The 55780-nt window shown below is 63.5% G+C and carries 55 protein-coding genes and 3 pseudogenes (2 of these 58 cut by a window edge); 25 read left to right on the top strand and 33 right to left on the bottom strand.

From position 1 onward, the window contains the following. From ACZ45C_RS13005 to ACZ45C_RS12990, 4 genes and pseudogenes are all read right to left on the bottom strand, one after another. Window positions 1-14, bottom strand: the 5' end (the start) of a protein-coding gene (locus tag ACZ45C_RS13005) for an NADH-quinone oxidoreductase subunit A (RefSeq protein WP_460561253.1). 406 nt of this gene lie to the left of the window's left edge; 14 of the gene's 420 nt are visible here — the first part of the coding sequence; it begins with the start codon at window positions 12-14; its stop codon lies beyond the left edge, outside the window. Between the two features lie 144 nt (window positions 15-158). Continuing rightward, window positions 159-767 (bottom strand): 5-(carboxyamino)imidazole ribonucleotide mutase, encoded by a 609-nt coding sequence (purE, locus tag ACZ45C_RS13000; RefSeq protein WP_460561255.1) that lies wholly within the window; start codon window positions 765-767, stop codon window positions 159-161. A 49-nt stretch (window positions 768-816) separates the two neighbouring features. Continuing rightward, window positions 817-1038: pseudogene (locus tag ACZ45C_RS12995) on the bottom strand (N-methyl-L-tryptophan oxidase); the annotation flags it as partial. Between the two features lie 10 nt (window positions 1039-1048). Beyond that, window positions 1049-2230 carry a 5-(carboxyamino)imidazole ribonucleotide synthase gene (locus ACZ45C_RS12990; RefSeq protein ID WP_460561257.1) on the bottom strand — a complete coding sequence of 394 codons (1182 nt, stop codon included), beginning with the start codon at window positions 2228-2230 and terminating at the stop codon, window positions 1049-1051. Between the two features lie 156 nt (window positions 2231-2386). Between ACZ45C_RS12990 and ACZ45C_RS12985 the strand changes: the two genes are divergently transcribed. Continuing rightward, window positions 2387-2611, top strand: coding sequence for a hypothetical protein (locus ACZ45C_RS12985; RefSeq protein ID WP_460561259.1), 225 nt, complete (start codon window positions 2387-2389; stop codon window positions 2609-2611). A 7-nt stretch (window positions 2612-2618) separates the two neighbouring features. Here ACZ45C_RS12985 and ACZ45C_RS12980 read toward each other — a convergent pair whose 3' ends face one another. From ACZ45C_RS12980 to aglJ, 4 genes are all read right to left on the bottom strand, one after another. Continuing rightward, window positions 2619-3353, bottom strand: coding sequence for a hypothetical protein (locus tag ACZ45C_RS12980; RefSeq protein WP_460561261.1), 735 nt, complete (start codon window positions 3351-3353; stop codon window positions 2619-2621). Between the two features lie 139 nt (window positions 3354-3492). Continuing rightward, window positions 3493-4638 carry an FtsZ/tubulin family protein gene (locus ACZ45C_RS12975; protein ID WP_460561263.1) on the bottom strand — a complete coding sequence of 382 codons (1146 nt, stop codon included), beginning with the start codon at window positions 4636-4638 and terminating at the stop codon, window positions 3493-3495. 89 nt (window positions 4639-4727) lie between these two features. After that, on the bottom strand, window positions 4728-5843 hold the full coding sequence (locus ACZ45C_RS12970; protein WP_460561265.1) for an AI-2E family transporter: 1116 nt from the start codon (window positions 5841-5843) through the stop codon (window positions 4728-4730). A 75-nt stretch (window positions 5844-5918) separates the two neighbouring features. Then, complete coding sequence (aglJ, locus tag ACZ45C_RS12965) at window positions 5919-7079, bottom strand: S-layer glycoprotein N-glycosyltransferase AglJ (protein WP_460561267.1); 1161 nt, start codon at window positions 7077-7079, stop codon at window positions 5919-5921. Between the two features lie 176 nt (window positions 7080-7255). Between aglJ and ACZ45C_RS12960 the strand changes: the two genes are divergently transcribed. Next, the gene (locus tag ACZ45C_RS12960; RefSeq protein ID WP_460561269.1) at window positions 7256-7636 is read left to right on the top strand and encodes a DUF7522 family protein; all 381 of its coding nucleotides are present in this window, start codon (window positions 7256-7258) and stop codon (window positions 7634-7636) included. Between the two features lie 21 nt (window positions 7637-7657). On the opposite strand, the gene ACZ45C_RS12955 is transcribed toward ACZ45C_RS12960, so the two are convergent. Next, on the bottom strand, window positions 7658-8017 hold the full coding sequence (locus ACZ45C_RS12955; protein ID WP_460561271.1) for a response regulator: 360 nt from the start codon (window positions 8015-8017) through the stop codon (window positions 7658-7660). A gap of 332 nt (window positions 8018-8349) precedes the next feature. Here ACZ45C_RS12955 and ACZ45C_RS12950 point away from each other — a divergent pair, with 332 nt between their 5' ends. From ACZ45C_RS12950 to ACZ45C_RS12925, 6 genes are all read left to right on the top strand, one after another. Beyond that, a complete protein-coding gene (locus tag ACZ45C_RS12950) occupies window positions 8350-9381 on the top strand; it encodes a PhoU domain-containing protein (RefSeq protein WP_460561273.1) in 1032 nt (343 codons plus the stop codon). Window positions 9382-9434: 53 nt separating this feature from the next. Beyond that, window positions 9435-9617, top strand: coding sequence for a DUF7525 family protein (locus ACZ45C_RS12945; RefSeq protein ID WP_460561275.1), 183 nt, complete (start codon window positions 9435-9437; stop codon window positions 9615-9617). A 49-nt stretch (window positions 9618-9666) separates the two neighbouring features. After that, on the top strand, window positions 9667-9891 hold the full coding sequence (locus tag ACZ45C_RS12940) for a DUF7123 family protein (RefSeq protein ID WP_460561277.1): 225 nt from the start codon (window positions 9667-9669) through the stop codon (window positions 9889-9891). A 68-nt stretch (window positions 9892-9959) separates the two neighbouring features. After that, window positions 9960-10388: a CoxG family protein gene (locus ACZ45C_RS12935; protein ID WP_460561279.1), complete on the top strand. Its 429-nt coding sequence runs from the start codon at window positions 9960-9962 to the stop codon at window positions 10386-10388. Continuing rightward, the gene (locus ACZ45C_RS12930; RefSeq protein ID WP_460561281.1) at window positions 10385-11191 is read left to right on the top strand and encodes a nitrilase-related carbon-nitrogen hydrolase; all 807 of its coding nucleotides are present in this window, start codon (window positions 10385-10387) and stop codon (window positions 11189-11191) included. Before ACZ45C_RS12935 ends, ACZ45C_RS12930 begins: the two co-directional genes overlap by 4 nt. 753 nt (window positions 11192-11944) lie before the next feature. Further along, window positions 11945-12964 carry a presenilin family intramembrane aspartyl protease PSH gene (locus ACZ45C_RS12925; RefSeq protein ID WP_460561331.1) on the top strand — a complete coding sequence of 340 codons (1020 nt, stop codon included), beginning with the start codon at window positions 11945-11947 and terminating at the stop codon, window positions 12962-12964. Between the two features lie 546 nt (window positions 12965-13510). On the opposite strand, the gene ACZ45C_RS12920 is transcribed toward ACZ45C_RS12925, so the two are convergent. The 3 genes from ACZ45C_RS12920 to ACZ45C_RS12910 all read right to left on the bottom strand — a co-directional run bounded on the left by ACZ45C_RS12920 (window position 13511) and on the right by ACZ45C_RS12910 (window position 16356). Further along, window positions 13511-13945 (bottom strand): universal stress protein, encoded by a 435-nt coding sequence (locus ACZ45C_RS12920; protein ID WP_460561283.1) that lies wholly within the window; start codon window positions 13943-13945, stop codon window positions 13511-13513. 414 nt (window positions 13946-14359) lie between these two features. Further along, the gene (locus ACZ45C_RS12915; RefSeq protein ID WP_460561285.1) at window positions 14360-15841 is read right to left on the bottom strand and encodes a tripartite tricarboxylate transporter permease; all 1482 of its coding nucleotides are present in this window, start codon (window positions 15839-15841) and stop codon (window positions 14360-14362) included. Beyond that, window positions 15841-16356: a tripartite tricarboxylate transporter TctB family protein gene (locus tag ACZ45C_RS12910; protein WP_460561287.1), complete on the bottom strand. Its 516-nt coding sequence runs from the start codon at window positions 16354-16356 to the stop codon at window positions 15841-15843. The genes ACZ45C_RS12915 and ACZ45C_RS12910 overlap by 1 nt, the downstream gene beginning before the upstream one ends. Before the next feature lie 234 nt (window positions 16357-16590). On the opposite strand from ACZ45C_RS12910, the gene ACZ45C_RS12905 reads away from it, so the two are divergent. Then, window positions 16591-17265 carry an MBL fold metallo-hydrolase gene (locus ACZ45C_RS12905; RefSeq protein WP_460561289.1) on the top strand — a complete coding sequence of 225 codons (675 nt, stop codon included), beginning with the start codon at window positions 16591-16593 and terminating at the stop codon, window positions 17263-17265. A gap of 175 nt (window positions 17266-17440) precedes the next feature. Here the strand turns inward: ACZ45C_RS12905 and ACZ45C_RS12900 are convergent, their stop codons facing one another. Beyond that, window positions 17441-18484, bottom strand: coding sequence for a zinc-dependent alcohol dehydrogenase (locus tag ACZ45C_RS12900; protein ID WP_460561291.1), 1044 nt, complete (start codon window positions 18482-18484; stop codon window positions 17441-17443). A 150-nt stretch (window positions 18485-18634) separates the two neighbouring features. On the opposite strand from ACZ45C_RS12900, the gene ACZ45C_RS12895 reads away from it, so the two are divergent. Both ACZ45C_RS12895 and ACZ45C_RS12890 read left to right on the top strand, forming a co-directional pair. Further along, window positions 18635-19633: a Bug family tripartite tricarboxylate transporter substrate binding protein gene (locus ACZ45C_RS12895; protein ID WP_460561293.1), complete on the top strand. Its 999-nt coding sequence runs from the start codon at window positions 18635-18637 to the stop codon at window positions 19631-19633. Between the two features lie 175 nt (window positions 19634-19808). Beyond that, on the top strand, window positions 19809-20498 hold the full coding sequence (locus tag ACZ45C_RS12890) for a 4-carboxy-4-hydroxy-2-oxoadipate aldolase/oxaloacetate decarboxylase (protein WP_460561295.1): 690 nt from the start codon (window positions 19809-19811) through the stop codon (window positions 20496-20498). A 177-nt stretch (window positions 20499-20675) separates the two neighbouring features. Here ACZ45C_RS12890 and ACZ45C_RS12885 read toward each other — a convergent pair whose 3' ends face one another. Continuing rightward, entirely contained in the window at window positions 20676-21572 is an 897-nt protein-coding gene (locus ACZ45C_RS12885) for an NAD-dependent epimerase/dehydratase family protein (protein ID WP_460561297.1), read from the bottom strand. Window positions 21573-21880: 308 nt separating this feature from the next. Between ACZ45C_RS12885 and ACZ45C_RS12880 the strand changes: the two genes are divergently transcribed. Next, window positions 21881-23047, top strand: coding sequence for an MFS transporter (locus tag ACZ45C_RS12880; RefSeq protein ID WP_460561299.1), 1167 nt, complete (start codon window positions 21881-21883; stop codon window positions 23045-23047). Between the two features lie 798 nt (window positions 23048-23845). Here the strand turns inward: ACZ45C_RS12880 and ACZ45C_RS12875 are convergent. After that, window positions 23846-24631, bottom strand: a complete 786-nt coding sequence (locus ACZ45C_RS12875) for an IclR family transcriptional regulator (RefSeq protein ID WP_460561301.1) — start codon at window positions 24629-24631, stop codon at window positions 23846-23848. A gap of 146 nt (window positions 24632-24777) precedes the next feature. Here ACZ45C_RS12875 and ACZ45C_RS12870 point away from each other — a divergent pair, with 146 nt between their 5' ends. From ACZ45C_RS12870 to ACZ45C_RS12860, 3 genes are all read left to right on the top strand, one after another. Then, entirely contained in the window at window positions 24778-25515 is a 738-nt protein-coding gene (locus ACZ45C_RS12870) for a type I 3-dehydroquinate dehydratase (protein WP_460561303.1), read from the top strand. 146 nt (window positions 25516-25661) lie between these two features. Next, window positions 25662-26192: an amino acid-binding protein gene (locus ACZ45C_RS12865; RefSeq protein ID WP_460561305.1), complete on the top strand. Its 531-nt coding sequence runs from the start codon at window positions 25662-25664 to the stop codon at window positions 26190-26192. Then, entirely contained in the window at window positions 26189-27166 is a 978-nt protein-coding gene (locus ACZ45C_RS12860; protein ID WP_460561307.1) for a homoserine dehydrogenase, read from the top strand. The genes ACZ45C_RS12865 and ACZ45C_RS12860 overlap by 4 nt, the downstream gene beginning before the upstream one ends. A gap of 42 nt (window positions 27167-27208) precedes the next feature. On the opposite strand, the gene ACZ45C_RS12855 is transcribed toward ACZ45C_RS12860, so the two are convergent. From ACZ45C_RS12855 to ACZ45C_RS12830, 6 genes are all read right to left on the bottom strand, one after another. Beyond that, window positions 27209-28021: a class I SAM-dependent methyltransferase gene (locus tag ACZ45C_RS12855; protein WP_460561309.1), complete on the bottom strand. Its 813-nt coding sequence runs from the start codon at window positions 28019-28021 to the stop codon at window positions 27209-27211. Between the two features lie 63 nt (window positions 28022-28084). Further along, complete coding sequence (locus ACZ45C_RS12850; protein ID WP_460561311.1) at window positions 28085-28549, bottom strand: hypothetical protein; 465 nt, start codon at window positions 28547-28549, stop codon at window positions 28085-28087. Window positions 28550-28610: 61 nt separating this feature from the next. Further along, complete coding sequence (locus tag ACZ45C_RS12845) at window positions 28611-29447, bottom strand: deoxyribonuclease IV (RefSeq protein ID WP_460561313.1); 837 nt, start codon at window positions 29445-29447, stop codon at window positions 28611-28613. 62 nt (window positions 29448-29509) lie between these two features. Beyond that, a complete protein-coding gene (locus ACZ45C_RS12840) occupies window positions 29510-30388 on the bottom strand; it encodes a lipoate--protein ligase family protein (protein ID WP_460561315.1) in 879 nt (292 codons plus the stop codon). Window positions 30389-30455: 67 nt separating this feature from the next. Further along, a complete protein-coding gene (locus tag ACZ45C_RS12835; RefSeq protein ID WP_460561317.1) occupies window positions 30456-31820 on the bottom strand; it encodes an MFS transporter in 1365 nt (454 codons plus the stop codon). 182 nt (window positions 31821-32002) lie between these two features. Further along, a complete protein-coding gene (locus tag ACZ45C_RS12830; protein WP_464374341.1) occupies window positions 32003-33079 on the bottom strand; it encodes a sensor histidine kinase in 1077 nt (358 codons plus the stop codon). A gap of 311 nt (window positions 33080-33390) precedes the next feature. On the opposite strand from ACZ45C_RS12830, the gene ACZ45C_RS12825 reads away from it, so the two are divergent. From ACZ45C_RS12825 to ACZ45C_RS12815, 3 genes and pseudogenes are all read left to right on the top strand, one after another. Beyond that, complete coding sequence (locus tag ACZ45C_RS12825; RefSeq protein ID WP_464374344.1) at window positions 33391-33519, top strand: hypothetical protein; 129 nt, start codon at window positions 33391-33393, stop codon at window positions 33517-33519. Between the two features lie 72 nt (window positions 33520-33591). After that, the gene (locus ACZ45C_RS12820; protein ID WP_464374304.1) at window positions 33592-34407 is read left to right on the top strand and encodes an IS5 family transposase; all 816 of its coding nucleotides are present in this window, start codon (window positions 33592-33594) and stop codon (window positions 34405-34407) included. 211 nt (window positions 34408-34618) lie between these two features. After that, a pseudogene (locus tag ACZ45C_RS12815) lies at window positions 34619-35155 on the top strand (transposase); the annotation flags it as partial. Here ACZ45C_RS12815 and ACZ45C_RS12810 read toward each other — a convergent pair. Then, window positions 35152-35925 carry a BrxA family protein gene (locus ACZ45C_RS12810; protein ID WP_460559716.1) on the bottom strand — a complete coding sequence of 258 codons (774 nt, stop codon included), beginning with the start codon at window positions 35923-35925 and terminating at the stop codon, window positions 35152-35154. The pseudogene ACZ45C_RS12815 and the gene ACZ45C_RS12810 overlap by 4 nt on opposite strands. Window positions 35926-36053: 128 nt before the next feature. Between ACZ45C_RS12810 and ACZ45C_RS12805 the strand changes: the two genes are divergently transcribed. From ACZ45C_RS12805 to ACZ45C_RS12790, 4 genes are all read left to right on the top strand, one after another. Further along, window positions 36054-39242 (top strand): PD-(D/E)XK nuclease family protein, encoded by a 3189-nt coding sequence (locus tag ACZ45C_RS12805; RefSeq protein WP_460559718.1) that lies wholly within the window; start codon window positions 36054-36056, stop codon window positions 39240-39242. Beyond that, window positions 39235-42870: a UvrD-helicase domain-containing protein gene (locus ACZ45C_RS12800; protein WP_460559720.1), complete on the top strand. Its 3636-nt coding sequence runs from the start codon at window positions 39235-39237 to the stop codon at window positions 42868-42870. The genes ACZ45C_RS12805 and ACZ45C_RS12800 overlap by 8 nt, the downstream gene beginning before the upstream one ends. Window positions 42871-43226: 356 nt before the next feature. Further along, a complete protein-coding gene (locus ACZ45C_RS12795; protein ID WP_460559723.1) occupies window positions 43227-44045 on the top strand; it encodes a ParA family protein in 819 nt (272 codons plus the stop codon). Then, window positions 44042-44446 (top strand): hypothetical protein, encoded by a 405-nt coding sequence (locus ACZ45C_RS12790; RefSeq protein ID WP_460559725.1) that lies wholly within the window; start codon window positions 44042-44044, stop codon window positions 44444-44446. The genes ACZ45C_RS12795 and ACZ45C_RS12790 overlap by 4 nt, the downstream gene beginning before the upstream one ends. Window positions 44447-44560: 114 nt before the next feature. Here ACZ45C_RS12790 and bioD read toward each other — a convergent pair whose 3' ends face one another. From bioD to bioB, 4 genes are read right to left on the bottom strand one after another with little or no spacing between them, the layout of a single operon-like run. Continuing rightward, the gene (bioD, locus tag ACZ45C_RS12785; protein WP_050032121.1) at window positions 44561-45220 is read right to left on the bottom strand and encodes a dethiobiotin synthase; all 660 of its coding nucleotides are present in this window, start codon (window positions 45218-45220) and stop codon (window positions 44561-44563) included. Beyond that, a complete protein-coding gene (locus tag ACZ45C_RS12780; RefSeq protein ID WP_050032136.1) occupies window positions 45217-46419 on the bottom strand; it encodes an aminotransferase class I/II-fold pyridoxal phosphate-dependent enzyme in 1203 nt (400 codons plus the stop codon). The genes bioD and ACZ45C_RS12780 overlap by 4 nt, the downstream gene beginning before the upstream one ends. A gap of 15 nt (window positions 46420-46434) precedes the next feature. Further along, a complete protein-coding gene (locus ACZ45C_RS12775) occupies window positions 46435-47481 on the bottom strand; it encodes a hypothetical protein (protein WP_050032120.1) in 1047 nt (348 codons plus the stop codon). A gap of 21 nt (window positions 47482-47502) precedes the next feature. Next, window positions 47503-48618 carry a biotin synthase BioB gene (bioB, locus tag ACZ45C_RS12770; RefSeq protein ID WP_050032119.1) on the bottom strand — a complete coding sequence of 372 codons (1116 nt, stop codon included), beginning with the start codon at window positions 48616-48618 and terminating at the stop codon, window positions 47503-47505. Window positions 48619-48691: 73 nt separating this feature from the next. Between bioB and ACZ45C_RS12765 the strand changes: the two genes are divergently transcribed. Further along, window positions 48692-49054, top strand: a complete 363-nt coding sequence (locus ACZ45C_RS12765; RefSeq protein ID WP_050032117.1) for a sensor histidine kinase — start codon at window positions 48692-48694, stop codon at window positions 49052-49054. Between the two features lie 258 nt (window positions 49055-49312). Here the strand turns inward: ACZ45C_RS12765 and ACZ45C_RS12760 are convergent, their stop codons facing one another. Genes ACZ45C_RS12760 through ACZ45C_RS12730 form a run of 7 tightly spaced genes read right to left on the bottom strand, consistent with a single transcriptional unit; the run spans window position 49313 to window position 54698 of the window. Next, window positions 49313-50059, bottom strand: a complete 747-nt coding sequence (locus ACZ45C_RS12760; RefSeq protein ID WP_460559373.1) for an SDR family NAD(P)-dependent oxidoreductase — start codon at window positions 50057-50059, stop codon at window positions 49313-49315. Beyond that, window positions 50052-50999: an ACP S-malonyltransferase gene (locus ACZ45C_RS12755; RefSeq protein WP_460559371.1), complete on the bottom strand. Its 948-nt coding sequence runs from the start codon at window positions 50997-50999 to the stop codon at window positions 50052-50054. The genes ACZ45C_RS12760 and ACZ45C_RS12755 overlap by 8 nt, the downstream gene beginning before the upstream one ends. Then, window positions 50996-51532 carry a holo-ACP synthase gene (locus ACZ45C_RS12750; RefSeq protein WP_460559369.1) on the bottom strand — a complete coding sequence of 179 codons (537 nt, stop codon included), beginning with the start codon at window positions 51530-51532 and terminating at the stop codon, window positions 50996-50998. The genes ACZ45C_RS12755 and ACZ45C_RS12750 overlap by 4 nt, the downstream gene beginning before the upstream one ends. After that, window positions 51529-52743, bottom strand: coding sequence for a beta-ketoacyl-[acyl-carrier-protein] synthase family protein (locus ACZ45C_RS12745; protein WP_460559367.1), 1215 nt, complete (start codon window positions 52741-52743; stop codon window positions 51529-51531). Before ACZ45C_RS12745 ends, ACZ45C_RS12750 begins: the two co-directional genes overlap by 4 nt. Next, a complete protein-coding gene (locus ACZ45C_RS12740) occupies window positions 52743-52982 on the bottom strand; it encodes an acyl carrier protein (RefSeq protein ID WP_460559365.1) in 240 nt (79 codons plus the stop codon). The genes ACZ45C_RS12745 and ACZ45C_RS12740 overlap by 1 nt, the downstream gene beginning before the upstream one ends. Window positions 52983-53022: 40 nt before the next feature. Beyond that, window positions 53023-53985: a quinone oxidoreductase family protein gene (locus ACZ45C_RS12735; RefSeq protein ID WP_460559363.1), complete on the bottom strand. Its 963-nt coding sequence runs from the start codon at window positions 53983-53985 to the stop codon at window positions 53023-53025. Further along, entirely contained in the window at window positions 53982-54698 is a 717-nt protein-coding gene (locus tag ACZ45C_RS12730) for a ferritin family protein (protein WP_460559361.1), read from the bottom strand. Before ACZ45C_RS12730 ends, ACZ45C_RS12735 begins: the two co-directional genes overlap by 4 nt. Window positions 54699-54959: 261 nt before the next feature. Between ACZ45C_RS12730 and ACZ45C_RS12725 the strand changes: the two are divergent. Both ACZ45C_RS12725 and ACZ45C_RS12720 read left to right on the top strand, forming a co-directional pair. Then, a pseudogene (locus ACZ45C_RS12725) lies at window positions 54960-55102 on the top strand (restriction endonuclease); the annotation flags it as partial. A 180-nt stretch (window positions 55103-55282) separates the two neighbouring features. Then, a protein-coding gene (locus ACZ45C_RS12720; protein WP_464374326.1) for a transposase crosses the window boundary here: on the top strand, window positions 55283-55780 show its 5' end (the start). It continues 1179 nt past the right edge of the window; only the first 498 of its 1677 coding nucleotides appear in the window; its start codon is at window positions 55283-55285; the stop codon falls past the right edge of the window.

The raw sequence follows: 55780 nt of genomic DNA, 5'->3' as shown, positions 1-55780 counted from the left end.
ATCCAATCGCTCATATAGGTCTCCGTAACGTGCGAGGATTTGGACCGCCCCCTCATAAGCGTTGAGACTTGTGTGCCCGCGGGCGTGCGGGCCGGTATCTCCCGTTCACGGTCGCGAGCGGGGTCGAAGCGGCGAGCAGCTTCGATTCGAAGCCGGCGTTATCGCTCGCGGAACCCGTCGATACCGAGGTCGTGGAGGTCGGCGGAGACGTCGGCGACGCCGCCCTGTAAGTCCTCGTGGTACGCGACCAGTCGCTCTTCGATCGCGTCGTGCTCGCGCGCGAGCACCTGCGCGGCAGAGAGTCCGGCGTTGAACGATTTCCCGGCGTCGACGGCGACGATCGGGGCGCCGGTGGGCATCCCGATGACGGAGTCGACGGACTTCTCTTGGACGGGCACTCCGATCACGGGGATCGGGTACGCGATGGAGGCGGTCATGTTCGGGAGGTCGGCTGACTTCCCGCCCGCGCCGGCGACGATCACGTCGAGGCCGCGGTCGGTCGCCGTCTCCCCGTAGGCGTACATGAGGTCGGGGGTGCGGTGTGCGGACACGACGTAGCTCTCGTAGGTGAACCGGGCGTCCGGCGCGTCGTGGAAGTCGGTCTGTTCAGCGAACCCCAGTTCGTCGAGCGCGTCGTACGCGCCCTCCATCGTCGGGAGGTCGGAATCGGAACCCATGATGATCCCGACGTCCGGCGTCGTCTCGGGGCCGGCGTCGGCGTTCGCTTCCGCGTCGAGACGGTCGATGAGGTCCTGCACCGTGGTCATGGAGCGTGGTTCGACGGCGGTCGGTAAGGAAGTGCCGAATGCGGCGCGGTCACTCGAACCGCCCCAGACGGAACAGGTCGATGGCGTGGTCGGTGTCGCCGTCGACGGCGAGGTCCGCGAGCACCTCGCCGACGGCACTCGCGAACTTGAATCCGTGGCCGGAGAACCCGGCCCCGACCGTCACCTGCGGCGCGTCCGAGAGCCGGTCGAGGATGAAGTGGTCGTCGGGAGTGTTCGTGAACAGACAGGTGGCGAGCCGCACCGTCGGGCCGCCGCCGAACCTACTCTCCTGTGAACGTCAGTCCGTCACGAAGCTCTCGCGCCCGCGAGAGCAGGGCGTCGCGGTCGGCCTCGTCGTCCGCTTCCGCGTCGGCGTCCCGGTCCGTCGCCGTCAGGTGCCCCATTTTCCGGAGCGGGCGCACGTCGTCTTTGCCGTACCAGTGGAGGTCGGCATCGGGCGCGGCGAGCACGCCGTCGACGCCGCGAAGGGTCGCGGGTCGCGTCTCGTCTGTATCGCCGAGGACGTTCGCAGTGACGGCGGGCGCGACGAGATCGGTCGGGCCGAGCGGCCAGCCGAGGACGGCGCGGACGTGGTTCTCGAACTGCGAGGTGCGCGCCCCTTCGATCGTCCAGTGACCGGAGTTGTGCGGGCGCGGCGCGATCTCGTTGACCAGCACTTCGCCCTCTCGGGTCTCGAACAGCTCGATCCCGTAAACGCCCCGCCCGTCGAGTAACTCGAGCACGTCGCGGGCGACCGCCTCCGCCTCGGCGATCACCGGGTCGTCGCTCCGAGCCGGCACGACGCTCTCGCGGAGGATCTCCTCGCGGTGAACCGTCTCGGTGACGGGATACGTTCGCGTCTCGCCGTCCGCCCCCTTCAGCCCCATCACGGCGATCTCCCGTTCGAAGTCGAGGAATTCCTCGGCCATCGCGTCGCCGCTGACCTCCGCCAGCGCGTCGGCGGCCTCGTCGGGCGATTCGACCGGGACGTTCCCCCGTCCGTCGTACCCCCCCTCGCGAGCCTTCAGCATCACGCCGCCGAACTCCTCGACGACGCGTTCGAGTCCCTCCGCCGTGGCGACCGCGACGAACTCGGGGACGGGGATACCGGCGTCCGCCAGGGCCTCTTTCTGGACCAGTTTGTCCTGTATGGTCCGGAGTGTGTCGGGATCGGGCTGGACGGGCACGTCGTGCTTCTCGCTCGCTTCGGCCAGCACGTCCGGGTCAGCCAGTTCGATCTCGAACGTGAGCGCGTCGACGCGGCTCGCGAGTTCGTAGACCGCGTCCGCGTCGTCGAAGTCAGCGACGATTTGGTCGCTGACGACGGGGCTCGCCGGACAGTCAGGCGTCGGGTCCAACACGACGACGTCGACGCCGAGGCGGGCGACCGCCTCGCCCATCATCCGACCCAGCTGTCCGCCGCCGACGATACCGAGCGTCGGTCCCGGCAGAGTGATCGACATACACCCTCGCGTACCGAACGTTACTGCATAAATATTCTCACATCGGGCGGAGTAATACGCACAGATGTGCATATACGAGGCGGGGCGCCCGGACTCACCACCGGCCGTGCCCGCGGCTCCGGAACGGGTATCTGTCCGGGCGCGTCTCGGTGATGTATGGACACCGCAAAGCGTCTCTACGACCGCGGCGACGAGTGGGTTCGGGGACTCTCTCGCGGGCGCTACGCGGCCCTGTTGGGCGCGTCAGCGGCCGGTGGGGTCCTCGTCGTCGGCGTGCTGTTGAGCGGAGAGGTTCTCCTCGCCCGAGCCCTGACGATGGCGCTCGTCATGTTCGGGCTTGAGTACGCGTTCGGGGCGTTTCAGCCGTCGGAAGACGCGTGAGGGGCCGCTACAGATCGACGGCGGCGAGGTCGCTTTCGGCGTCCGCGACGAACTCGTTGTACGCGTCGACGAATCCGCGGAACGGTTCGGCGTACTCGCGGACGTCGAGCGCTGACGGGGCCTCGTACTGTGAGATCAGATAGAGGCCGCCGGAGCCGCCGACCCGGAGGTACGACACCGTTCCCTCGTCCCACTTCAGTTCCCACCGATCGCCGTCGACGCGGGCGGTGAAGGTCCCGTAGTCGTCGCCCTCGTACCGGTAGATCTCGCCGGCCATCACCGAGCAGGCGCCCCGGATCGCGTCGAGGACGCGGTCGCGCTCGGCGACGAGGCCGGCGGTCGAGGCGGGCTCGGGGAACTCCGCCGACACGTCGTCGAGGACGCCGGACAGCGACGCGACGTGGTCGTTCCACGCGGAGACCGCGTTCGGGTAGTCAGCGAGCGCGGTCGCGAGGGCTCCGGGGTCCGGCGGCTGCTTCGTCGAGACCACGTACACGTCGGAGCCGGAGGTCGGCGAGAACAGGAGGAACTCGAGTTCGCCGGCCTCGTGTTTGAACGTCCACTCCCCGCCGGACGTCGAAAGCGCCTGTCGGCCGTAGTCGCCGCCCTGAAGCCGCGCGAGTTGGTACGCGATCCGTCCCGCGTGATCGCGGACGGCGGCGACGAGTTCGTCCCGCCGGTCGGCGACCGCGTCCGCGTCGCGCACGTCGAGATCGAGGCCGAGTTCGGCGTGGCTTGTCACGGTCGACCTGTGCGCCACAGCCGCTTAACCGGGTCGGATCGGCGTCGGGCCCGGGGGTCGACGGCAGGCGCGGGAGTCGGCGGCGACGGTTGGCCGCACGGTCCTCCGCCGCGCGAGGGTCGAGCGCGCCCTCCGCGACTCACGCTATCGACTCCCGGATCTCGCGGAGCCGCGCGGGCTCGTCGATCCCCGACCGCACCACTACCGCGAACACCTCGTCGCCGTCCGGAACAGGTGCGTCACCGCTCAGGATCGCGCCCGAACCGGTCTCATCGGACAGCCAGCGTCGACCGTCGGCGATCGCCTCGCGGTTGAGCCACGGGGGCGGTCCGCCCACCACGAGCAGCGTCCGGTCGGCCCGCCCGTCGGGAACCTCGACTGTGCCCTTCCCGCGGACCGCCTTCCGGATCGTCGTCTCGATCGCCGACACCGCCGCGCTCGCGTCCACCGTCGCGGGCTCCCCGGAACCGAACAGACCCAGTCCGAACCGGGACCCCGTCTCGGGGGGGTCGACCGCCTGCGTCGCGTACCCGATCGACGCGACCTCTCCGTCGCCCCCGACCGCCCGCGCCACGTCGCTCGCGTCGAGCACCTGCTGCGGCGTCGACTCGGCGTCGTCGGACTCGCCCGCGCCGAACAGCGCCGCGGCGCGCTCGACGACGACGCCGTTCAGTCGATCCCGCGCGCCGGCGAGTTCTTCCCCGGGGCGAAGCCACGCGTCGTTGTCGAACGGGAACACCGCCGCACAGCGATCTGAGAGCGCATCGAGCGTCCGTGCCGCGTTCTTCTCGGCCAGCGGTCGCTCGGGCGGTCGTTCCTCGGGTGCCGCCGCTCCCGCCCTCGCCGGGTCGATCGCGGTCGGCTCCGACTCCGCCGGCGTCGGGAGGAGTCCGAGCGCGTACACGGGCGTGTCGTAGAGCCGCGACAGCTCTTCCGCGAGCGCGGGGGCTACCCCGGCACCCGCCCCGCCGCCGAGCCCGACGACGAGCAGGAACGCCTCCGCCATCGACGGGCGTTGGTCGTCCATCGCTCGCCCGAGTTCGCTGGCGTGTGCGTCTCCCAGTCGGCGAGCCGCGTGGAGGTCGCCGTCGAGCCCGTCGCCGCCCGCGGCGTCGCCGAAGCAGTACTGCCGCGACTCGCCCAGCGACCGGAGCGCGTCGAGCGCGGCCGCATCGGTGTCGAACGCGTTGACGCCGTGGAGGAACCTGTCTTCGTCGTGGTCGGCCACGAGTCGGTCGACGATCCGGCCTCCGGCACCGCCGAGGCCAATGACGTGTACACGCATATGTCACACCGCTCGTCGAGTGGCGGTATATCTCTTTTCACGGGACGCGAGCGCGTTCGGGTTGTCGGTGTCGACGCGGCGCTCGGGGCTCAGAACTCGTTGAGGCGACGCTGTCCGGCCGACACGACTCGCCTCTGTTCGTCCCCGTCGTCTCGCTCCCCGCCGAGCAGGCGTATCAGGGCCGTGTCGGCGAACGTGAGCGCCAGCACGAGGATGATCGGCGCGAGGAACAGCCCGTGGAAGCCGAACACGACGGGGCCGAAGATGTACGCGAGCATGAGCAGTCCGACGTGAGTCGTCTTCCCGCTGAAGTACGGGCGGAGGACGATGTCGGGGATCGTGTCGACCACGACCGCGGCGACGACGAGGAACCCGGCGACGTACACGAGCAGCGAGAGTTCCTCGGAGAGGACCGGTTCGATCGCGGTTATCGCCGCCAGCGGCACGTAGACAATCTTCATTCCGATCACCGGGATCAGGCTCGCAATTCCGGTGAGCGCCCCGGCGAGCGCCGGATACGGTATCTCGGCAGGAGCCGGAGCGATCACGTTGTACCCGGTGTAAGTCACGACCGCAATGATCGAGATGGCGATGACGTTGAGCAGGTTCCCGTACAACACCGCCTCGAGTTCCTCGTCGGCGGCTTCGAGGTACTCGCGGACGACCGCATCGTCGTCGAACGTGAGCAGCCACTCGTGGAACTTCGAGCCGTCGAGAAGCAGGTAGTACGTGACGACGACGGTGATGAGGAGGTTGAGTGCGAGCCCCGAGAGCGTGCTCGCGAGCAGCGGCGCCTGCTCGGAGACGAACTCGATGAGCGGATCGAACTGCCCCGAGCGGTACGCGGCGACGATCCCGTCGAACGTCGGGTCGGAGAGCGCGGCGAGGTCGGCGACCCACGAGTTCTCCGGGCCAACGGTCTCGGCGACCGGGTACCGATCGATGAACCGGCGGGCCTCGATCAACACCAACAGCACCGTGTACCCCAACAGCCCGATCAGCGGCACGCCGATGAGCGACAGCGACAGGACCGCCCGAGCGCGGGCGGGGAGCCGGAAGCGAGCGAGCTTCCGGAACAGCCGACGGGTGGAGTAGTACAGGAACACCGCGACGGTGAGCGGCGCGACGAACCGGTAGCCGATGAAGCCGACGAGGAGGGCGATGACGAGACCGAAGAGTGCGATGACGAACCGCTTTTCGTCCATGGCCGCTCATCTCCGCGACTCGACATAAACTATGGGGGCTCGCGACCCACCGAGTGCGACGAACCCGCCCGGCGGTCAGTCTCCCGACGCGTCGCCGCCCGCGCCGGTCTCTCTCTCATCGCCGGTGTCGTCCGCGTTCTCGCCGCCGTCCGCGTTCTCGCCGCCGTCCGCGCTCTCGCCGCCGTCCGCGCTCTCGTTCGTCACTCGTTCGTCTGCGTCGGCTCCACCGTCTCCCACCGCGCCGCGCGTTCCGTCTGCACCGTCCGCGGTGGTTGCGGCCGTCGATGACTGTGCCGTCGATGACTGCGCCGCCGGCCGATCGGCCAGCGCTCGTTCGTAGCGCGTCACCTGCTCGCGGTGCAACGAGAGGATCATGTCCGCGAGCACGCCGAACACGAGCAGTTGGATCCCCAGGATGGCCGCGCCGACCGCGCCGATGGCGACGATCTGGTGGGCCTCACCGTGCACGAACCATCGGTAGAGGACGTACGCGGTCAGTACCCCACCGGTTCCCGTCGAGACGGCACCGAGGCTCCCGAAGTAGAAAAGCGGGTTGTTCGTCTTCGCCTTCCGGTACAGTTCGATGATGATCACGCCGCCGTCGCGGATCGGATGGAGATTCGTCGCGGAGCCGCCCGGCCGCTCGCGGTAGGTGATCGGGACGACGGTCACTCGAACTCGGTTTTTGACGCACTCGACCGCCATCTCGGTCTCGATACCGAACCCGTCGGCGGTGAGGTGGAGCCGCAGGAACGACTCGCGGGTGAACGCGCGGTACCCCGAGAGGATATCGCGGTACCGCTCGCCGTGGATGGCGCGGAACGCGGCGTTGATCAGCCGGTTCCCGATCCGGTTCAGCCGCGTCATCGCCCCCGGACGCATGTCCGCGAACCGGTTCCCGATGACGTGGTCTGCGTCGCCGGTGAAGAGGGGGTCGAGCATCGCCTCGACGTCGTCGGCGTCGTACGTCGCGTCCGCATCGGCCATCACGACGTAGGGGGCGTCGATGTGGTCGCGGACCGCCTCGCGAACGGCTTGTCCCTTGCCGCGTCCCGACTGTTCGACCACGCGCGCACCGGCCTCTGAGGCGGCCGATCGCGTCCCGTCCGTCGATCCGCCGTCGATCACGAGGACCTCATCGAGCCCGACCGCGCGGAACTCCTCGACGACGCGCGCGACCGTCTCGACCTCGTCCATCGTGGGCAACAGGACGCAGACGTCGTCGAAGTCGCTCATTAGCGAGGTGATGTCGGGGGAGTCGCTAAACTCTGTCCCTCCGTCGCGGCGCTCGGACGCGATCACCGAAGCGTCCGGGCGCTGTGCGTCGTGGTTCCGGTCTTCTCGGGGTTCCGGGCGCGGACGGTTCTGCGGCCACCCATACGCTCATGTACCCGACGATAGATCGTCACTATATGTCACGCCCATCAGACGAACTCACCGACGAGCTGCTCAGCGCGGCGCGAACGGCCATCGGCGACGAACTCCGTAGCCTGACGTACTTCACCGAAGACGACGTCGAACAGCTGTATCTCCGCAGTGACCTGAGTCAGACCGCCGATCTCATCGGGTTCGCGGAGAACGAGCGGCAGGGGTTTCACTCGCAGTCCATGTACGCCAACACGCAGCTCGGCGACTACCGGTTCACCGTGCGGGTGTTCGAGAACGGATACCTCACGCGGGTGATCGCCGGCGATCACGGCGTGTGGGTGACGACCGACTCGATGGAGATGGACCGCTTCGAGGAACTCGCGAGCGCGCTAGCGTCGATCCTGCGGTCGTTCGATCCGGCCTGACGCCCCCGAACGCGGTTTTTCTCACCCGAAGTGGCTCCGGAACTCCGGAACCAACTCGTCGGCGTCGACCGGCTTCGTCACGTAGCCGTCGGCACCGGCTTTCACCGCCTCCATCATCTTCTCCTGTTGGTCGACGCTCGTGCACATCACGACCACCGCGTCGGGCCAGCGGTCCGTGATCGCCGCCGTCGCTTCGATCCCGGTCATCTCCGGCATGACGACGTCCATCGACACCGCGTCGGGCTCGTACGCCTCGAACAGTTCCACCGCCTCCGCGCCGTTTTCGGCCTCGCCGACGACCTCGAAGGGCCCCTCCAACGCGTCCCGAACCACGGTCCGCTGGAAGGCCGAATCGTCGACGACGAGCACCCGCTCACTCATGCCCGTGAATCGTCGCGTGAGCGGCATAAAGCGCGCGGATCCGCACACGGGTACCGACCGACACGGCGGGTACCGGCCGACGGCGACACAGATCGCACCGACGGCGACCGATCACGGCGGTACCGCCGACGTCGACCGATCACGGCGACACCGCCGACCCGGTGACGACAGCTCACAATCGGCGAAACTGATCAGACGAGTGAGCCTCGGCGCGCTCGGGATCGATCGGTCACTCTATCTCGGCGCATGGCCGCACAATACCTTGTATATTCGACAAAGCGTATAATGAACATAGGAACAAGGTTAAGGTGTATCCCGCGGTACGAACGAGCATGGAAACGCGGAAGGTCCAACGGCTGGGTCCGTCGACGCTGGCGATGACCCTCCCTGCCGAGTGGGCGAAGGAACACGGCGTCAACAAGGGCGACGAGGTGTCGTTGCGGATGGGGGGAAAGGGAACGCTCACCGTGCTTCCCGAGTCGGTGAGCACGGAGGAGTCCGAGGCCGTCATCAACGCCGACGGGCTCGACGCGCAGTCGTTAGAGCGAGCCATAGTCGCGCAGTACGTGCTCGGGCGGCGCGTCATCCACGTCCGGAGCGAGGGGACGCTCGACAGCGAACACATCAACGCGGTGTACAAAGCCGAGACGCAGCTGATGGGGCTGGGCGTCATCGAGGAGACTCCCGAGGACATCTCCATCCGGTGTTCCGTCGACCCGGAGGACTTCACCCTCGACAACCTGCTCGAACGGCTGGAGAACACGGGGTCGACGATGCGCGGCGAGGCCGTCAAGGCGCTCGCGCACGGTAACCCCGACCTCGCCCAGCGCGCTCTCAACCGCGAGCGGCAGGCGAACAAGATATTCGTGCTCCTCCTGCGGCTGATATTCACCGCGTACCAGAACCCGAACCTCGCGCGCGCGGTCGGATTGGAAGAGGGCTTCCCGCTCATCGGCTACCGCTCCGTCGCGAAGAATCTCGAACTCACGGCCGACAACGCGGAGGACATCGCCGACATCGTGATGGAAGCGGACGGCCACACGCTCGATGTCGACAGCGCGACGATGCGACAGATCCGGGAGTTCACGGATCAGGTGGACGAGCTGACGGCGGTCGCCGTCCGCGCCGTCGTCGAGCGCGACTACGACCTCACCGTCGAGTGCCGCGAGCTGTTCGCCCGGTTGGAGGACCGCGAACAGGAGATACTCGCCGAACTCCCGAGCGACCTCGACAACGACACGCTGCTCATGACTCGCGAGGTGCTCGTTAGCCTCCAGCACACCGCCGAGTACGCGATGCGAAACGCCGAGATCGCAGCGAATCTCGCGCTCAACGAGGCCTCCGACCACGTCGAGATCATCTGACTGTCCGCTCCGGGTTCGCATGAACTAAGTAGTCGCCCGCGAAGCGACAGCGTATGAGCGAAGCATCCATCGAGTCTGACAAGGGGATCGGCGTGGCGCTCGCGCTGGGCGCCGTCGCGCTCGTCGGGAGTGTCGCCATGTTCGGCGCGCCGTCGCAGATCGGTCGCGCGTGGGGATTCGCCGCGGCGTTCGTGTTCGCGCTCTGTGCCGTCCTCGCCGTCCAACTGTACCAGTAACGACCGCCGACGAGAAACGGTTAAACCCGTCACGCCCCTACCTCCGGCGATGAACGAGTACACCGAGGAAGAACAGCGGATCCTCGCGTACCTCACCGACAGCGTCACCCGCGGCGAGCGGTACGTTCGCTCAAAGACGATCGCGGACGCGATCGGACTCACCGCGAAGCAGGTCGGGTCTCGGCTTCCCCGACTCGCCGAGAAGTCGGACGACGTGGATATCGAGAAGTGGGGCCGAGCCCGGTCGACGACGTGGCGCGTGACTCAGGGCTGAGCCGGTCTAGGTCGACACCCCGTGACGAGACGCGCGTGTTTTTAACCCCCGTGGTGCCAAAGGCGGGTATGACAGTCCGAGTCTCTCGGACGTTCGAGTTCGACGCGCCCGCCGAAGACGTGTGGGCGTTCATCTCGGACGCCGAGAAGCGCGCGGGTGCGATAAGCGTGGTCGATACGTTCGACCTACACGACGACGGAAGCGCGACGTGGCACGTCGCCCTCCCTATCCCGGTGATCCGGTCGACGATCGCGGTGGAAACCGAGGAGGTTGCACGCGATCCCCCGCACCGAGTGAAGTTCGTCGGGAAATCGCGCGCCTTCCGCGTCACCGGCGAACACGAGATCACGGAGACCGACGGCGGCTGTCGACTGGCGAACGAGTTCGTCGTCGACGGACGGCTTCCCGGCGTCGAGTCCTTCTTTGAACGCAACTTCGACGCGGAACTCGACAACTTGGAGGACGCGCTCCGCGCGTCGCTTGGATCGACCGCATGAGAGTCGCGTGCGTGCAGCTCGGCGTCAAGGGGGGAGCCGTCTCGACGAACGTCGATCGCGCGCTCGATCGCGTTCGAACGGCCGCCGTGGCGGGTGCGGACGTCGTCGTCCTGCCGGAACTGTTCGACGTCGGGTACTTCGCGTTCGACTCGTACGCACGCGTCGCGGAGAGCCTCGCCGGCGAGCGGCTTTCGAAGTTCGCCGCGGTGGCGGCCGACGAGGGGGTTCACGTGCTCGCGGGGACGGTCGTCGAGGACCTCGCGGCCTCCGCGGCCGACGGAATCGACGTGCCCGCCACCGACGGGATCGCGAACACGGCCGTCCTGTTCGACCGCGCCGGCGACCGCCGGCTCGTCTACCGGAAGCGTCACCTGTTCGGATACGGCTCCGAGGAGACGGACCGCATGGTCCCCGGCGAGTCGACGCCAGTCGTCGAGATCGACGGCGTCCGCGTCGGGGTGACCACCTGTTACGACCTGCGGTTTCCGGAACAGTTCCGAGAACTGACCGACGCGGGCGTCGACTGCGTTCTCGTCCCGAGCGCGTGGCCGTACCCCCGCATAGAGCACTGGCGAACTCTCGGTCGAGCGCGCGCGATCGAGAATCTCGCGTACGTGGCGGCGGTGAACGGGAGCGGCGAGTTCGGCGAGGACGCACTCTGCGGACGGACGACCGTGTACGACCCGTGGGGAACGACGCTGGCGTCAGCAGGAGACGAACCAACGACACTGACTGCCGACGTCGATCCGGACCGCGTCGCGGCCGTTCGTGAGGAGTTTCCGGCGCTCCGCGACCGGCGCTAACGGCGGCGTCCCTCCGACTGCGATCACCGACGACGCCCGCTCGACTGTCGGACGAACCGGCGCTCGTCGACCGCCTCATTTATACCGGAGAACACCTAACTGGTACTTGCCGGAGTCCGACGCTTTTCTCGTTGGAGTTCGGCGACAAACCACGCGCCCGTCTCGACCGCTCGGGCGGCGACACCGCAGACAGCCCGGGGGTCCGCTGTCCGGCCGCCGCCCGCCCGCCCGCCTCTCACCGCTCCACTCGCCTTTCGCCCACTCCCTTCGCCGTTTCTCCGCTATTATTCGCCGGCTTACCGCTTCTGTTTCGTCTCTTCGGCCCAGTTTTCCCCTTCGACGAAGAGGTACGTCACCCACAGTATCAAAATCAATACTTGGAGCGATACGTTCTTACATCGGAGTTGGGAGGTGTGAAACGCCGCGGACGAAGCCGGCCGGCCCCATCCCACCGCTGGACGGGCCGGTCGGTCACTCGCTTCCACCGTCCGTCGTCCGTCGGCTCACGGCGTCGGGTCAATCCGCTCCCACACCGTACCCGACCCGTTTCACGGCACCCGAGCACAACCCCTGTCATCGACGTTCGCGGTGCCGATCCCCCCACTTTCCGCGATTCCGCTCTGAGCGATGTCCAGCGGTCGCGCGGTCCGTACCCGACGCGGTCGCACGAGCGACCTACCCGGACCGACACCTACCGACGGATCCCGAGTGAAACGCAAGGACGAAACCCCCGCGTCTCGAACCGACGCTCGAATGTTCCCCCGCGAGTACCGCGGCGTCGCCTTCGTCGTCGGGCTGTTTCTCGTCGTGCAGATCGGGGCGCTCGCACTCGTCCCCGAGTTCGTCGAGAGCGGCTATCAGGCGGTCGAGAACCCCGACGACCCGACGAACAGTCTCGTGTATATCCTCGCGATCCTCACCATGACGGGGCTGATGCTCGCCGCGTTCCGGTACGACTTCGATCAGGCGATCCGGCTCCTGATCGTCGGCGTCTCGGCGTGGCTCTCGTGGTACGTCTTCTCCGCCGTCCTCTCGCCCGTCGCAGCCGCCGTGCCCGCCCTCGCGGTCGGGGTCGCGCTGCTCGTCTACCCCGAGTGGTACGTGATCGACACCGCCGGCGTGTTGATGGGTGCGGGCGCGGCGGGGCTGTTCGGCATCTCGTTCGGCCTGTTGCCGGCGCTGGTCCTGCTCTCGCTTCTCGCGGTCTACGACGCCATTTCTGTGTACGGCACGGAGCACATGCTGTCGCTCGCGGAGGGCGTGATGGACCTGAACATCCCCGTCGTGCTCGTGATCCCGCTGTCGCTGTCGTACTCGCTTCTCGACGACGGGGCCGACGAGTCGGGCGAGACCGGTGACGCCGACCAGAACGAAACCGCCGGTGACGACACCGACGAATCCGACGACGCAGACGATGCCGACGGTCAGGACACTGACGGCGACGTAGGAGACCCGACGCCGATCGAGGACCGCGACGCGTTCTTCATCGGGCTCGGTGACGCCGTGATCCCGACGGTGTTGGTCGCGAGCGCGGCGACGTTCTCGCCGGCGGCGAACTTCGCGGCGCCGTTCGGGGGTGTGAACCTCCCGGCGCTGCTCGCGATGGTCGGACAGCTCGCGGGGCTGCTCGTCCTGATGAGTTGGGTGATCAAGGGACGTCCCCACGCCGGACTGCCGCTGTTGAACGGCGGGGCCATCGGCGGATACCTGATCGGGTCCGTCGCCGCTGGCGTGCCGCTGATCGAGGCTCTCGGTCTCGTCGGGCTCGTCTGAGCCACGGTCCGCCACCACGTCGATGTCGCCGTCGACCGACGAGGAGACACGCGGACGCGCTCCGGCCTCGGTTTCGCCTCGACACGAACGTGCCCGAAGGCGAGACAGCAAACTCACGTGGACCGTGCGTCGGTACCCGAAGCAGAACTTCCATGGTGTAGATAGTGTCAGATTCATTCCCGCCGTAAACGGTGGGTCTCTCTCCTCGCAGAAAGATAGACGACCGACAAGTCGACACCGATCGCCTCCACCCGTCGCCGAGCGTCGCCTGCAGGGTCGTGACACGCGTTCGTCAGAATCATATATTAAAGAAAAAATAGAATTAGATAAAATACTCAGAAAAAATACTGTTTACGCACGTATTTACTTTTGATCTAATATTGCACAAAAACACAATAATTGGGGGATTAAAATTTTTAAATAGTATATTACTGGACTATCGGACTATTTCACACAGAATAAACGTCGAAAATATATGGACGGATACACATTTTGTAGTAATATCATAAACATATCACATCAATATTTTTTATATCATTAGAAATATTATATATTGTTGGGATGGATCGTCGAGACCACTGGGACTGACGCGTTGAGGATAATTGACTGTGCAGTGCTTCCGAACAACACCTTCCCGGTCTGCGATCGACGCTTCGGGCTCACGACGATGTACCTGGCGTCCTGCTCGTCGGCGTATCGGACGATCTCTTCAGCGGGTCCACCGACGAGGCCGATCGTCTCGTACGGAACGTCGACGTCGGTGACCGCCTCGGCGGCCATCTCGCTGGCCGCCGCGCGAATCTCGGCCATATCCTTCGGCTCTTCGGCCTGCGCGCTGGTGATACCCAGATCGAGGAACTCCGACCGGGTCAGGGCGTGGGCCACGTGAACGGTGTCGTCGAACGCCGCTGCGAGTTCTGCCGCCTCGTCGACGACGTACGATGCTCTCTCGGACCGATCGACGGCTGCAACGATCGTCATGCTTCCACGTTCCGTGCCGGGTGTAATATAGCTTTGGCGGCTGCGGTACGGTTCCACTGCATACCGAACGCACCGTCGTATACGATTTCATCGATGTTGAAATAACGGGGCGATCTCAATGGAATCATTACAAACGTATGGGTGTAATTTTACGGGCAATTACGCAGATATACGCTATACTTTCCACCAATACTGAAAAGAACACTTCTCGTTCAGGGTGCGTGTGTATCACGCCCCGTCGTGGGTCCCAGCGGCTACATGGCTCGTCGAGGATCGAGAAACGTGTCCACACGCGTCACACACTCGCAAGCGAGATGAACTTCGGATGCTCGCTAACGGGGTGAGCGCGGATGTATCTCCACATCTGCGGCGTACGACGAGAAAACCCGGACGATCACTTCGGCGTGGCGGGCGCTACTCGCGGAGCGCCCGCACCGCCGGCAGGAGGACCGTCCCCACGCTCAACAGGAGGATGACGAGCGCGATGGGACTCGTAAGGAAAATCTCCGGTGAGCCGTTCGACAGCTCTAGAGACCGGCGCAGGTTCTCCTCGGCGATGGGGGCGAGGATCAGCCCGAGGACCATCGGTGCGAGCGGATATCCGCGGAGGCGCATCGCGTAGCCGAGCACGCCGGACCCCAGCATGATCCACGCGTCGAAGAGGTTCCCCCGAAGGGCGATCGCACCGATCACACAGAGCAGCAGGATGATCGGCCAGAGGAACTGCTTGGGAATGTTGATGAGCCGCGCCCAGTAGCTGGCACCGAGCAGTCCGAAGACGAGGATGAACACGTAAATGAGCAGAAATCCGACGAAGATCGTGTACAGTAGCTCCGGCTCGTCTTGATACAGTCCGGGGCCGGGATTGACGTCGTGGACCAACAGGGCACCGATGAGGATCGCGGAGACGGAGTCACCGGGAATCCCGAGCGTCAGCGTCGGGATCAGGGCTCCGCCGGTACTCGCGTTGTTCCCCGACTCGGCGGCGGCGACGCCCCGGACGTTGCCCTCGCCGAACGCGGGCATCGCGTCTTTGATCCACCGCGTCGCCTCGTTGTAGGTGATGAACGCGGCGATGTCGCCACCGGCGCCCGGAATCGCTCCGATCAGCGATCCGAGAACGCCGCCTCCGGCGCTCACGGGAAGGATCGCCTTCAGATCGGACGCCGACGGGAGGGGTCCAGAGACGTCCTGGTCGACCCGCTCTCTGTCGGCTTCGATCCCCTGCGCGTACTTCCGGAACCCCTCGGCGATGCCGAACAGCCCGATCATCACCGCGATGAACTCGACGCCGGTGAGCAGCGCCGGGAGGTCGAACGTGAACCGGTGATATCCGGTAATGGGATCGATTCCGACCGTCGCGATCAGCATCCCGAGCAGCCCCGAGACCATTCCCTTCGTGACCGAATCGCCGCTCACGCTAGCGATGATCGTCAGGCCGAACACGGCGAGCGCAAAGAACTCGGGGGACCGGAAGTTCTGTGCGGCGTCGGCGATGATCGGCGAGAAGAACATCAGCGCCAAAACGCTGATGAAACCGCCGATGAACGAGGCGACCGTGGCAACGCGGATCGCTCGTCCCGCTTCTCCCTGCTGTGACAGCGGATACCCGTCGAAGATCGTCGCTGCCGCCGACGGAGTGCCCGGTGTCCGAATGAGGATCGCCGGGATCGACCCCGCGTAGACCGCGCCGCCGTAGATTCCGAGGAGCAGCATCATTCCGTTGGCGGGATCGAGCGTGAACGTGAACGACAGCAGCACCGCGATCGTCATCGTCGCGGTCATCCCTGGAATCGATCCCATCAGGATCCCGAGGAGGATACCGAGAATCATCAGGCCGATCGCGATAGGATCGGTCGCGTTGAGCGCCCCCTGAACGATGTACTGGACCGTCATCAGAGCCCCACCACCAGTGGCACTTGCGGCAGCAGTCGGGACACCGGAACGATCGCCTCGGGGAGTCGAACGAGGAAGACTCGCCCGAAGATGTAAAACAGCAGCGTCGGTACGCCGAGTGAGAGCGCGAGGAGGAGCGGAGGAGATCGGATCTCAGAGTAGTACAACAGGACGGCGAGGAACAGCATCGATCCGACCCAGAATCCCAGAATCGGCATCGAGACGATGTACGCGACGAGGAGACCGAACACGACCGCAGGTGGCCGCACGTCGACGTCGCTCACTTCGAGCTCCGTTTCGGACCCGTTCAGCATGTCCGCGACCGCAAAGACGATGATCCCGACCGACGTGACGATCGGGAACAGGCTCGGTCCGAACAGACTGTCGTCGGGGAATCTGCTCGTCGCGAAAATGACCGTGAGCGAGACGAGGACGAACCCGACCGACAGCGGGTTCGATACGAGCGTCCCCACGGAGATTCGGTCGATAACGTCTGCGATCCGTTGTCTTACCATGTGTACTTCTCACTCGATACACAGGGAAGATGGTTGTATAAAGCTACTGGAACCTTCTACGCGGACGAGAGGCGGTCGAGACGGTCGAACGGGGGCTCGCAGGTGCGTTCATCACATCGGCTGGCGACGAAACGATCCGTCGTCTCGAACAGCGATCGAAACGCTCCCAGACTACCCCGATCTGAGAAGATCCGGCAGATTTAATCACCGACCCCGAAGTGTATTGAGACGACTATGAGCGCCAGTAACGTAGTCGACGGTATCGACCAGATCCAGTTCGAACACGTCCGCGTGTTCGTGCTCGAGGACGTGCCGGAGCCGGGATCGATCACGCTCGTCGACACCGCCTTCGACGAGAACGGCGCGGAACTCGTCGAGGTGCTTGAGACGCGATACGGGGATGTCGATCGCGTGATACTCACGCACGGCGACCACGGACACCACGGCGGGCTCTCGCACGTCGTGGAGGCGTTCTCGCCCGAGATCGCGATGCCGGCCGACGAGACGAAGCTATACGACCACCTTGAGGAGGCGGGGCTCGACATCGAGCCAGATGTTGCTTACGAGGACGGCGACGTCCTCGACGGAAACATCCGCGTGATTCAGGTTCCCGGCCACACGGAGGCCACGTCGGCGCTGCTGCTCGAAGACCGAGACATCCTGATCTCCGGCGACGTCCTCGACGGCTCGGATCGTGGGGGACTCCCCGCGGGCTACCTGCTTCCGCCGCCGGCGCTGTTCAACGACAGTCACAGAGACGCGGAGCTGAACCTCTACGCGCTGCTCGGACACGAGTTCGACACGCTGTTGGTTTTCCACGGTTCACACGTCTTCGAGAACCCGAAGGAGAAACTCGACGACTACCTCGTCGAGCGCGAGTGGAACGAGTGGGATCCCCGAACGGACTGACTCGGCTTCGATTTCAGCCTCGGGTTCGATTTTATCTCCGGGTTCGATTTCAGTCCCGTCCGGCCTCTTGATCGAGCGATCCGCCTCCCACCGTCAGCGCCGTCCGTCTCATCTGGACCGCCGCGTACGACGGGGGCTGTCGACCACGGGTCCGACGTCGTCGCACGGGCTGGACCTACTCTCGTAGTACCGAGACGTCGAACACCGGCTTGCACGTCTCGCCCGCCAGGAACGTCTCGAACGCCTCCTCCGCGTCGGTGAGGGTGAACCGGTCGTCGAGGAACGTCTCGTGGTCGACGTCGCCGCTTGCGATCAGTCGGAACGCGCGGTCGAAATCGCGGTACAGCGCGCTGTAGGAACACTGCAGGTCGACCTCCGCGCGGACGAGCGGCGTGGTCGGAACCGTCGTCTCGCCCGCCTGTCCGATCAGAACGATCTGCCCGCCCTTCCGGACCGCGTCCGCGGCCATCGGCAGTCCAGAGGGGTGACCGGTCGTATCGAAGACGACGTCGTACCCGATGCCGTCCGTTTCCTCCGCCCAGTACGCCTCCACGTCGGTCTCCTCGATGTCCACCGTGTCGTATCCGAGTTCCGCCGCGAGTGGAAGCCGGTAGCTCGTGTCCCTACTGACCCCGGCGACGGTGACCGTCGCGCCCTGCGCGTCCGCGACCTGTGCAGTGAGGAGTCCGATCGGCCCCGGTCCGGCGACGAGGACGCGGTCACCGGCACCGACGCGAGAATTCTCGATGACCGCGCGCGTGCAGACCGCGGTCGGCTCCGCGAGGGCGGCATGCCGCGGATCAACGCCGTCCGGAACGAGCTGTAACGAGTCGGCCGGGGCCGTGATGTAGCCGGCGTACGCGCCGTCCCGATCGATACCGGTCAGCTCGATGTCCTGACAGAGGTTCTCCGTGCCGGTCTGACACTGGAAGCACTCATCGCACCCGCGGATCGGTCGTTCCACGACGCGCTGGCCGGGGGTGAGCCGCGTGACCGCGTCGCCCACCTCGACGACAGTCCCCGTGTACTCGTGACCGATTATCGTCGGTACCGACATTCGTTCGAACGCTGATTTGAACTGGTATATCCCGGCGTCGCTCCCGCAGAGTCCCGCGTACTCGACCTCGATGAGCGCCTCATCCGCCGCCGGTTCCGGGCGGTCGACGTCGACGAGTTCCATACTTCCAGCGTCGCGGCTCGTTTTCGCAAGTCCTCGCATATCGGTTGCTGGGTGGGTGTGTGTTATAACGTTTCGGTCTCGTGTGCTCCGCGGCGTCGATGCGGCGTGTCTCGCGCCGACGTGTCTCGCGCGCTGCAGATGGAATCAATCCAAATACTTATTATACATGGTCGAAAATGGGAGATTCGCATGCCAAGAGATATCAGCAGCCGAAGCGCATCGAGCAGACGGACCTTCCTGAAAGGAGCCGGCGTCACTGGGCTTGCGGCGACTGCGGGCTGTCTCGATCAGCTCAGTGGAGGGCAGTCGTGGCCGTCTCGTCCCGTGGAGATCGTCTCACCGTGGGCGGCCGGGGGCGGGGCGGACCGGACGAGTCGTGCGGTCGCGGATGCGGCCGAGAACTACACCGAGGTCTCCTGGAACGTCAGCAACCAGACGGGCGGGTCGGGTTCGGTCGGGATGAACGCTGCCGCCAACGCCGACGCCGACGGTCACACGATCGGCTGTACGGCACCGGAGATCGCGCTGTTCGAGCACCTCGACATCGCCGATCTCAGCCCCGACGACATCACGCCGATCATGCAGTACACCGAGTTCCCCGCGACGCTGCTCGTCAACGAGAACTCCGAGTTCGGCTCCGTCGACGACTGGATCTCCTACGGACAGGACAACACGATCCAGATGGCGAACTCCGGGTTCGGATCCTCTTGGCACATGGCCGCCGCGGGGATCGCCAGCGAGGCCGGCGTGCAGGTCGAACACATCTCGTACGAGGGTGCCGCGCCCGCCATGAACGCCGTCGCGAACGGTGAGGTCGACGCCACCGCGGTGGGGGCCGCGGAGGCGGCACCGCAGGTGCAGGACGGCCAACTCGAGGCGCTCGGCGTCGCCTTCAGCGAGCCGGTCGACGCGCTGCCCGACGTACCGACGCTGGCCGACGAGGGACTCGACATCGAGATCGGGTCCTGGTTGGCGCACTTCGCACCCACCGGCATCTCAGACGAGGTCCAGCAGAGTCTCCTCGACACGTATCAGTCGGTGTACGAAGACGAGGGATTCGTCGAGTTCATGGAGGACAACGGGTTCATCAGAACGCGGCGGACCGGCGACGAGCTGAGTACGTTCCTCGACGACCAGTACGAGTTCTACGGGGACCTCGTCGAAGAACTCGGCATCGACGAGGAGTAGTTCACTCGTTCCGTCTGTGACCGGAACGAGACGGGCCCGATTTTCACCGATATCGAATGTAACGACGACGGAAACCGTTCCTCGCAGAGGGAACGCCCCCCGACGAGGAACCAGCGGCGACGGGGGACGACGCGCCACCGATGAATTTATCTGTCGAGTCGACTTCGCCGAGAACGTGCACACCATCGAACACGATATCGAGCGACCAGATCGGCGTATCGTCGACGCGTTCGAGGAGGTTCCGAGCACGATCGTCTCTGACGTGACGGGGAACGTCGGCCTCACGATGGACGCCGGAATGAAGCCCGCCGGCGACGACGTTGAGATGGCGGGGACGGCCGTGACGGTCAAAGCGGCTCCGGGAGACAACCTGATCATCCACAAGGCGATCACGATGGCCGAGCCGGGTGACGTGCTCGTCATCGACTGTGACGGGTACACCGATGTTGGTCACGTGGGAGAGCTTATGTGCGGGACCTGCAAGGCGAACGGACTCGCCGGACTCGTCATCGACGGCGGATATCGAGACAGTCGTGAACTCGCCGAGATGGACTTCCCCGTCTACGGCCGCGGCGTGAATCCGCAGGGACCGCTCAAGCAGGATCCGGGATCGGTGAACGTCACCATCTCGGTCGGCGGCGTGAGCGTCGATCCCGGTGACATTCTGGTCGGTGACGATGACGGTATCGCGGTCATTCCCGGCGACGGAGCCGAGCGGGTGCTCGACCTCGCACGCGAGAAGATGGACGCAGAAGACGCCACGCGCGAAGCCATCCAGTCGGGCGAGTACCTCCTCGACCTCAAGGGGTACGACAAACTGCTCGACGACCTCGAGGTCGTCGGTCCGGAGGACTCGATCCAGTAGCGACGCGACGGAGTCACGCCGAGCCGACTTCGCCGCCCGACGGCCGAACCACCCGGCCGACGAAGCGACGAGTGACGGAGAATCCACTCCGCGTTCGCAGCGGCGCTCAGTACACGCGTGCTGGTAGCCTACCGATCGCTCTCGCTCGCTTCCGCCGCCTGATATCCGTGTTTCGGGTTATGCTGGCGGACCGTCCCACTCGCCGCCGTCGTCGCGCGGCTCGTAGCCCAACACGGCCTGTGCGTGCTCGATATCGAACCAGCGAGCGGCGTTTCCGCTCACGGCGTAGAACGCGTCGTAGGTGACGTCGTCGTCTTCGAGACAGCACTCGAGTAAGTGCGCGAAGTCGCGCTGAGAGGTCCACGAGGCCTTCAGACGACTCACCATCTCCTCGTACTCTTCGCTTCCGCGCTCCCACGACCCGGTTTGGGATTGGTCCCACACCTCGTCGTCGTCGACGCGGTGTTCGTCCCCGCGATCCACGCCGCGCTCCGCGTCTCCGTAGGGGTGGTCGTACTCGGCGGTTCGGACGCTCGAAATACGGAGGGAGTACACCTGTTCCGGCGCGCCCTCTCGACGCGCGTGGACGCGACAGATGTGCTCGCCGAACATCTTCGACGCGCCGTAGTACCCGTCGGGCTTCGGAAGCGTCTCGTGGGTGAGCCGGAGCGGATCGTGCTCGCTCGGGTAGTCTTCCTCGTAGAGTTCGGGGGCGTGATCCTCCTCGTAGAGTCCCATCACGCGCTGTGAAGACGCGTAAATGAGCGTTTCGACGCCCGCGTCTTCCATCGCTTTGAGGACGTTGTACGTCCCGAGGACGTTCGGATCGATGATGTCCTCGAACTCAGCGCCGGCGTCGGACTGCGCGGCGAGATGGATGACCGCGTCCTGCCCGTCGAACGCCGGACGCATCGCCTCGTAGTCGGCGATATCCGCGACGTGCGTCTCGTAGTCTGGGTGGTCGCTTCGGTTGAGATACGTGAACTCGTACCGATCGTCGTCCGCGAGATGATTGAGGATCGCCTCCCCGGCTTCGCCATACGGACCCGTCACAAGGACATGTTGGGCGTCCATCGCTAATTGCCGCTCGTCCGTCAACTTACATAATTCTTTGCATCAGACGCGACGATTTCGGACCTATCGGCCGCCCCACGAGCGCGTCTGAATCTGTCTCTCCGAGTTTCACTATCGTTGGAATATATTTGGTAAATATTCGTTATGATTACAGTGGTACGAGTGTAATACTATGCTCGGATCGGCTGAGCGAGACGCAGTTTGCGTGGTGGATACAAGGCGATCTCCGGCGATATCCAACAATGTGAAAACAGATGACGCGCTCGGCAGACCGATGAACTTTTTTGATCGCTCGAACGCCTGCGAATATGGATCGGAAACGAGCGTGGACAGTCGCGGTGTTCTCGTTCATCTTCGCCGACGCGGTGGCAGTACAGGCGCGCGGTCCGATACTCGCGAGCCTCGGAGCGGAGTTTGGCGCGTCGGCGGCCGCGCTCGGACTCGTCGCGCCGGCGGGGACCGCGGGGTTCCTCGTGGCGGTCGTGGTCACCGGGACGCTCGCCGGCCGACTGCGAATGCGGCCGACGCTGCTCGCCGGGGCGGCCTGCACCGTCGTCGCGCTCGTCGCGATGAGCGCCGCCCCGACCTACGCCGTCTTTCTGCTCGCGCTGTTCGGACAGGGGACGGCGGCGGGCGCGTTCCGCGGACTCGACCGCGTCGTGTTGAGCCACCTCCACGCCGACCGACGCGCGCGGATGTACACGGTCTACACGCTCGTGTGGGCCGTCGGTGCCGTCCTCACACCGCAACTCGTCAGCGTCGTCCTCGCTATCGCCGAGTGGCGGACGCTGTTCCTCGTCGTCGCCGTCGCGTTCCTCCCCGCGACGCTGCTGGCCGCGAAATACGATCTCCCGGCGATAGACGCGGAGCGATCGGTCTCGCGATCCGACCTGATCGCGCTGCTTCGCCGGCCGGCCGTCCTCGGTAGCTGTCTCGGGATGGTCCTCACGGGAGCGCTCGAGGGCGTTCTCTTCACGTGGCTCGTCTACTACGCCGAGACGTTCTACCCGACGGTAACTGCGAACGCGTTGCTCTCCGTCTATCTCCTCGCGTACATTCCAGCGCGCCTCGGCTGTGCGACGGCCATCGAACGCGTTCCGCACCTGTCGCTCTTGCTGGCGGCGCTCGTTCCCGCGATCCCGGCGCTCGCAATCGCGTTCTCGGGTGTGACCGGGCCGGTGCTCTTCGTGACGGTCTTCGTCGCCGGCGCGGCTATCTCGACCGGGTTCCCGGTGCTCTCCGCGTACGCCGTCGAGTCGGCGCCCGAGTACAGCGGGCCGCTCAACGCGGTGACGAACGGTTCGACGTACGTCGGTCTCGCCGCCGCACCGGCGGTCGTCGGCGTGCTTGCGGAGCCATACGGGATCGGCCTCGCAATCCAGGTGACGGTCGTCGCTCTCGCTATCGCGTTCGTGCTCGCCATCGGGGGACTGTGGCGATGGACCGGCACGGCTGGAGTCCCACAGAAAACATAACTACCAGAATTATATATGGTTTGTAAATCATATATTACGCGACTTCATCGTTCTGGTGATCCCGATGGGTGAACAGTAGCCACCGCGTGACTCCGATACAGGAGCCTCACGAATCGCTCAGTACGGCAGTTAGGTTTCAGCTCTCAGTCACCGAGATCGCATATTCGTAGTCGCGTGAATTCCGATCACCAATCGTTTCCCTAATGCTGAAACCGTATTCGTAGGTGCCGATTTCGGCATCAGGAGCGATATGAACCGGCACATCTACCGTCACGCGTGTACAGTCATCCCATATCCAAATTGGCGGACACGAATCAAGTTGAGAATCTATTGCTGGTGAAGTGTCGACATCTCCAAATCTGACTGGTGCATCTGTGGTACCACATGAATACAACCGTGAGTCGAACGAGAATCCTGTGATGCCGTCTACCTGTATCTCGAAAATATCCGAGTCACCCGGTGTGAGTTCCAATTCCTCCACTTGGACATCCGGTGGCCAGCTTTCCTCTCCTGTACAAGACGGATTACTGCCAAGGCATCCGCCCAAAACTACAGATGCCGTTGGCACGGTTCCGGCGAGGAATTGACGCCTGATCACTCATTAAGGACACGTGAGTGAGAATAAGTGTTTTCCGGTGGGACAGATTTCAAACCGAATCGATTCTCAGTGACCGTACTCAGTGAGCACCCCTCAGCGACCGACCGTTTCAGAAAAGACCAGCTAGATCATTTCAAATATAGATTACTTTTACATTATTGTCGCCTTTATTATGGTTTCACACGTCGACATCTGCGCTCTCATTGCCGAAGTTTAAGCTCAATGATGTTCTTTTTGTTCAGCAGTTCGGGACCGATCTCGGTCTCGATCCGATCCGGATCCATGCGGCTGATCGGACCGCTGACGCTTATCGCGCCGATCGCGTCGTCGAGTTCGGAGACCACGGCCGTACCCACCGCGCAGACGCCCTCGAAGTGCTCTTCGCGGTTGATCGAGTAGCCTCGCTCGCGGATCTCGTCGAGTTCGTCGCGGAGGCGGTCCGGGTCGGTGATCGTCGACTCGGTCACAGACACGAGTTCCTGCTCCGCCAGCGTTCGATCGACGTCGTCGGGAGGCATCTCGGCGAGGATGGCCTTCCCCGTCGCCGTCGAGTGGATACGGAAGTGATCGCCGAGCGGGGCCTGATCGTCGACGGAGTTCGGGCTCTGTGATTTATACAGCTGGACGGAGTGGCCGTTCTCTTCGACGGCGACGTTCGCGTGCTCGCCCGTCTTCTCTCGCAAGTCGTCGAGTTCGGGCTTCGCCGCCTGATACAGCGCCGTCTCGTCGCGGAGCCGACCGCCGACGCGTAGAAATCCCAGACTACACCGGTACTCGCCCGACTGCTTGACGACGAATCCGGTCTCAACGAGCGTGGAGAGATGCACGTGAGCCGTACTCACCGGCATATCGAGGCTTTCTGCGGTCTCCGAGAGCGTCGCGCCACCGGTCTCGTCGAGGAAGTCGACGATGTCGAACGCGTGGCGGACACTCTTGATCTGACGCGACCCCGATCCGGTCGATTCCGACCCGCTCGGCTTCGGCATACCCCGATCGTTTCGGGTCGTTGTACTAATACCTGCGCGTCCGTTTCAACGAGAGTGAAAACGATGGCGGCGACGAGCGCTCGTCGGGGGTCGATATCACGTGCGAGACAGTGAACGTTTTTAGCTCTCGGATGATAGCGTGTCGCATGAACTTCGATACGTTCGCGCTCGCGGCCACCACGAACGATCTGACACGTGAGCCGGCGGCGCGCGGTCTCGCGGATGTCGTGGAGTTTCGGATGGACAAGGCGGACGACCCGCTCGAACAGCTCGACGACTACGACGGAGAGCTGCCGCTCATCGCGACGAACCGAACCCGCTGGTTCGGCGGCCAAGCGGTCGACACGGGACGGCTCGATCGGCTCTCCGCGGCGTCGCGCTCGGACCACGTCGAGGTCGTCGACGTCGAACTGGAGACGGCGCGGGGCATGGAGTGGGTGCTGGACGAGTTCCGTGACAACGCCGTCGACTGTATCGTCTCGCACCACACGTTCGAGGACACGCCCGAACGAGAGGTTCTCGACGCGATATTCCGCCAGTGCGGAGAGTACGGCGACATCGCCAAAGTGGCGACGTTCCCGCGAAAACACACCGACGTACTCCGACTGCTTCGATCGATCAACGTCGCGACGAAGAAGGGTATCGACGTGGCCGGTATCTCGATGTCGCGGATCGGGAGCCACTCGCGTGCGGTCGCCCCGATATACGGTTCCAAGCTGGGATACGCGCCGCTCGCCGACGACGAGAGCGACTACGCGCCGGGGCAGATCCCCCTAGAACGGCTCCGAACGCTGATCGACGACCTCACCGAAGACAGCGAGATCCAGAGCGCCGCCGCACCTGCCGACGACCGCCCCGAGCAGCGACAGCCCGCGGAACACTAATCCGGGACCGAGCGCGGGTACCGCCGGATGGTCCGCGAGAACTTCGCACACTACTGGTTCCGAGCGAGCCGTTTCGGGATTCTTATGGTCGTACCGCGTAACCCGCCACTAATGTGTACACGTAGCCTGCGCGGGGGCGGTCTGCGATGAACGAAGAGGAGGACGCGGTCAACGCCTACATGATCCGACTCGAACTCGTCGACGAGCCGGGTGAACTTCTCCGGGCGTTACAACCGATAAGCGAGAGCGGCGGGAACCTGCTGTCGATTTTCCACGAGCGCGGGAACATCACGCCGCGCGGACACATCCCCGTCGAGGTGGATATCGAGGCGACGGCCTCGCAGTACGAGTCGATAGTCGAGGTGCTCCAAGAAGAGGGGATAAACGTGATCCAGGCGGGCGCAGAGCGGTACAGCGAATCGGTCGTCTGTATTCTCTCGGGCCACATCGTCGACACCGATCTCTCCGACACGCTCTCGCGGATCCAAGAGGCGTCGAACGCCACCGTGACTGATGTCTCGCTTTCCGCCCCCGAGGGAACGCGGAACACTTCCAGCGCCAAACTCCGGCTCGCCGTCGAAGAGGGCGGGGTTCGAGAGGCCGTCGCGAGCATCCGCGCGATCGCCGACGAGAAAGATCTCCACCTGATCGAGTCGCTGACGCGGGGGGAGCAGTGAGACTCGCGATCGTCGGCGCGGGCGTCGTCGGCCGTGCCGTCGCCGAACTCGCGCCCGATCGCGGTCACGAGATCGTCGCGGTCGCGGACTCGTCGAGCGCGGTCGTCGCCGACGCTCCGGGAACGTCTGTCGACGTCGACGCCGCGCTCTCCCGCAAGGCCGAGCGGGGCGTCGTCGGGGATGCCGATCCGGCGGACGCGCTCGAAGCGGAGTACGACGCGCTGGTGGAGGCGACGCCGACGACGCTCGGTGACGCCGAGCCCGGGTTTTCACACGTCACGACGGCGCTGGAGCGTGATCGCCACGCCGTGCTCGCGAACAAGGGACCGGCCGCGGAGCGGTTCGGCGACCTGCGCGCGGCCGAAGCCGACAGCGCGGGTGAGGTCCGCTTCGAGGCGACCGTCGGCGGTGCGATGCCGGTTCTCTCGACGATCGAGGACCACGGACCGACACACGTCACGGCCGTTCGGGGGGTGCTCAACGGGACGGCGAACTTCGTCCTCTCGCGGATGGCCGCGGAGGGACTCGACTACGAGCACGTGCTCGCGGAGGCGCAGGACCTGGGCGTCGCGGAGGCGGACCCCTCGTTCGACGTGGACGGCACCGACGCGGCACTCAAGTGCGTCATCCTCGCCAATGTGCTCTCGTTCGGCGCGGCCGACGACCCCGACGACGCCCGCGAGTTCACCCTCGACGACGCCGCGGTCGAGGGGATCCGCAACGTCGCCGGGGCGTCTCTCGATCTCGCCGGAGAGGACGGGTTGACCGTCCGGCTCATCGGCGAGGTCGCCGACGGCTCGGTCCGGGTCGCGCCGCGGCTCGTGAAGCGCGACTCGCCGCTCGCCGTCTCCGGCACGACGAACGCCGCACAGATCGAGACGGCGTCGGCCGGGAGGCTCACCGTGTCCGGCCGCGGTGCGGGAGGCGATGAGACCGCGAGCGCGGTGTTGATGGACCTCAACCGGCTCCGGTGATACGCCGTCGGCGCGTCCAGCGGTCGCCGCTTTGCAAACGGGTCAGTCGACTCGACCGACGGTGACGTCGAACGGGACGCACTCGACGCGTTCGTACTCGCCCGCCCGCATCGCGTCCACGACCGCACGGCCCATTTCCCGCCACCGTCCGCGGAGGTCGTCGTAGGCGCTCTCCGAGGTCGCCGCGACCAGTTCGTCGCGGTGGTCGGCGAGCCCCGCGCCGGAGGCCTTCCGCGCCGCCGACGTCAACGCGACGTCCGCGTACGGCGGCGCGGTCCGCTTCTCGTGGACGTATCGCCGGGTCCGAACGTCACGGAGTCCCGCCTCGGCGAACGCCTCGCGGACGCGACCGCCGAGCGCCACGTCGGTGCCGACGCCGTCGACGTACGCTTCCCGCGCCTCGCGCTCCAGTCGCTCCTCGGCCGGAACCGTCGATTCCACCGTCACGTCCGCGTTGTCCGGTTCGATCGCAGCCACGAGATCGGATGACACTCGCGCGAACTCCCGGACCGCCGCGGCCGGATCGGGGAGATTGATCAGGAGCGCCTGACAGACGGCGAGATCGACGTCGTCGTCGGTACACGGGAGTCGCGTCGCGTCGCCGGCGAGGTACGCGACACGCCCCTCGGTCGCTTCGCGAGCGACGCCGAGGAGAGCGCGGTCGGCGTCGGCCCCGATCACGGTCGAATCCGGCGACGACTCGTCGGCGAGCACGCGAGTCAACTCCCCGGTGCCACAGCCGACGTCGAGGACGCGCCGACGGGTCGGCAACTCGAGGTCCTCGAGCGGCTCGCGGTCGTCGTCCCACATCCCACGTCGGGTGTGTTCGAGGTACTCGGCGGAGAAACGTCGCACGGGAGCGCGTTTGCCCCACGAAGAAATAAGCGTGCGGAAACGGGGTCGGTCCGGCTCGGTCCGTCAGCTCTCGTCGTCTGTCGCGTCGTCTCTCACTCCGACGAGGTCGGCGAGCATGGCGGCGGTGACGCCGGCGCAGTATCCGACGAACGCGCCGCTCACGCCGACGAGCGCGAACGAGACCGTGACGCCTCCGAGCGGCGAGTCCGCTGCGCCGACGCCGGGCACGCCGAGGACCGTACCGACGAGAACCAGCGCGGCGAACACGACCGCGGGGACCACGCCGACCGCGAGACACGCGGGGCCGCCACAGCGCGCGTAGGCCCCGGTCGCCGCGATCGGGGCCGGCGCGTAGAACACGAGTAGGGGGACGAGCCGGTCGGTCAGCGCGGCCGCCGTCTGCAGGTCCGCGAGGTCAGCGACGACGGTTCCCGCGAGCGCGAGGGCCACGACGGCAGCGAACCCGCCGACCATCGTGACGGCCAGCCGCCGTCGCCGTCCGATGAGGAGCGCCTCCGTGGTGGTCATACCCACGGATCAGCGCCCATGACACATAAAACCGCGTCGGACGCGGCGTTCGGCCGCTCTCTCACTCCGCCCGTAGATCGCGGACGCGGTCGATGTTCCACGCGAAGCTCTTGCCGCCTTCGGTCGGAGTCTCCAGCGCGAGCGGCACGTCGACTAGGTCCGGGTGGTTGAGGAACCGCTCCATCCCGGCCTCGCCGATCTCGCCTTCTCCGATGTGCGCGTGTTCGTCCTTGTGGGTGCCGCAGGCGTGTTTCGAGTCGTTGAGATGGACGTACCGGAGGTGGTCGAGACCGACCACGTCGTCGAACTCGGCGATCGTCCGATCGACAGCCTCGGGCGTCGAGAGGTCGTAGCCCGCGGCGAACATGTGGGCGGTGTCGAGACAGACGTCGATGTCGGTCTCGGTGCGGTCGATGACCCCCGCGAGGTGCTCGAACTCGCCGCCGAGTTTCGTCCCCGCGCCCGCGTCGCTCTCGATCAGGATCGTGACGCCGTCTGGCACGTCGATCTCGTCTATCACCGACGCCGCGTTGTCGAGGCCGCCCTCAACGCCCGCGCCCGTGTGCGCGCCGAGGTGGACGTTGACGTACGGAATCGACAGCGTCGCCGCCGCGTCGACCTCCTTTTGCATCGAGTCGAGCGACTTCTCGCGGAGCCCCTCTTTCGGCGTACAGAGGTTCACGAGGTACGACGTGTGGATGACCCACGGGCCCGCCAGTTCGCGTTTCGTTCCCTCGCGAAACCGCTCGGCCTCCTCGTCACCGATGTTCGGGTCCTGCCACACCTGCGGGGAGTGGGTGAATATCTGTCCGCAGTTGCCGCCGACTTCGAGCTGGTTCGCGACCGCGTTGTCCACGCCGCCCGCGATGGAGACGTGTGCGCCGACCTTGAGACTCATACGGACTCCACGCCGCCGTCGGAAAAAGCCCCTTCGGAACCCGGACGGCCGCTCCTCGTCGGTCACTCCTCTCTCTCGCTTCCGGGACGCGTCCTGACCCACTCCGGATCGCGGTACTTCGCTTCCGCGAGATCGGCCGCGCGACGGAGTTCCGCGTCCGTCCACGAGCCGTCGCGGTCGATGTCGATGTATTCGTCGGTTCCGCCCGCCTCGTCGGTCCCGGCCGTCACCCACGCGGTGAGCGCGTCCGCGACCGCGTTCACGGCGTCGCCGCGGGCGGCGTCGGTGAGTTCGTCCATGCCGACGACCCGGTTCCGAAACTCCGTCTCCGTGACGGGCGGGTCCGCGAAGGCACCGAGGTGTCGCTCCGCGTCGACCGAGAACGTGAGCGAACCGTGTTGGATCACGGCGTCGCGTTTCCGGTACTGGGCGTTGCCGGCGATCTTCCGTGGCTCCGCCGCGCCCGACCCGCCCGCCACCACGTCGTGTGCGGGGTGGAGATCCCGGAGGTAACACGCGGGGTGATACAGCTCCGGGGTCGCCTCGTCGGCGTAGTCGGCGTCGACGCCGAGCCGCGCGAACGCGTCGAGGATCGGCTCGCAGAGCAGGTGATAACAGTCGAGCAGCTCGCCCGGAACGACGCTCGCCGGGACCGCGATCGAGTAGGCGACGTCGCCGTGTGCGTCGTGGTAGATCCCGCCGCCGCCGGTCTGCCGTCTGGTCACGTCGATCCCCTCGTGCTCGCAGAACGCCCAGTCGACCGTCGACGGGTCCTGTCGGTAGCCGAGGGTGAGACAGCTCGGGTCCCACCGATACGTTCGGACCGTGGCGGGGCCGCCCGCGGCGGCCGTCTCGGCGGCGACCTCGTCGAGCGCCATCTGCATCGGACCCGGACGCGCCTCCTCGGCTATCAGCCGCCAATCGACGGCCGGTGCGGTCATGTCGACACCGACGCCGTCCGCTCCGATAGCCGTTTCGCTCGACGCGCCGACGACGCGGAGTGACTGCTCACCGATACGCGTCGAACTCCTCGCCGAAGACGAGGAAGTAGCCGGTCCCGACGACGCCGATCGCGGCCGCGATCGCGAATGCGACCTCTGGGCTCGCGAACTCCCAGAGATAGCCGCCGAGCGCGGCGCTCGGGATGACGATCGTGTTCCGCAGGAGGTAGTACGTCCCGGTGACGCGCCCGCCGGCCCCGCGCTCGGCGGGCCCGACGATCAGCGCCTTGTGTGAGGGGAGCCCCGCGAAGCGGAGCCCGGAGAACGCGAACACGAGGACCATCACCCACGGGAGCGGCAACACCGGTGTGAGAACTTCCGGTCCACCGATGAGCGCGATCGGAAAGAGCGCGTACACGGCGAATCCCAGCGCGACGATCGGCTTGAGCCCGACGCGTTCGGCGGCCTTCGAGGCCGGGGCCATCGAGAGGAGCGCGACCAGCATCTCGACGCCGAGCAGGTATCCGAAGAAGGCCGCAGGCGAGAGGTCGACGCCGTACGAGACGCCGGCCAGCGCGACCGTGGTCTCGAACCCGACCTCGTAGAACTGCGTGATCACCAATACGAAGAAGACGTAGACCATCCCGTTCGCGAACCTGACGAGTGTATCGCCAACCAAGAGCGGACGGAGCGGTTCTGGCATTTCCCGCAGGTCCCGCGTGATCTGCGCTACCCCCGCGAAGGAGTCTCCGATCGAATCCGCTCCGGCGTCGTACAAGAGGTGCTGGGCGACCGTCCCGACGACGCCGAAGACGACGGCGACGGCGAGCACGTACTGAAAACTCATCGTGAAATCCGGGTGGAAACCGATGAGCACGGCCGCGATCACCGGCCCGATGAGGAATGCCGTCCGGCGGAACGTCTCAGTACTGGCGAAACCGGCGGCCAACCGTGAAGGGTCGGTCGCTTGCTTGACGACTGCAAACGTCGCTCCCAAACCGAACGACTTCCATCCCTGTGCGAACAGGAGGCCGACGAAGATCCAGATCCACGGCTGGACCGTGACGCCCGCAACGGTGATCACGCCGATATTCGGCGCGACCAACCAGATCCCGAACCCGAGCGTCGAAATCAACCCGAATAGGGTCAGTGCATACCGCGATCCGATCCGATCCGAAATCGCTCCGCCCGGGTACGGGAACACCGCCGAGACGATGTTGCCCACCGTCCCGAACAGACCGACGACGAACCCCGACGCGCCGAGCGCGACGATGTACTCGGGGAGGAACCGATTGGTCATCTGGAACCCCAGACTGAACGCGAACATCGCCAGCGACAACACCAGTACGTCCCGTTCGAGCGCGAAGAATCGCCGAAACGCATCTAACGGTCCCGATTCGTCCGTCTCGTCCGCAGGTCGTTGTCGGCTCATGATCGGAATCTCGGATTCCGGGGCACCGTCGGTGAAGTAGGTACCGTTGCTTGCGCGGCAGGGACTATTGAGATACCGGTTCCATCAGTCGTCCGAACTGAGAGCCCTGCTCGGAGAGGATATGATTGGAGAGTCACTGCTCACCATCATGCCTAAACGATCTGTCCGCTCGTAGCCATTTTTCACACGACGGTATCAAGTTCTCGTATCTCGAACCGCGCACCGCCATTACGCCCTTCAAGTACAGAAATCGTCCCATTGTGGGCTTCAGCGATCTTATCGACGATAGTAAGACCGAACCCGGTTCCGTCTTCAGATGTCGTATATCCATGCTCGAAGATGTCATCCCGTTTATCCTCCGGTATTCCTGACCCATCATCTTCGACGTAAAATCCGTTGCCGTCGATCGCTCCGACAGTAACAGTCACGGACTCACCACCGTGTTCGACAGCATTTCGAAAGAGGTTCTCGAGGAGTTGCTGGATTCGATTGCGGTCTCCGCCAAAACGCCCGTCTTCAGTAATATTCAATGTTGCCTGCTTTGTTTCCGCCGTTTCCCAAGCCTCGGCCGCGACACGCTCTACGCTGATCGGTTCCTTCTCATCAATTGATTCGCCCTGCTGTGCTAGTGTTAGCAACTCGTCGATGAGTGAATCCATCCGTTTGAGTGCCTGCTCAACCTTTTCTAGCGCTTTGAGTTCGCCCGCTTCCTGCTGTGCAAGTTCGGTATATCCTTCTGCGACGGAGAGGGGATTTCGCAGATCGTGCGAGACAACACTCGTGAACATTTCCAGCCGGTCGTTTTGCTCACTGAGTTCCTGTTCACGTGCTCGTAACCTCTGCTCGCGATCGACTCGCTCTAGTGACGTACTGATATTATCGCCCAAGATCTGTGCGAGGGTGTAATCCTCGTCATCAAATTCACCACCTTCTGTATCTCCAATTATGAGAACGCCATACTCAGATAGGGGGATGATCATCTCCGCTGTAATCGGCGTCTGAGGATTTTGAATGGTCTCTAGTTGAGTAATATCGGCAACTCTCATCGGTTGACCGGATTTGTAGGCCTGCCACGCTGCTGATTCCCCGGGTTTTAATGTACTAATTTCATCGAAAAGTTCGTTCGCTGTTTCACTTGATTCGACCGGCTCAAGCGTTCCTTCTTGCTCGAAGAACACCGTGGAAATCGGCAGTCCGAGAATATTTGAGACTGCTTGGATGCCTCGCTGGGCGACTTCCTCTGGCGTCTCAGCCGAAATCAGCTCTCTCGTCGCGCTGTGAAGCGCATTTACCCGTTTGGTGTGGCGTTTTGACTCCGTGATATCGGTGTAGACTGCATATCCGTGAGTCGCCGTACTTCCAGTATCAATCGGGAGTGCTTGCAGACGAAAGATCCGGGTGTCGCCATCTGCGGTTGTTCTCGTGACTTCCGTTTCAAATTGCTCGCCTGCCCGAGCACGTCGATTGTATCGTCAGCGATTACGACATCCGTCTTTAGTTAGGAGACGAACCGCATGACAGCGGCGGCGTATCGAGGTATGTTTGCGGAAGGAACGAGGAGGCAACGAGTGTGTACCACGAAACCTCCTCATCTCGGATTATGCGTCGGCTCACTACGCTTTTTCCATCTGAGTTCCTCGAAGAGCACGCCGAGGAACTCGGCGTGGTCGAACGTGATCTGCCTTGTTTTGCCGCCTAGTGACGACGTTCTCAGACGCTCTTACTGTAATATTCCGTTAGATTAACCCGGAAATGGACGCCGTCTGGCGATATGGCATCGCTCAGACGGCTTGCTTGGATGTGTCGAGATCTTGCCAAACAGCATGTTGATGATCCGGACGTACCCGCCGCGCCGGACGGCGCGGACGGGTACGCCGAGTGGGTGCAGATCGCGTTGATCCTGTACCGCGTCGAACTGGAGAAGAGTCTCCGTGAGACCGAAGACTACCTCAACGAAATGCCCGGCGTCCTCGCCGTGTTTGATCTTGACGACGCACCGCACTACAGCTCGTTTTGTCGGTGGGAAAAGGAGTACCGAATGCGTGAACTCCGCCGCCTGCTCCGCGCTTCGGCGGAGCAGGCGGGCTGGAGTGGTGAAGCCGCAATTGACGCAAGCGGCTTTCAACGCGATCAAACCAGCTACCACTACCGCGACCGCGCAGACTTCTCGTTTCAGTCGATGAAGACGACGATTTTGATCGACGTGAATTCGCTAGCGATCAAGGACGTTCATTTCACGACGCAGAAGGCATGGGACGGTCATATTGGGATGCAGGTCTTCCGCCGGAACGCGGAAGACCTGCGCGTGTTATCTGCCGACGCAAACTACTCATGGAGCGATCTCCGTGAGGAGTGTCGCTCCAACTCAACGCGACCACTGATCAAGCACAGAGAGCAAACACCGCTACAGAAGGCTCACAACGCCCGGATGAATGAGGATTACAACCAGCGCTGGATGAGTGAAACGGGCTTCTCGCAGTTGAAGGAAGACGACGGCGAGAAGCTACGCTCCCGGAGCTGGCACGGCCAGTTCCGGGAGCTCACGCGGAAGTGCATCATCCATAACCTAACGCAGGCGGCGAGTTAGGGCTCGCCGCCTGCTCCCCCTTCTCCGGACATATTTGGGAGAGGCATCGCCATCGTCATCTGATCAAGGGAGTAAGATGGCATAGTTTTGACTCTTCGAGCAACACCGTCAGCGGCAGCTACTACATCTTCTGAGTGTAAGAACCGTGCTTTAACGCCGTGAAACCGTGAGTTACCGACCCTACCCCGACGCTGTCTTGCGTTCAACAAGGCAAGTCGAGTTCAAGCGCGGGCCGTACGAGGGGACGCGCTCGCTGGATACGAAGCGGTTCCGCGTCGTCGGCGTCCGCAACGAGGACGCCGACGACTACCATCTGTACGTGACGAATCTGTCGAGAGAGGAGTTCTTTCCGGCAGACCTAGCGCAGATCTACCGGTGTCGGTGGGAAGTTGAGTTGCTGTTCCGTGAGTTGAAGACGCAGTACGACCTGGACGAGTTCGACACGAGCAACGAGCACGTGGTGAAGATCTTACTGTACGCAGCGCTGCTGTCACTGCTTGTGAGCCGTGATTTGTTGGATCTGGTCACCGAGCAGGCTGACGATGAGCTCGTGTTTCCACCGGAGCGCTGGGCGGCGACCTTCCGGTCGCACGCCCAGCTCATCCTCCACGACCTCGGTGAGCACCTCGGTTATTCGCCACCGCCGCTGTTGGAGCGGCTGATCAAGGACGCACAGAAGATCCACAAGCAACGACCGATCTTACAAGAGACGCTCGCTACCGCTACGCAACCGAGGTGTGAGTCTTAACTAAAGACGAATGACTCCCACGCTTCCGTCTCTGCAACTCGATTGTAGAGTTCCTCCCAACGGGCGCTCGGCTGGAATAGGTACTGGAGCCCAGTTGGTGATTCGAACCACTCTTCGTCGCCTTCCTCAGATGAGTAGCCCATTGCGACGAGGAGTGGGGTATCTCCTAGTGATGGTGGATCACCGACGACCGTTTGCTGATTCTCTAGGACGCCGATCTCGCGCATAACTGACCGCAGTCCTTCGCACCATCTCTCTGTCGTTGAGTCCGCATAGTCGAACGGTGTCTCGTCAGTGTATTCGAACTGATTCAGAATAGATGTGAGTGTCTCGTTAGAGAAGTCAAGAGGTTCGGGAAAGTCCTCAGCAAGGCGTCGGGCATATTCGTGAACGGCATATCGAACGAGCGCGTCATCGGCGACCAGATAGAGGTAGAGCACTTGGGCTTTGTCTCGCGATGACGAACAGATATCCAAGACGGCGGGAAGTTCACTTGGATTAGGGAGGGTGGCAGGTGCGTTTTTGAATCGTGATGAGAGAACGCGGTATATCTTCTGGGAACTCCCTTTCGTACTGCGGTTCGCACGTCGTTCCTCAAACCAGATTTCCTTGACCTGGTTCCAGTTCCCGTGTTCACGGTACAACCGAGCGATCTCTTCTGCTCGGTCAGGTAGGAGGCCGCACATGGTCAAATCCATGTTGACCTCTTCGGGAGAGAATGTGCGGGAAAGAGACGGCGGTCCGTTATCGCCGTCCGGTAGAGTGTTCATACGATGGTGGAGTCAACCAACCCACTTTACTATTTGTCATTGTTGGATATTCACTCCGCGTTAGTCAGAATACGCATAGAGGAACCAATAAAAATGAAGTGAGAGCGATATCTTGAGGACTGTATTCGATGACCTCTACGCTCCTAACTGGTTCTCAGCATGCACATTTAGAGAAGGCGGCTTTTGAACGGGCTGCGGAGATTGCCGAGAATTCACTTGGGAGTGTTCTCTACATCACCCGGAACGACGCTCGTCGAAGTGAAGTTGAGGACAATTGGGCTACGACACACGACCCTCTCAGTCTTCGTGCCGAGACGCTCGACGCAGTCGTTCGGGAGTGGTACGAGCATCTCCACGGTCCGGTCCAACCGCTCTCCGGGCAGCTGAACCGTCGACTCGCGGAGTACGCGCTTGACCGAACAACAGCCGAGACAGATGGTGCTCTTGCTGGCGAACCGGCCTCTGCCGCCCTCGCTGATTCGTTCAGCAGTCGCTTCTCACTCTTCGACGACGCCGGCGTCGGTACCGCTGACGCGCTCGTAGCGGAGTTCGAGGGCTCCGCTCTCGATGACCGTATCGCGAAAGCCACTGTCGACGCGTACCGACACTACCTGGATCTCCACGGAGACTACGTTGATGAGTGGGTCTGTACCCGGGGAGAAATGTTCGACGCCGTGGCGACGGCGGAGCAATCACTATCGGCGTTCTCCCCGGAACTGGATGTCGTCATCCTTTCCGGGTATCACGAGTTCCGCCCCGTCGAACGCCGCCTCATCGAACGCCTCGTTGACGAACTTCCAATGATCGCGCTGCTGCCGCTCCACCAGGATGGCCGGAGTGGAGTCGACGCCGTTGCGGAGGACGCCTTGGATGTGTACGAAGCACTTGACTTTGAGACAGTAGAACTCGACCCCGTCGACGAGTCAGGGCAGGCCTTCGGAACGATCACTGAAGCGCTCTATCGCCCGGACCCCGACACCGTCCCTTCTCCAGACGCTCTGCGATGGCGTGAACTCCCGACGCCCGAGCGCGAGATTCGCTTCGTCGCTCGCGAGCTCCGGACTGAGTTGGCCAATGGTCGCGAGCCCGACGACCTGGCTGTCGTCGTCCCGGGGACCGAGGCCTATTCGGGGTACGTCGAGGACACGTTCGATACGTTCGACATCCCGCACGTCACGACAGCCGCATCACAGCTGAACCGGACGTTTACCGGGAGCGTCGTTCACGATCTACTAAACCTGGCCGAACCTGACCCGCGTGCTGAGGATCTCACATCCTTGTTGGCGAATCCGCTGGTCGACATCGTAGACTCCGACCAAGCCAACGCCGTCACAGCAGCTGCTCGTCGGCGCGACACGGTTTCCGTATCGCCCTTGCTCGACGACGTCGACGGCGAGGTCGCGTCACTGGTTGAGGAGCTGCTGGCCACGCTGGAGACGCTCCGAACGGGCGACGTCGAGGACGCAACCGAGACGCTCCGCCGGCTGTTGGACGCCAGGTTCGACTTAGAAACAGCGACGGAAGACTACGCTAGCGGCGCCGAGCAAGCCGTCGAACAGCGGGCCTACGGCCTCGTGGACGAGGTAATCTCCTCGTTTGAGTCGCTGGCGGCGGTCAATAGTGGCCTCTCTCCGCTGGCACTGTTCACCCGTGCGTTCGACGGCGTGCCGATCCGGGTTCCGCAGCGCGCTGCTGGCGGCTACGTCGAAGTGATGGGGTTGCTCGACGCCCGGATGCGGTCGTTCGAAAAGGTGTTCCTCGTGGGCCTGACCAGTGAGCACTTCCCGGTGACGCCGGAGCGACCGGCCTTCTTCGAGGAGATGACCGACGCTCACCCACGGTTCGACACCGGCGACGAGCGCCTCCGTGGCCGCTATCTCTTCGCGACGCTCCTTGCGAACGTTGACGAGCTCACGATCACCACACCGGAGACAGGCGACGACGAATCCGCCGTCGTCCGGTCACCGGTCCTCGACGAACTCCAGCGCGTGACTGGCATCGACCCCGAAGACGGCGTCGACGACCGCGTGGGCTCCCGCGAAGACCTCCAGCGGCGCGTCGCTGCAACGGACGACCGGCGTGGGGCAGTCAGCCGCGCCGGCGACCGAGGTGACCTCTCCCCCGAGCAGACCAAGCGCACTGATCGAGGACTCCACTGTGCGGACAACAGGGGAACGGCTGGCCTCTCCGAACACGATGGCGTGTTAGAACCCGAGACAGTCGATGAGGTATACCCTCCGTCGGAGCGGGAACCCTACAGCGCGAGTCGAATCGAGCGATACGTCGAGTGTGGGTTCAAGTTCTACGCCGACAAGGTACTCGGAATCGAAGACCCCGACGACGTCGAAGTTGTCCCCACACCCCTCGAAACCGGGTCGTACGTCCACGATGTCCTCGAACGGTTCTTCGCGGATCTCCAGGACGAGACTGAGGATGGTGTCAATCTCGCTGAGTTCGACCGGGACGACCTGGCGACGCACCTTCGCGAGATCGCTGTCGAGGAACTCCGGGATGCTGACTTCGAGTACGACGGCCTCTTCTACGAACGGTGGAAAGCGGAGTTGTTCGCGGGTCTTGGCGACGATGAGACTGCCCCGTATGAGGCCGGGAGCAAGCCCCACGACGCACCGGAACAAGGATTGTTCGCCACGTTCCTCGACAACGAACTCTCGCGGGACGGCGCTGACCGCCCACACTTGTTCGAGGCCCCGTTCGGCGAGGGACTTCCCGACTCGGATGCTGGGCCGTTCACAGTTGAGCGACCGGACGGCTCGACTGTCTCGATTCGGGGATACATCGACCGCGTTGACGTGAGCCGGGACGGTGAGCAACCGACGCTCACGCTGTACGACTACAAGACTGGTCGAGCACCGTATATGACGAAGACGACCGGCGGCACGAAGTTCCAGCTCCCCATCTATCTACTCGCTGCCGCCGAGGTTGTCGATGGTGACCTATTCGAGCAGGGCTCGCTCTCAGCGACGTACTACCAGGTGCGACCACCCAACGATCTCAAGGTTCCACGCGGTGTCGAATCGAAGTTCGATTCAGAGGTCGACCTTCGTCGCTTCTTGAACAACGTCGTTCCGGAGTGGCTGGGCCAGATTGACGAGGCGATTGGCAACGGACGGTTCCACACGACGCTCCTGTCGGCCCGTGGTGCGAACTGCCGATACTGTGACTATCGACGTGCGTGCGATGTCCGCCACCACCGCAAGCGGGAGTTCGTCGACGAGGTTCACGAGGACGACGCTGCGTACGTTCCGCTCCGTGTTCGCGACGACGAGGACATCGAGGCGGTGATGAGCGATGACTGAGGAATCCGAGGAGATTCAGCTCACGGAGGAACAGGAGGACGCGCTCGTCCAAGGCCGGAACGTCGCGATCACTGCTGGTGCTGGGACGGGGAAGACGACAACGCTCACCGAGCGGTACGTGACGATCCTGGCCGAAACCCCGTCGCTCACGCCGGAGAACATCGTCACGATCACCTTCACGCGAAAGGCGGCTGCCGAACTAACCGAGCGCGTTCGGGAGGAGGTGTACGATCGGCTCGAGGCTGTCGACTCACCAGAGGCCTACAACCGCTGGCGAAACGTCCTCGACGACCTGGAGGACGGCTACGTCCACACCATTCACGCGTTCTGTACGCGGCTCTTGCGAGAACGAGCCGTCGAGGCTCCGGTGCCGCTCGGTTTCGACGTGCTCGACGAAGACGGCGCCGCGACACTCCAGCGCGAAGTCGTGACGGAGTTCCTCGAACGCAATCAGGACGATGACGATGTTGCGCTCCTTGCCCAGCTCTGGGGTCGCGACCAGTTGGTCGATGTACTCGCTGGATTACTCGACGAGCGCCCCCAGAGCGAATCCGTCCTCGAGGCGTGGCGTGACGCCGACGTCGACGACTACGTCGATATCTGCTGGGAGGTCGTTTGTGATCTCGACGTCGCCGACGCCCGACAGACGCTGTATGCGGACGGACTCCTTGAGCAGCTACGAACGGTCGCGAACCGCGTCGACCGTGAGGACACTATCGCCGACGAGGACGGTCTTCGAGCTTACCAGATCTTCACCGAGGTCGCGACGACACTCTCGGACGACCCGGAGGAAAGCGATCCTCGCGACTGTCAGCGGGCAATCCTCGAGCTCTACGAGGCCTGTGAGAAGAAGAACGGTGGCCTGTACAGCAGTTCGGGGTACGTCGTCGGTGACCGGGACGATTGGGGTGAGTACGGTGACGTCTACGACGACCTGAAAGACGCCATCGACACGGTCATCGATGCCGTCGAACCGCACGCAGATGCGGTCGAGACGACACCCGGTGAGCTCGAAGCAAACAGCGCCCATTACGCGCTGGCTCTGATGCGGGTCTTCGATGACGTCCTCGCCGCCTACGCCGACCAGAAGGAGCGTCGCGATACGCTCGACTTCCCCGACGTGATCGAGACTACACTCGAGTTCCTGCGAACGAACGATGCCGTCACGGAGCGGCTTCAAGACCAGTTTGCGGCCGTGATGGTCGACGAGTTCCAGGACACGGACCCGCGCCAGTGGGAGTTAGTCAAGCTCCTCACGGGCGTCGACGAGCAGACTGCGTCGAACGTCTTCCTGGTCGGCGATGAGAAACAGAGCATCTACGGATTCCGTGGGGCCGACGTGACGACGTTCGGGGATGCGCGCAGAGAACTCCAGACCGTCAACGAGGCCCGCGGGGTCGACGACGTCCCTGACAGCGAGGCCGAGAGTCCGACCGCGCTCGAACTCTCTGGGAACTTCCGGACGCTGGACGAGCCGCTGTCGTTCCTGAATGAGCTCTTCGAGTACCTGTTCCAACCGGAGGGGGATACCCACAAACCCTACGAAGCGCCACCACAGACGCTGACCACACAGCGCGACCGAGTCGAAGACATCGAGGGACTCACCGGCAGCGTCGAGTATCTCGCTGTGCCCGACGACGCCGACACGGCGGCGGAACTCTTCGGCGACGACCATCCGGTCGCCGAAGGTGCGCTGGACCACACCATCGAGGCCGAGGCGCAAGCACTCGCTGCTCGACTGACCCACCTGTTCGACGATCCGCCGACAGTCCAAGACCCCGACACGGGTGATCATCGCGACGCTACGCCGGACGACACGGCAATCCTCCTCCGCCGGCGAACCCATTTGGATCGGTATCAGCGCGCCCTCGAGGAGTACGACATCCCCTACACTGTCGTCGGTGGCGTCGGGTTCTACGATACGCCTGAGGTCCAGGCGCTCACGAACCTGCTTCGAGTACTCGGTGATCCACAGGACGACGTCTCCCTCTACGGGGTGCTTCGGTCGCCGCTGTTCGGATTCGCGGATGATCGCCTCGCACCGGCGGTCGCAGAGGCTGATTCAGTGTGGGACGCGCTCGCCGAGACGGACGATCCACAGCTCGCGGACGCGTTCGACCTCCTCACGACGTGGCGGACCCTCAGCGGCTGTGCGACGCCGTCCGAAGATGGCGTCCTCCCGTGGAACCGCCTGCTGTCCCGGGTGATCGACGACACCGGGTATCTGGCAAGTGTGAGTGCAGATGAACGCGGTCAACAGGCCGTCGCGAACGTCGAGAAGTTCCGCGACCAGGTCCGTACTTGGAGCGAGAATGGTGTTCACACAGCTGCCGGGTTGCTCCACCGGATCGACCGCCAAGCCGAGATCGACCCTCGTGAGGGGGAGGCAGATATTCCGGGTGACGCCGAGGGCGTCCGGATTATGACAATCCATTCCGCGAAGGGACTCGAGTTCCCGATCGTCACGGTCCCCGATATCGGGAGTGATCTCAACTTCGGTCGGTCCGTCGACGACCATGGCTACGTTCGACTCGTGGACGGAACTGATGACGCGCCGCCGGTCCCGGCGGTTGGTGGGCCGAATCCGGGCGATGCGTTCTCCATCGAGAAGACGGCCGTCCACGAGTACGCCGACCGACGGTCGCGTCCACAGGAGCGGGCGGAGTCGAAACGCCTCCTCTACGTAGCGTGTACACGAACGCGTGATCATCTCCTTCTCTGCGGCACGCACGACATCGATGTCGACGAGTCTGGTACAATCGAACTCGGCGAGCCTACAGCCTTCGACGACGCAGACCGGTGGCGCGACTGGTTACAGCCAGCCCTCCTCGACGGAGCACTCGTCGCCGAGGCGGTTCGTGACGGACAGGCCCGTGGTGAGATAGATGGAGCCAGCTATACTGTTCGCAGGCCGCCGCGCCCAGTAGACTGGTACACCGACGACGACGCTGTTGATTCAGCGCCGGAGATCTCGATTCCTTCACCGCCGTCGTTATCGCCGGCGAAACGGATCGCGGCTACGACCCTCGTGAATGCGGTGGCGGATGCGTCTCCAGACGGTCACAGTTACTCTCAGCGTGAGGAGTCGGCCGGCCTGAGTCCAACGACGTTTGGGACGGTCGTCCACCGGATCAACGAACTTCGTCCACCGAGAGACGAGTGGACCACCCTGATCCGTCGTTTGAGTCGGATGGCTGGTGAGGAGCCGTCAGAATCGGACCTCCGTGATGCTGTCAATCACGCTGCTGATGCAGTCGAATTTGTTGATCGCATCGAGTCTGATACCGAGCTTCAGGAGGTTTACGACGAGTACTCTGTTGTCGCTCGAATCGATGAGTCGCGGATTGTCGGTGACATTGACCGGCTGCTCGTCACGCCGGACGCATTCCACATTATCGACTACAAGACCAACGACCTCTCAGCTACGACATCGGATGAGCTCGCGGAACACTATCGACCTCAGATGCTCGCGTACGCTCTTGCCCTCATCCAACATGATCGGAATCGTGACGTACGAGCGTCACTCCGGTTTACTGACGAGGGGATAGAGGAGCGGTTCCATTGGGTGTCGGATCAGATGACGGAGATGGAATCTGAACTACGGTCAATGGTGGATTTGGTGGATTGAGCCTCTGTTTTTGCCAATTCACCCACCTTGCGATAGGTCAGGACAAGCTCTTGGTGGCACCCTTCGAGAAACGAATAGAACGAACGAAACGAACGCAACGAGAGTATTTCGAGTAATGAATGAATTTACTGGAACGAGCCGAACCGACGCTGGAACATAGTGTTCGGTGAACGAAACGAGCAAAACGAGAGAAACGAACAATATGATGAAAATGAACGAAACCCCATCAACGAGTGGAACGAACAGTTGGTTTTAACATCGTAGTAATCCTCTCACCGAGTGAAACACCCTCACCGAACGCACCGAACTAAACGACCAAAACGAACGAAACGAACATAACGAGAGTAACGAAGATAATGACCGACACCAATACCGCACGAATCACGGTGGCGAATCAGAAGGGAGGCGCGGGGAAAACAACGGACGTCATTCATACTGGCGGCGCACTTTCCGCCCGAGGCCACGACGTCCTCCTGGTCGATATCGATTATCACGGCGGGCTTACCTGCTCGCTCGGCTACAACGATCTGTACTACGATACCGACCGTACGACGCTGTTCGACGTCCTCGACTTCGACCAGATGGAGTCGGTGAACGACACCATCGTCGAGCACGAGGAATTCGACATCCTTCCCGCCAGCGAGAAGCTCGCGAACAACAAGAACATCCAGACGCTGCTTGAGGCGCCGAAGAGTCGCGAGCGGCTGGAGATGACACTCGACGAGCTCGACAAGGACTACGACTACATCATCGTCGACACACCGCCATCCCTGAACGTCCTCACCGACAACGCCCTGGTCGCGACCGGCAACGTCGTCATCCCCGTCATTCCCGAGAAGCTCAACGCCAACAGCCTCCAGATTTTCGCGAAGCAGCTGAGTTCCCTCGAACAGGCGTACGGAGACATCAATCGGCTCGCCATCGTCTGTAACCGTGTCGAGCAGAACGCCGAGCACCGCGACACCATCGAGGAGATCAAGTCGGCGTACTCCCTCCCAGTGTTCGAGATTCCGAAGCGGACCGACCTCTCTCAGTCGATTGGCGAGGGGGTGTCCGTCTTCGGCTTCGGCAAAGAGAACCAGCGCGTCGAGGATGCACGCGACTTGTTCAACGAGATCGCCGACCTGTTCGACGAGACGTTTGAGAAGACCGCACCCGAGGAGGTGGAAGCATGAGCGACGGCTGGGGCGATGCTTCCGGCATCGAGGGCAACTACGAAGAGGAGGACGATGAGGTCGATTCCAGCGAAACGAGTGAAGTGAGTGAAACGGTGGAAACCAGTTCATCGACCGAAACGACCGAATCGATCTCAACGAGTGAAACGAACGAAACGAGTAAAACGAAGACGAACATCAAGGACGAGTGGAACGGGCGGACGATCTACATTCCCGACGATGTCCTCGACGAGATGGAGGATACCTACCTCGAGTCCCAGCTGAAGCTCCGCAAGGCGGGCCAGGACGAGTTCAAGAAGAACCGTCATTTCTACCCGCTACTCGTCCAGTTCGGTGTTGAGGCGCTCTCTGAGGCGGATGCCGAGGAAATCCAAGCTCGGCTTTCGGAACTCGGCGACTAATGACCTCGCGCAGAGCGAGGTCCGGCAGAAGTTGAGACTGGTTGTCTCAATGCATACGGCTTTGAGGCGGATCAATCCCGGAATCTGTCAATTCATCTGCGTCCGTCGTAGGCGCTATTCAGGTAATACGCTCGGCGGAAGGTTTTCCTTTACCGCTGTCACCGCCTTGCCCGGCGTGTCAAGGTCGAGTCCCGGCACTGTGTACACAGGCCGATCGACCATCGATTCGAGTACGTCGGGGTTCGTCCGCTCGGCGAGCGTTTCGCCAGCGTAATCGTTAAGGACCACACCGCACACGTCAAGGCCGCGCCGTTCGAGAGCCTTGACGGTCAGCGCGCTGTGATTGAGCGTGCCGAGTCCCGAGCGTGCGACTACGAGCGTCGGTAATCCTAGATCGGCGGCTAGGTCGACGACCTCCTTCCCCTCAGCGAGCGGCACCCGGAGACCACCAATCCCTTCGACGACACCCGGGTCGGCAGCCTCTAGTTCGCTCCGACAACCCTGTAGGATCTCGTCATAAGAGAGGGCAGCATCTTCTATGTCTGCGGCAACTGCCGGGGCAAGCGCGGGTTCGAGATAGCGCAGGCAGACACTGGCGTCCTCGCTTCCCGCGGCTTCGGCGACGAAGCCAGCGTCGTCGTCCGGTGGAAAGCCAGTCTGTGCGGGCTTGATACCGACTGCATCGCGGCCGCGGTCGCGGAGCCAGCCCACGAGGCCAGCAGTGATGACAGTCTTGCCGACACCTGTCCCGGTGCCAAGCACGAAGAAACTCATCGCAGCCCCACCTCCTCGCCGGCGGCCTCGAACGCGTCGAGACAGCGGTCGAGTTGCTCGCGCGTGTGTGCGGCTGTGGGAGCGACGCGCAGCCGTGACATCCCCACGGGAACGGTCGGCGGGCGGATGGCAGGGGCGAGCACCCCGCGGTCCCGGAGCGCTTCATCGAGCGCAACCGCATCCTCCCGGTCTCCGACCAGCACGGGCAGGATGTGGGTCTCACCGAGCACCCTGAAGCCGAGGTCTTCAAACCCCGACCGGAGGTAATCGGCGTGATCCTGGAGCGTCTGGGGGCGGTCCGTCTCCCGTGCGATACGTAGCGCCTCCTGTGCGGCACCCGCCGCAGGCGGGGAGAGCCCGGTCGAGAAGACGAACGAACGGGCCGCATTCGCCAGGTACTCGATGAGCATCTCATTCCCGGCGACGAACCCGCCCTGGGCACCAAGCGCCTTCGAGAGGGTCCCCAACTGGACATGAACCCGATCTTCGAGTCCCAGCTGACCGACCATGCCGCCGTCGTACACGCCCGTCGCGTGGGCTTCGTCGACCATCACCCACGCGCCGTGGCGCTCGGTGGCCGAACATATCATTCTGAGTGGAGCGATGTCGCCATCCATGCTGAATACCGAATCTGTCACGACCAGCCAGGATTCCTCCCCATCTGCTTCGCGGGCACGGCGGTCCATGGTCGTCCGGAGGTCGCTGGCGTCACAGTGGTCGTACACCTCGATATCGGCGCCGGAGAGCCGGCAGCCGTCGATGATGGAGGCATGGTTGAGTTCGTCGGAGAAGATCGCGTCGGGGGCGAGCGCCGTAATCGTCCCGATGTTGGCGGCGTACCCCGAGGAGAACGCCAGCGCACGCTCGGTTTCTTTCGATTTGACCAGTGCGTGTTCGAGCTCGCGGTGAGCGGATGTATCGCCCACGACGAGCCGGCTGGCGCCCGCGCCAGTGCCGACTTCATGGGCTGTCCGTGCGGCTGCCTCGGCCAGTCTGGCGTCTCCCGCGAGTCCGAGGTAGTCGTTGGCTGCGAACACCAGCATTTCCTCGGCATCGGCGTCGAAGGCCGGTACGTCGGCACCGGGGTCGGGCACCCGGCGAGCCCTCGGCTCGACACGGTCGACAGGAGCGAGGTCGCGACGGAGCCCACGTTCTTCCCGGGACTGGAGGCGTGCTTCGAGGTCGAACCCTCGATCCATCTGCTGCTGCACGGTTCAAAACCCGGGCATGAGCTCGGCAGGCCCGTAGACGCCGTAATCGCCGGTCCAGTTGCGGCGGACGGCAGCCTTCAGGTAGCCGAGTGCAGGGCCGTTCACGTTGGCTTCCATGCTCGTGTCGTCATCGAGTTCGAACGTGTTGGTACCGACCTCACCATCGAACGTGCGACCTGTGACTTTGACGGTCGTCGTTGTGGGCTTCTCGTCGTTGCGGAGGTCAAGGACGCCGCCGACGGTCACGTCCTCAGCGTCGCAGATCCCCGCCCGTTCGAGAAGCACGTCGTCGGCGTGCTCCATGTCGTTGAACTCGATGACACCGTCGTGGGCGTCGACGATTTCCTCGATCTCCTCGTCCGGAAGGGCGCGTGCCGACTCGATGTCGTAGTCGGGGAGGTGGGCGATGTCCTCGCGCACGGTGCCACGGTTGTCCTCGTAGCCGGACTTGAGGCCGACGCCCCACCAGATTTCGACCGCCTCGACATCGACGAACGACTGGGCGGCGAGTGCCGCCGCGCCCGTGAGGAAGCCGGGCGTCGCGCCCGCACCGCAGACGAACGTGATGCCTGACTCTTTGAGTTGTTCCTCGCGGTCATCGAGCATGCCGATGACGCGCGAACGCTTGAGCACGTCGACGAGGACGCCCTCGTAGCCCGCGTTCGCGAAGCGCTCGGCGACGTTGGGGATGAAGTCGTGTTCGAGGTTCGGCAGCGCGATGAGTACCGCGTCGACGGCCTCGTGTTCAGCGATGATGTCCTCGATAGGCGTCTCCGTCGGCACTGCCTGTGCGGAGGCAACGACGCCCTTGTCGTCGCCGTGTTCCTTGATGCCGCCACCGCCGACTTCGGCGGCAGTCCCGCCGTCGGAAGCGATGTTCCCCTCGGTCGCGGCCAGCAGTTCGTCCACGTCGAGGCCGTCGTGGTCGACGGCGACCCCGTGGCGGTCGCAAGCTGCGATGGGAGTGAGTTCGTCTTTGTCCGCGGAAACTTCGAGTGCGCGACGCCCGATACCACCAGTGCCGAGAACGGCGAAATTGATGTCGGTCATAGCTGTTGCTGTATCTCTGTGTTAGTCATCAGACGGTTCCGCCTTGCTCGTGGCCGTCCCGACCGCCGTGTCCGCGGGGTCGGCCGAGTCGTCGCCACGGGATTTTACTTCTTCCGGGTCGAAATCGTTGACCTCGGTATTGGGCTCCATGCCAGCCTGCTCTATCATCTCGATATCGTCGCCGGGCGACTGGCCCTCGGTGGTGAGGTAATTCCCGGTGAGGATGCCATCCGCACCGGCCTCGAAGGGGAGGTGTTGTTCGTCCTCAGCGAAGTTGACCTCGCGGCCGCCGGTGAGTCGCACTCTCGCGTGCGGGTGAAGCAGTCGGTAGACCGCGATGGTCTTGACGGTCTCCGTCGTGGAGATGAGTGCTTCCTCCCGGTCGTCGAACATCGTCCCGGCGACCGGGTTGAGGATGTTGACAGGGAGCGAGGAGACGCTGAGATCCTGGAGCGCGATGGCCGCGTCCACGCGGTCGGTGGGCGATTCGCCCATGCCCAGGATGACTCCGGCACAGAGGTCCATGCCGGCTTCCTTGGCGACTTCGAGCGTCTTCACGCGGTCTTCGAAGTCATGGGTCCCGACGATTTCGGGGAAGAAACGCGGCGAGGTTTCGATGTTATGGTTGTAGTGATTAAGTCCTTCGTCCGCGAGAATCGCGGCCTCTTCCTCGGTGAGAATCCCGAGGGATGCGTCGACTTCGACGTCGGTTTCGTCTCGTACTAAGCGGATTGCGCGGATGACGTCGTCCCACTCGTCGGGGCGTTTTTCCTTGGAGACGCCTTTCTCGGCGACGACGATACCAAAGCGCTGGGCGCCGTCGCGTTCGGCCTGCTTGGCCGCCTTGAGGATTTCTTCGGGGTCGAGAAAGCCGTAGGTGTCGATACCAGTGTCGAAGTGGACTGACTGCGCACAGAACCCACAGTCCTCTGCACAGTTGCCCGCCTTCGCGTTCACGATAGAACACGCGTCGACAGTGTCGTCGCCAAGCTGGGAGCGGACGTAATCCGCCCCCTCGGCGAGTGGCTCGACCGGCTGGGCCATCAGCGCGAGTCCATCCCGGCGGTCGAGCGTCTCGCCGTCGAGTACGCGGGCGACAGCGTCATCGACGGTGCGATACCCTGTCTCGTAAACCACACTATCCAACTCAGTTGACGAGAGTATAATTCTTGGGCTTCCATTTACGGCAGTGTTCAGATAAGGATGAAGGGTGAGGCGGAGCGAGGTTGAGGCGGTTGATCTTGCGGAGACAGTGAGTGAGTGCTGGCAGACCATTCCAACAGCCGATACGACGCTGGTCACCGACACAGAGCAAACGATTCAGTCTGATGCGAGTCGGCTCCGACAAGTAGTGGAGAATTTGATTCGGAATGCGGTCGAATACGGGAGTGCGGACGTGACCGTGACGATTGGTGAGTTGGAGGACGGCTTCAACGTGGCTGCCGATGGGCCGAGTATCCCTGAAGACGTGGGTGAGCAGGTGTTTGAATTGGAGGACTCAACCAACGGTGAGGGCCTGGGCTGCATATCGTCAAGCAGTTCGTTGACGCTCACGGGTGGAAGATCACCGTGACCGACAGCGACGAGGGAGACGCACGATTCGAAATCACTAGTGGCCAGACTGATAGATAGACGCTCTGAGTTGGTCACACTACAATAGTTGAAATAGACCGAGAAAAATCGCTAAGTACAGGATACAAACTCAACGCGACCGTTGATCAGGCACAGAGAACAGACCCCGTTGCAGAAGGCGCACAATGCCCGACTATAACATCAAGAGCTTCGTCAAACAGTGAATTCCAACGCCTTACAGCGATTCAACACAGCCATGTCAACCGATAAGGCCCTCGTCGACTCGGTAGACCGAGCCATTGACTGCAGAAGCGGCATCGCTCACGAGGAACTCGGCGACGTCCGCGACATCTTCCGGCTCTGAGACAGGGACATCATCCGTATCGTGGAGGTTATGCTCCGCGTAGAGATCCGTGTCGACGTAGCCGGGAGCTACCGCGTTCACCCGGATAGACCGATCGCCGAGTTCCTGAGCGACGGCGCGAGTGAACCCGATCATTCCGGCCTTACTCGCGGCATAATTCGCCTGTCCTGCCCAACCACGGAGCCCAGCGACGCTAGCCACATTGACGACGCGGCCGCCGTCACCTCTGAGCATGCGGCGCGTCGCTTCGCGCGTGCAGTAGAAAGTTCCCGTCAGGTTCGTCTCGATGACCGAACCCCATTGCTCAGGATCCATCCGAACCACCAGTCCGTTATCCATCTGTCCCGCATTGTTGACGAGAACCGTCGGCCGCCCGAATGTCTCGGTGATTCGGTCGAACGCCTCACAGACAGCCTCAAGATCCCCGACATCGAACCGTTCGACGTCAGTCGGTGGGTCGTATGCGGTAAGGGCAGATTCCGTCTCGGTGGCCGCTTCCGTGTCCTCGTGGTACGTGGCGACTGTCGCTGCACCAAGACTGGCGAAGCGCTCGGCGACAGCACGGCCGATGCCACGGGTACCGCCGGTTACGACGGCAACGTCACCCGCGAACTTACCGGTCGGCTCGGAATCGTCAGCCATCGTCGGTCACCTCCACTCGCGAGGAAAGATTCTCGATGGCGTCGGGCGTGTCGAGCGCGACGACCTCCGCCTCGGGGGCGATCCGTTCGACCAGGCTTGCGAGTGATTCTGCTGGCGGAAAGACGACGAAACGCTCGACGCCTTCCTCACGCAATCGCCCGACGACGCCGTGCCAGTCGACTGCCGACGTCACCTGTGCAGCGAGGTCACGCCGGGCTACTTCGGGGTCGGTGTAGATGCGTCGCGAGACGTCCGAAACGACGGGTATCGAGGCGGGTGTGAGGTCGACAGACGCCATCACCTGGTCGACGTCGTCGACCGCGCTCGCCATAACTGGAGAGTGGAAGGCTGCGGCAACGTCCAGTTCCCGGAACCGAGCTCGTGTTCTCGCGTCGAGTTCCTCGCGAACGGCGGCGACACCCGCACAGGTACCGCTGATGACGGTCTGTTGCGGACCGTTGTACAGTCCGACGCCGACGCCGTTGCAGGACGCACATACTGCCGCGACGTCGTCGGGGTCTGCAAGCAACACCGCGAGCATCGTGCCAGGACCGGCCTCCTGCCCCGCAGCTGCGAGCAACTCCCCGCGTCGCCGGACGAGTCGCACGCCATCCGCCGGGGAGAGTGTGTCCGCGACGGCGAGCGCGGTGAAGTGTCCGAGACTATGGCCGGCGACGTAGTCCGGAGTCACGCCCGTGCGCGCGACAACTCCCTCATAAACAGCTACACCCAGGCCGAATAGCGCGGGCTGGGCGTTGTGGGTCTCGCGGAGTGTTGCCACCTCCGTGTCCGCGTCGGCACAGAGGGCCACGAGGTCGTCGTCAAGCACATCGGAGAGCGCGTCCAGTTGTGTCCGCGTCTCGGACCACGCCTCGTAGAACGCTTCGCCCATGCCTGGCTGCTGGCTTCCCTGCCCTGGGAAAACGAACGCCGTCGTCACGAGTCTCCCCCCTGTTCAGCGGTAGGTTCCGCTCGCCTCGAAGCGGAAGCGTCGACAGTCGGGCCAACCACAACCACGTGGGCGAGGGCACGGTCACACGTGACGTCGTGGCTCATACACACCGATAGGTCCGCCCGCGAGGTATCGATGCCGGCCGCCCGGAGGCGGTCCGTCAGCGCTTCTGATGCCTGGTTGCTCAGTACGAGGCGTGGGCCCGTTGGTTCGCGCTCAACGCCGATTTCGGTAGTCGGAACCTTTGGGACCGCTTCACCGAGTGTTTTCAAGAACGATTCCTTGGCCGCCCACCGGGCGGCGTAGTGCTGGGGTGGGTTCGCCTGCGCGTCACAGTAGCAACGCTCAGCGGGAGTGAACGCACGCTCGGCGAACGAACGATCGAACTCGTCGAGGAGGGCTGTGATGCGTTCGGTCGAGACGATATCGGTCCCACTGAGTACTCTCCAGCCCACACCGGAATCTAGTTCGTCGAGACTCGCCGTCGAGTCTGCATTCCGTGGATCGATCGTATTGGTCATGGGTCTTCGAAGATGAGAGCGCCGTTTGAACCGCCGAAGCCTGCGGACGTACTGACGACCGTCTCAACGGCCGCTTCGGTTGGCGTCGTGACGACTGGGAGTTGACAGTCCGGATCCGGCGTATTATAGTTGATAGTCGGTGGGAGCGTTTGCTTTGCGACGGTCTGAGCTGTGACCACGGCTTCGATCGCGCCCGCGGCCCCGAGAGCGTGTCCGAGTTGACTTTTGACACTTGTAGTCGGTGGCGCACTGTCGAAGATGTCGTTCAGCGCGTTCGCTTCCGCGGCGTCGCCGATCGGCGTGCTAGTAGCGTGGGCGTTGACGTGATCGACCGCACTGTGTGATAAGTTGGCCGATTCGAGGGCCCGTTCGACACATCGTCCGAGTCCGACGCCGTTCACAGCCGGTTTCGTCGGGTGGTGTGCATCGGCAGTCATGGCCTCACCGGATACCGTCGCATACCTGGTCGCTCCCCGTTCACGGGCACGCGATTCGGCTTCGAGGACGAGTATCCCCGCCCCCTCGCCGAGGACGAACCCGTCACGGTCGGCATCGAACGGCCGGCTTGCATCCTCTGGGACGTCCGTCCGCGTGCTCAGGGCACGCATCGCCTCGAACCCCCCGACGCCAAGCGGAGTAAGTGGGGACTCGGCACCACCGGCAAGCATCACGTCGGCGCGTCCGTGCTGGATATCTCGGACCGCGTCCACGATCGAATGCGTGCCGGCAGCGCAGGCAGCCGCCTGCGCCCGCGTTGGGCCGCGAGCGTCGACGGCCATGCTCAGATGCCCGGCCACCATGTTCGGCAGATAGGTCAGGAGGAAGCGGGACGCGGGTCGACCATCGGCAGTCGCGGCTGTCTCGGCCTCCGGCAAACCGGCGAGGGCACAGGCGACGCTCGTGCCGACTCGCGTCGCCTCCCAGTTCGGCGCCGACGGGTCGTATCCGGCGTCTGCAAGCGCCTCCGCCGCGGCGGCCATGCCGTACTCCGCAGCCCGGCCGACCGACCGCTCATCAACGGTGTTCGGGTCGGTCGGATTACCGGATATCTCACAGGCTATCTCCGTGCGAAGCCCGGCAGTCCCGGGATCGAATCGCTGGATACGTCCGGCACCGCTCTCACCAGCAATCAGGCCCTCCCACGTATCCGGTGCGGACGTACCGAGAGGAGTTACCGCGCCGACGCCAGTAACCACGACGCGTCGATCCATCACTCGGTGTGGTTCTCGACGTATTCCTTGAATGCGCCGACGGTCCCGAGTTCGGCGAGGTCGTCGTCAGGAATGTGGACGCCCAGCGTGGCTTCAACGGCTTCGGCTAGTTCCACTATGTCGAGGGATTCGGCGTCGAGGTCCTCTTCGAACGACGTTTCATCGTCGAAGGCGTCGGCATCGAGTTGAAGGCGGTCACTTACGATCTCGTCAACCGCTGTACCGATGTTGTCTGACATGGTCGATATTCCCGCTCAATCCCTCAAAACAGTTGTGACATCAGGGATGCAGGATGAGCTTTCCCACACTCTCCCGTTCCTGAAGCCGTTTGTGGGCACGGGTAGCGGCTTCGAGTGGGAAGGTTTCCTCGACCACAGGTTCGACATCGCCATCGGCGACCGCCTCGACGACGTCGAGGACGGCCGAGAGCGCTCGGTCAGGGTTCCGCTTTAGCGCCTCCTCGAGATGGTAGCCGAGGACGGATTTATTCTGGAAGAACAGACGCGGCGTCGCGACCGTCGGGACCCGTCCGCTTGCCATACCGAAAGAGACGACACGTCCGCCCGGCGCGAGAGCCTCAACGGCATCGGTGAAGACACGCCCGCCAACACCGTCCAGAACGAGGTCGACATCCCTCACCGAGGTCTCGATGTCGTCGTAATCGATAGCTCGGTCCGCGCCACGCCGACGGACGAACTCTCGCTTCGTTTCGGTACTCGCCGCGCCGACCACAGTGGCGTCAGTAGCGTCGGCGAACTGGACGGCTGCAGTCCCAACACCGCCCGCAGCCGCAGTTACTAACACTCGCTCGCTAGCGGTCAAGTTGCCCCACTCGAACAAGGTATTGTGAGCGGTCAGGAACTGTACTGGGAGCGACGCAGCGGCCGGGAATGAGAGATCGGCCGGAACCGGTATCGTCGCATCCGCTGGCGCGACGGCCTTCTCGGCGTACCCGCCCTGTGAAACGAGCGCGGTCACACGCTCGCCGACCGCGAGGTCGACTTCGCTGCCGGTCGATTCGACGACACCAGCCACTTCCAATCCGGGCCGATATGGAGGGGTTGGCCCATCAGGGTAGTTTCCGCGCCGCTTCTCTACGTCGGCGAAGTTGACACCCGCAGCGCGGACGTCGATCCGAACTTCACCTTCGCTGGGATGAGGAACCGCTTCCTCGGCCGTGGAGAGGGCATCGGGGTCCCCGTGTTCCGTGACACGGACTGCGCTCATCGTTTCCCGCGTCATGCTGCCTCCACCGCGCCGACCTCTTTGAGACGTTGGTCCCGTTCCTCCTCGACCTGCTCGAGCAGCTGTTCTCGGCCCGATTCCGTAACCATCCGGTCGATGGTAGCCTCGACGAACGGGAGTAGTTCGTCGATCGTCTCGACGACGACGGCCGTGTCCACCCCAGCGTCGAGCAAGTCCTGGACCCTCCGCACCCCGAACGTGACGTGGCGGGCTTCGTCCTGCTGGAGACGCTGGAACCCGCTCGTGAGCGCGGGCAACGCTAGTCCATCGCTCGATTCTTCGCTGTATCGCTCGTCGACCCACTCGTAGGCCGTCTGTGCAAGGACGCCCTCGACTACCAGATGGTAGTGGCTGTACGCGCGGGCCCGCATTTCAGGGTCAGCAGTCGTCAGCAATCGTGCCATCGCGTCGGATGTCCGGCGAAGCAGCGTCTTGTGGGGCTCTGCGTGCCAGCGGTCGGCCGTGGGATCGGTTCGGGCGACGCCGCGTTCGTCCTCTACCTGGTGAATCACCGTCTCCCAGTACTGTTCGAGGAACTCTGCGTGTCGGGCCTCATCGTACAATTGCGTCGCAACAAACCGCTGATCGGCGGGATCATTAAGGACGACGGCAAGTGGTGCGAGGTCTTCCGTCACTTCTTGCTCGCTAGCGCCGAATTGGGCGAGAAAGCCACGTAGGCGAGTGAATTCGACCCGGCCGAGTTCAGTCATGGTACGGAGATCCCGTTCAAAGTCGATGTTGTTAGGGTCCCAGTGTGTTGCCATCGCCAGACGGGCAGACCGGCGCGATTGTTCATCTGTGGTAGTGTTGGGTCCGCGACTTGGGCGCTCCTCCGTCATGTATCTGCCATTGGAAACCGTCGCAAAAGGTGCTACGGAGCAGATATGGAGACAGCTGACGCTACCTGTTGCTCTCCGAACCCATCACAGTTGGTCATCCTCATGAAGTAGGTCGTCGACGGGACATAAGGAGCGATCATCGTCGAGTGCAAGTACACGGACACGGTCGGACGACCGGTCGTCCAGAAACTGCACTCGGCGATCGCGACGTTTGGCTTCGATGGTTCCAGCGGGGAATAGTCGTCACCCCAGGTCGGTTCACCAACCTCGCCGAGACGCGAATCGAGATATCTACGATGGGCTCGAAAACGAGTGACAACTCCAGTTCTAACTTTCTGACTGGGCCGGGAGATCGACGTCGAAGCTTATTTCTTCGACGAGATCTCAGATACGCTGTTCGACTTTGTCGTTGAGGATAGACGAGGTCTTGTGCGTGTCTGATTCCGTGTCTCGTAGTGGCTTCAACTCCTGAGTCTCGTCGAACCGTCTTTCGACGTATCGCTCGGCGGGCGTACGTTGAGTGGCCAGCGTATGATTCGACACCACTGTACGATCGAACGTCGCTCGCGGGACTGGAATCAGATGTTCGGACGATCTCGGAAACGTGGTTCAGACATGAAAGTCACGACTCGGTCGAGCAGTTCGTCTGTTCGCTGCCGCTCGCCTACTTCAGATTCGAGGCCCACGACCGCTACACGGAGTCGACGCGCTACGAGATGAACACCCTCTTTCGAGTGTTCGTGCTGAAAGAACTCCATGGATGGGACCACGAGACGGCACTCGTCGAATTCCTCGAGTGCCACCCTGAACTTCGCGAGCAACTCGAGCTCGATAGAATTCCGAATCAGTCGACGCTGTGGCGCAGCTGGCACGAGCGCTTCACGGGTGAGTTGCGTGAGACGGTTGAGACAGCCGCCCGGACAATCCTGATCAATGCCCAGAACGCGGGTGTA

This window comes from Halorubrum pallidum, assembly GCF_055380345.1.
Note: the sequence above shows the minus strand (reverse complement) of the source record. Positions and strands in the feature narration are given on the sequence as shown.

Coding starts and splice junctions, on each gene's coding strand:
- purE (WP_460561255.1), bottom strand. CDS start 767: ATGACCACGGTGCAGGACCTCATCGACCGTCTCGACGCGGAAGCGAAC.
- ACZ45C_RS12975 (WP_460561263.1), bottom strand. CDS start 4,638: ATGCGTGTACACGTCATTGGCCTCGGCGGTGCCGGAGGCCGGATCGTC.
- ACZ45C_RS12885 (WP_460561297.1), bottom strand. CDS start 21,572: ATGGACGCCCAACATGTCCTTGTGACGGGTCCGTATGGCGAAGCCGGG.
- ACZ45C_RS12945 (WP_460561275.1), top strand. CDS start 9,435: ATGAGCGAAGCATCCATCGAGTCTGACAAGGGGATCGGCGTGGCGCTC.
- ACZ45C_RS12935 (WP_460561279.1), top strand. CDS start 9,960: ATGACAGTCCGAGTCTCTCGGACGTTCGAGTTCGACGCGCCCGCCGAA.
- ACZ45C_RS12810 (WP_460559716.1), bottom strand. CDS start 35,925: ATGAACACTCTACCGGACGGCGATAACGGACCGCCGTCTCTTTCCCGC.
- ACZ45C_RS12960 (WP_460561269.1), top strand. CDS start 7,256: ATGTCACGCCCATCAGACGAACTCACCGACGAGCTGCTCAGCGCGGCG.
- ACZ45C_RS12865 (WP_460561305.1), top strand. CDS start 25,662: ATGAACGAAGAGGAGGACGCGGTCAACGCCTACATGATCCGACTCGAA.
- ACZ45C_RS12895 (WP_460561293.1), top strand. CDS start 18,635: ATGCCAAGAGATATCAGCAGCCGAAGCGCATCGAGCAGACGGACCTTC.
- ACZ45C_RS12875 (WP_460561301.1), bottom strand. CDS start 24,631: ATGCCGAAGCCGAGCGGGTCGGAATCGACCGGATCGGGGTCGCGTCAG.
- ACZ45C_RS12745 (WP_460559367.1), bottom strand. CDS start 52,743: ATGGATCGACGCGTCGTGGTTACTGGCGTCGGCGCGGTAACTCCTCTC.
- ACZ45C_RS12990 (WP_460561257.1), bottom strand. CDS start 2,230: ATGTCGATCACTCTGCCGGGACCGACGCTCGGTATCGTCGGCGGCGGA.
- ACZ45C_RS12915 (WP_460561285.1), bottom strand. CDS start 15,841: ATGACGGTCCAGTACATCGTTCAGGGGGCGCTCAACGCGACCGATCCT.
- ACZ45C_RS12800 (WP_460559720.1), top strand. CDS start 39,235: ATGACTGAGGAATCCGAGGAGATTCAGCTCACGGAGGAACAGGAGGAC.
- ACZ45C_RS12910 (WP_460561287.1), bottom strand. CDS start 16,356: ATGGTAAGACAACGGATCGCAGACGTTATCGACCGAATCTCCGTGGGG.
- ACZ45C_RS12880 (WP_460561299.1), top strand. CDS start 21,881: ATGGATCGGAAACGAGCGTGGACAGTCGCGGTGTTCTCGTTCATCTTC.
- aglJ (WP_460561267.1), bottom strand. CDS start 7,079: ATGAGCGACTTCGACGACGTCTGCGTCCTGTTGCCCACGATGGACGAG.
- ACZ45C_RS12930 (WP_460561281.1), top strand. CDS start 10,385: ATGAGAGTCGCGTGCGTGCAGCTCGGCGTCAAGGGGGGAGCCGTCTCG.
- ACZ45C_RS12740 (WP_460559365.1), bottom strand. CDS start 52,982: ATGTCAGACAACATCGGTACAGCGGTTGACGAGATCGTAAGTGACCGC.
- ACZ45C_RS12835 (WP_460561317.1), bottom strand. CDS start 31,820: ATGAGCCGACAACGACCTGCGGACGAGACGGACGAATCGGGACCGTTA.
- ACZ45C_RS12750 (WP_460559369.1), bottom strand. CDS start 51,532: ATGACCAATACGATCGATCCACGGAATGCAGACTCGACGGCGAGTCTC.
- ACZ45C_RS12925 (WP_460561331.1), top strand. CDS start 11,945: ATGTTCCCCCGCGAGTACCGCGGCGTCGCCTTCGTCGTCGGGCTGTTT.
- ACZ45C_RS12955 (WP_460561271.1), bottom strand. CDS start 8,017: ATGAGTGAGCGGGTGCTCGTCGTCGACGATTCGGCCTTCCAGCGGACC.
- ACZ45C_RS12850 (WP_460561311.1), bottom strand. CDS start 28,549: ATGACCACCACGGAGGCGCTCCTCATCGGACGGCGACGGCGGCTGGCC.
- ACZ45C_RS12845 (WP_460561313.1), bottom strand. CDS start 29,447: ATGAGTCTCAAGGTCGGCGCACACGTCTCCATCGCGGGCGGCGTGGAC.
- ACZ45C_RS12840 (WP_460561315.1), bottom strand. CDS start 30,388: ATGACCGCACCGGCCGTCGATTGGCGGCTGATAGCCGAGGAGGCGCGT.
- ACZ45C_RS12905 (WP_460561289.1), top strand. CDS start 16,591: ATGAGCGCCAGTAACGTAGTCGACGGTATCGACCAGATCCAGTTCGAA.
- ACZ45C_RS12730 (WP_460559361.1), bottom strand. CDS start 54,698: ATGACTGAACTCGGCCGGGTCGAATTCACTCGCCTACGTGGCTTTCTC.
- ACZ45C_RS12950 (WP_460561273.1), top strand. CDS start 8,350: ATGGAAACGCGGAAGGTCCAACGGCTGGGTCCGTCGACGCTGGCGATG.
- ACZ45C_RS12820 (WP_464374304.1), top strand. CDS start 33,592: ATGGCATCGCTCAGACGGCTTGCTTGGATGTGTCGAGATCTTGCCAAA.
- ACZ45C_RS12900 (WP_460561291.1), bottom strand. CDS start 18,484: ATGCGAGGACTTGCGAAAACGAGCCGCGACGCTGGAAGTATGGAACTC.
- ACZ45C_RS12870 (WP_460561303.1), top strand. CDS start 24,778: ATGAACTTCGATACGTTCGCGCTCGCGGCCACCACGAACGATCTGACA.
- ACZ45C_RS12970 (WP_460561265.1), bottom strand. CDS start 5,843: ATGGACGAAAAGCGGTTCGTCATCGCACTCTTCGGTCTCGTCATCGCC.
- ACZ45C_RS12760 (WP_460559373.1), bottom strand. CDS start 50,059: ATGGCTGACGATTCCGAGCCGACCGGTAAGTTCGCGGGTGACGTTGCC.
- ACZ45C_RS12775 (WP_050032120.1), bottom strand. CDS start 47,481: ATGACCGACATCAATTTCGCCGTTCTCGGCACTGGTGGTATCGGGCGT.
- ACZ45C_RS12790 (WP_460559725.1), top strand. CDS start 44,042: ATGAGCGACGGCTGGGGCGATGCTTCCGGCATCGAGGGCAACTACGAA.
- ACZ45C_RS12985 (WP_460561259.1), top strand. CDS start 2,387: ATGGACACCGCAAAGCGTCTCTACGACCGCGGCGACGAGTGGGTTCGG.
- ACZ45C_RS12780 (WP_050032136.1), bottom strand. CDS start 46,419: ATGGATCGAGGGTTCGACCTCGAAGCACGCCTCCAGTCCCGGGAAGAA.
- ACZ45C_RS12805 (WP_460559718.1), top strand. CDS start 36,054: ATGACCTCTACGCTCCTAACTGGTTCTCAGCATGCACATTTAGAGAAG.
- ACZ45C_RS12940 (WP_460561277.1), top strand. CDS start 9,667: ATGAACGAGTACACCGAGGAAGAACAGCGGATCCTCGCGTACCTCACC.
- ACZ45C_RS12920 (WP_460561283.1), bottom strand. CDS start 13,945: ATGACGATCGTTGCAGCCGTCGATCGGTCCGAGAGAGCATCGTACGTC.
- ACZ45C_RS12735 (WP_460559363.1), bottom strand. CDS start 53,985: ATGACGCGGGAAACGATGAGCGCAGTCCGTGTCACGGAACACGGGGAC.
- ACZ45C_RS12795 (WP_460559723.1), top strand. CDS start 43,227: ATGACCGACACCAATACCGCACGAATCACGGTGGCGAATCAGAAGGGA.
- bioD (WP_050032121.1), bottom strand. CDS start 45,220: ATGAGTTTCTTCGTGCTTGGCACCGGGACAGGTGTCGGCAAGACTGTC.